This window comes from Sphingobacterium cavernae (assembly GCF_008520265.1).
Classification (GTDB): domain Bacteria; phylum Bacteroidota; class Bacteroidia; order Sphingobacteriales; family Sphingobacteriaceae; genus Sphingobacterium; species Sphingobacterium cavernae.
This window is the reverse complement of record NZ_VIQM01000038.1, coordinates 1-45300: the sequence shown is the minus strand read 5'-3', so window position 1 is coordinate 45300 and position 45300 is coordinate 1. Positions and strand designations below refer to the sequence as shown.

General features: G+C 35.2%; 40 protein-coding genes, 3 tRNA genes and 1 pseudogene. 17 read left to right on the top strand and 27 right to left on the bottom strand.

Going from position 1 to position 45300, the window contains the following annotated elements; translation table 11 throughout:
- Positions 1–110: 110 nt before the first annotated feature.
- The 7 genes from FLS47_RS07435 to FLS47_RS07405 form a co-directional block, all read right to left on the bottom strand.
- On the bottom strand, positions 111–824 hold the full coding sequence (locus tag FLS47_RS07435; protein ID WP_149913740.1) for a hypothetical protein: 714 nt from the start codon (positions 822–824) through the stop codon (positions 111–113).
- A 131-nt stretch (positions 825–955) separates the two neighbouring features.
- Positions 956–2482, bottom strand: coding sequence for a bifunctional phosphoribosylaminoimidazolecarboxamide formyltransferase/IMP cyclohydrolase (purH, locus tag FLS47_RS07430; RefSeq protein WP_149913739.1), 1527 nt, complete (start codon positions 2480–2482; stop codon positions 956–958).
- 609 nt (positions 2483–3091) lie between these two features.
- Entirely contained in the window at positions 3092–3667 is a 576-nt protein-coding gene (gene purN / locus FLS47_RS07425) for a phosphoribosylglycinamide formyltransferase (protein WP_149913738.1), read from the bottom strand.
- 79 nt (positions 3668–3746) lie between these two features.
- Positions 3747–5180: a serine hydrolase domain-containing protein gene (locus FLS47_RS07420; protein WP_149913737.1), complete on the bottom strand. Its 1434-nt coding sequence runs from the start codon at positions 5178–5180 to the stop codon at positions 3747–3749.
- 24 nt (positions 5181–5204) lie between these two features.
- Positions 5205–5942, bottom strand: a complete 738-nt coding sequence (locus FLS47_RS07415) for a LytR/AlgR family response regulator transcription factor (RefSeq protein WP_149913736.1) — start codon at positions 5940–5942, stop codon at positions 5205–5207.
- A complete protein-coding gene (locus FLS47_RS07410) occupies positions 5935–6981 on the bottom strand; it encodes a sensor histidine kinase (protein ID WP_149913735.1) in 1047 nt (348 codons plus the stop codon). The genes FLS47_RS07415 and FLS47_RS07410 overlap by 8 nt, the downstream gene beginning before the upstream one ends.
- 5 nt (positions 6982–6986) lie before the next feature.
- Positions 6987–7850: a LiaF transmembrane domain-containing protein gene (locus FLS47_RS07405; RefSeq protein WP_149913734.1), complete on the bottom strand. Its 864-nt coding sequence runs from the start codon at positions 7848–7850 to the stop codon at positions 6987–6989.
- A gap of 247 nt (positions 7851–8097) precedes the next feature.
- On the opposite strand from FLS47_RS07405, the gene FLS47_RS07400 reads away from it, so the two are divergent.
- The 5 genes from FLS47_RS07400 to rseP all read left to right on the top strand — a co-directional run bounded on the left by FLS47_RS07400 (position 8098) and on the right by rseP (position 14164).
- The gene (locus FLS47_RS07400; RefSeq protein WP_149913733.1) at positions 8098–8436 is read left to right on the top strand and encodes a DUF3276 family protein; all 339 of its coding nucleotides are present in this window, start codon (positions 8098–8100) and stop codon (positions 8434–8436) included.
- Positions 8437–8564: 128 nt separating this feature from the next.
- The gene (locus FLS47_RS07395) at positions 8565–10709 is read left to right on the top strand and encodes a S9 family peptidase (RefSeq protein ID WP_149913732.1); all 2145 of its coding nucleotides are present in this window, start codon (positions 8565–8567) and stop codon (positions 10707–10709) included.
- A gap of 162 nt (positions 10710–10871) precedes the next feature.
- Positions 10872–11663, top strand: coding sequence for a hypothetical protein (locus FLS47_RS07390; RefSeq protein ID WP_149913731.1), 792 nt, complete (start codon positions 10872–10874; stop codon positions 11661–11663).
- Positions 11664–11679: 16 nt separating this feature from the next.
- A complete protein-coding gene (locus tag FLS47_RS07385; protein ID WP_149913730.1) occupies positions 11680–12849 on the top strand; it encodes a 1-deoxy-D-xylulose-5-phosphate reductoisomerase in 1170 nt (389 codons plus the stop codon).
- Between the two features lie 10 nt (positions 12850–12859).
- Positions 12860–14164: an RIP metalloprotease RseP gene (gene rseP, locus FLS47_RS07380; RefSeq protein WP_149913729.1), complete on the top strand. Its 1305-nt coding sequence runs from the start codon at positions 12860–12862 to the stop codon at positions 14162–14164.
- Positions 14165–14219: 55 nt separating this feature from the next.
- Here the strand turns inward: rseP and FLS47_RS07375 are convergent, their stop codons facing one another.
- From FLS47_RS07375 to FLS47_RS07310, 14 genes and pseudogenes are all read right to left on the bottom strand, one after another.
- A complete protein-coding gene (locus FLS47_RS07375) occupies positions 14220–14567 on the bottom strand; it encodes a DUF4180 domain-containing protein (protein ID WP_149913728.1) in 348 nt (115 codons plus the stop codon).
- Between the two features lie 18 nt (positions 14568–14585).
- Positions 14586–15092: an SRPBCC family protein gene (locus tag FLS47_RS07370; RefSeq protein ID WP_149913727.1), complete on the bottom strand. Its 507-nt coding sequence runs from the start codon at positions 15090–15092 to the stop codon at positions 14586–14588.
- Between the two features lie 59 nt (positions 15093–15151).
- On the bottom strand, positions 15152–15700 hold the full coding sequence (locus FLS47_RS07365) for a dihydrofolate reductase family protein (RefSeq protein ID WP_149913726.1): 549 nt from the start codon (positions 15698–15700) through the stop codon (positions 15152–15154).
- A gap of 1 nt (position 15701) precedes the next feature.
- A complete protein-coding gene (locus FLS47_RS07360) occupies positions 15702–16055 on the bottom strand; it encodes an MmcQ/YjbR family DNA-binding protein (protein WP_149913725.1) in 354 nt (117 codons plus the stop codon).
- A gap of 2 nt (positions 16056–16057) precedes the next feature.
- Positions 16058–16456 (bottom strand): DUF1801 domain-containing protein, encoded by a 399-nt coding sequence (locus tag FLS47_RS07355; RefSeq protein WP_149913724.1) that lies wholly within the window; start codon positions 16454–16456, stop codon positions 16058–16060.
- A 137-nt stretch (positions 16457–16593) separates the two neighbouring features.
- Positions 16594–17037 (bottom strand): DinB family protein, encoded by a 444-nt coding sequence (locus tag FLS47_RS07350; protein ID WP_149913723.1) that lies wholly within the window; start codon positions 17035–17037, stop codon positions 16594–16596.
- A 164-nt stretch (positions 17038–17201) separates the two neighbouring features.
- Positions 17202–17666, bottom strand: coding sequence for a hypothetical protein (locus FLS47_RS07345; RefSeq protein WP_149913722.1), 465 nt, complete (start codon positions 17664–17666; stop codon positions 17202–17204).
- A 391-nt stretch (positions 17667–18057) separates the two neighbouring features.
- Positions 18058–18852 (bottom strand): SDR family oxidoreductase, encoded by a 795-nt coding sequence (locus FLS47_RS07340; protein ID WP_149913721.1) that lies wholly within the window; start codon positions 18850–18852, stop codon positions 18058–18060.
- 53 nt (positions 18853–18905) lie between these two features.
- Positions 18906–19465, bottom strand: a pseudogene (locus FLS47_RS07335) (FMN-binding negative transcriptional regulator).
- Positions 19466–19643: 178 nt separating this feature from the next.
- The gene (locus tag FLS47_RS07330) at positions 19644–20621 is read right to left on the bottom strand and encodes a GNAT family N-acetyltransferase (RefSeq protein WP_149913720.1); all 978 of its coding nucleotides are present in this window, start codon (positions 20619–20621) and stop codon (positions 19644–19646) included.
- 287 nt (positions 20622–20908) lie between these two features.
- The gene (locus tag FLS47_RS07325; RefSeq protein WP_149913719.1) at positions 20909–21220 is read right to left on the bottom strand and encodes a hypothetical protein; all 312 of its coding nucleotides are present in this window, start codon (positions 21218–21220) and stop codon (positions 20909–20911) included.
- A gap of 506 nt (positions 21221–21726) precedes the next feature.
- Positions 21727–22470, bottom strand: coding sequence for a 3-deoxy-manno-octulosonate cytidylyltransferase (gene kdsB / locus FLS47_RS07320; RefSeq protein WP_149913718.1), 744 nt, complete (start codon positions 22468–22470; stop codon positions 21727–21729).
- A gap of 94 nt (positions 22471–22564) precedes the next feature.
- Complete coding sequence (locus FLS47_RS07315) at positions 22565–24754, bottom strand: glutamine synthetase III family protein (protein ID WP_149913717.1); 2190 nt, start codon at positions 24752–24754, stop codon at positions 22565–22567.
- Positions 24755–25146: 392 nt separating this feature from the next.
- Positions 25147–27987: a S9 family peptidase gene (locus tag FLS47_RS07310; RefSeq protein WP_149913716.1), complete on the bottom strand. Its 2841-nt coding sequence runs from the start codon at positions 27985–27987 to the stop codon at positions 25147–25149.
- A gap of 119 nt (positions 27988–28106) precedes the next feature.
- Here FLS47_RS07310 and FLS47_RS07305 point away from each other — a divergent pair, with 119 nt between their 5' ends.
- The 8 genes from FLS47_RS07305 to FLS47_RS07275 all read left to right on the top strand — a co-directional run bounded on the left by FLS47_RS07305 (position 28107) and on the right by FLS47_RS07275 (position 32524).
- Complete coding sequence (locus FLS47_RS07305) at positions 28107–28838, top strand: SIMPL domain-containing protein (protein ID WP_149913715.1); 732 nt, start codon at positions 28107–28109, stop codon at positions 28836–28838.
- 130 nt (positions 28839–28968) lie between these two features.
- Positions 28969–29041, top strand: a tRNA-Thr gene (locus FLS47_RS07300).
- 23 nt (positions 29042–29064) lie between these two features.
- Positions 29065–29145, top strand: a tRNA-Tyr gene (locus tag FLS47_RS07295).
- An 8-nt stretch (positions 29146–29153) separates the two neighbouring features.
- A tRNA-Thr gene (locus FLS47_RS07290) sits at positions 29154–29226 on the top strand.
- A gap of 114 nt (positions 29227–29340) precedes the next feature.
- On the top strand, positions 29341–30477 hold the full coding sequence (locus FLS47_RS07285; protein WP_149913742.1) for an SPFH domain-containing protein: 1137 nt from the start codon (positions 29341–29343) through the stop codon (positions 30475–30477).
- Positions 30478–30492: 15 nt separating this feature from the next.
- Positions 30493–31614 (top strand): zinc finger domain-containing protein, encoded by a 1122-nt coding sequence (locus FLS47_RS07280; RefSeq protein ID WP_149913714.1) that lies wholly within the window; start codon positions 30493–30495, stop codon positions 31612–31614.
- Between the two features lie 81 nt (positions 31615–31695).
- Positions 31696–31821 carry a hypothetical protein gene (locus FLS47_RS18770; protein ID WP_262713861.1) on the top strand — a complete coding sequence of 42 codons (126 nt, stop codon included), beginning with the start codon at positions 31696–31698 and terminating at the stop codon, positions 31819–31821.
- 202 nt (positions 31822–32023) lie between these two features.
- The gene (locus FLS47_RS07275) at positions 32024–32524 is read left to right on the top strand and encodes a hypothetical protein (protein WP_149913713.1); all 501 of its coding nucleotides are present in this window, start codon (positions 32024–32026) and stop codon (positions 32522–32524) included.
- 60 nt (positions 32525–32584) lie between these two features.
- Here FLS47_RS07275 and FLS47_RS07270 read toward each other — a convergent pair whose 3' ends face one another.
- The 5 genes from FLS47_RS07270 to FLS47_RS07250 form a co-directional block, all read right to left on the bottom strand.
- Complete coding sequence (locus FLS47_RS07270) at positions 32585–33574, bottom strand: bifunctional riboflavin kinase/FAD synthetase (protein WP_149913712.1); 990 nt, start codon at positions 33572–33574, stop codon at positions 32585–32587.
- A 9-nt stretch (positions 33575–33583) separates the two neighbouring features.
- Positions 33584–34309 carry a tRNA pseudouridine(55) synthase TruB gene (gene truB / locus FLS47_RS07265; protein WP_149913711.1) on the bottom strand — a complete coding sequence of 242 codons (726 nt, stop codon included), beginning with the start codon at positions 34307–34309 and terminating at the stop codon, positions 33584–33586.
- Between the two features lie 105 nt (positions 34310–34414).
- On the bottom strand, positions 34415–35230 hold the full coding sequence (locus FLS47_RS07260) for an undecaprenyl-diphosphate phosphatase (RefSeq protein WP_149913710.1): 816 nt from the start codon (positions 35228–35230) through the stop codon (positions 34415–34417).
- 14 nt (positions 35231–35244) lie between these two features.
- Positions 35245–35472, bottom strand: coding sequence for a DUF3098 domain-containing protein (locus tag FLS47_RS07255; RefSeq protein ID WP_149913709.1), 228 nt, complete (start codon positions 35470–35472; stop codon positions 35245–35247).
- A 38-nt stretch (positions 35473–35510) separates the two neighbouring features.
- Positions 35511–36389, bottom strand: coding sequence for a cell division protein FtsX (locus tag FLS47_RS07250; protein ID WP_149913708.1), 879 nt, complete (start codon positions 36387–36389; stop codon positions 35511–35513).
- Between the two features lie 220 nt (positions 36390–36609).
- On the opposite strand from FLS47_RS07250, the gene leuS reads away from it, so the two are divergent.
- Entirely contained in the window at positions 36610–39393 is a 2784-nt protein-coding gene (gene leuS / locus FLS47_RS07245; RefSeq protein ID WP_149913707.1) for a leucine--tRNA ligase, read from the top strand.
- A 54-nt stretch (positions 39394–39447) separates the two neighbouring features.
- On the opposite strand, the gene FLS47_RS07240 is transcribed toward leuS, so the two are convergent.
- The gene (locus FLS47_RS07240) at positions 39448–40143 is read right to left on the bottom strand and encodes a carboxypeptidase-like regulatory domain-containing protein (RefSeq protein WP_149913706.1); all 696 of its coding nucleotides are present in this window, start codon (positions 40141–40143) and stop codon (positions 39448–39450) included.
- A gap of 149 nt (positions 40144–40292) precedes the next feature.
- Here FLS47_RS07240 and FLS47_RS07235 point away from each other — a divergent pair, with 149 nt between their 5' ends.
- The 3 genes from FLS47_RS07235 (at position 40293) to FLS47_RS07225 (ending at position 44926) form a co-directional block, all read left to right on the top strand.
- Complete coding sequence (locus FLS47_RS07235; RefSeq protein WP_149913705.1) at positions 40293–41411, top strand: glycoside hydrolase family 88/105 protein; 1119 nt, start codon at positions 40293–40295, stop codon at positions 41409–41411.
- Between the two features lie 64 nt (positions 41412–41475).
- Positions 41476–43341, top strand: coding sequence for a DUF2264 domain-containing protein (locus FLS47_RS07230; RefSeq protein ID WP_223225172.1), 1866 nt, complete (start codon positions 41476–41478; stop codon positions 43339–43341).
- 130 nt (positions 43342–43471) lie between these two features.
- Complete coding sequence (locus FLS47_RS07225; RefSeq protein WP_149913741.1) at positions 43472–44926, top strand: IS1182 family transposase; 1455 nt, start codon at positions 43472–43474, stop codon at positions 44924–44926.
- The last annotated feature ends 374 nt before the right edge of the window (positions 44927–45300 follow it).

Genomic DNA, 45300 nt, shown 5'->3' with positions numbered 1-45300 from the left:
GTTATTAAACAATGGCATAAATCGAACCGTTTTACATTCCTATTTTTTTCAGATTGGCACAAATCGAAACGAAAATTTTGGCACTGTTTGACCGAAAACGGTGGCACAAATCAATCCGAAATATCCAAGTGCACTTGATCTGATACAGCAGTATTGGCTGTGAAATTATTTGTTTTTTCAAAATTTATAATTAGTATCAAATCCAAAGCATATATAAAGGTTGATGAGTAATTCAATTTATCAGTTATAGATTTAATGTCAAAATAATAGTTATATGATGGGTTATGAACCAATTCATGCCTAATTTTGAATAGTGATTCAGTTTCAGAATATATTTTATCATCTTTAAAATCAAATTCTTTTTCGTCATCTTTATATCTAAAATTTGTGCTTTTCATATCTTCTAATACATTTACCTTAAGGATTTTAGAGAAAATATGATTGATAGTGGATAAATTCTGAAAACTTTGATTAAAAGCAATTAACTCTATTGGATGTATAGAATTTTCATATAAAAATACCAGGTCATCAATGTCATATTTATCTTTATGAATTTCTTTTAATGTTTTTTTTGTAATATTAGGGTCGCAGATTTTAAAAAATGCATCTAACATATCTTTACAATAAACTTCAATATTTGTAACTTGATTAATCAAAAGTGAATTAGCAATAATTTTTTTGACCTCTGTATTTTCAATCATTGAGTTTGATATATATTCTAAGCAAATTTTATGATTATCGGAAGTTTTTATAAAATTTTTTAAAGGCTGGAATTCTCTTGTTGTTTTGTTTTTCCTTACAGTTAAAATTTCTGAAATATCCATTTTAGTAATATTATATATTGCGAGAACAATTGGTTTAGCGAAACCAATATACAAAATGTTTCAATTAACCTATGAAACAAAAAAAGCCCAATCTTTCGATTGAGCTTTTCTATATCCTACTAAAACTAAGATTAGTGTTTGAAATGGCGAACACCTGTAGTCACCATCGCAAGACCTTTTTCGTCTGCCATTTCGATAGACAATTTGTCTTTGATCGAGCCACCTGGTTGCAATACTGCAGCGATACCATTATCACCAGCGATTTCTACACAGTCCGGGAAAGGAAAGAAAGCATCTGATGCCATAGAAGAACCTACTAAGTCAAAACCGAAAGCTTTTGCTTTTTCGATAGCTTGTTTCAATGCATCCACACGTGAGGTTTGACCTACACCTGAAGCGATTAATGTACCGTTTTTCGCAAATACAATAGTGTTTGATTTCGTGTGTTTCACGATTTTGTTCGCGAAGTATAAGTCTTCTAATTGTGCCGCAGTAGGCGCTACTTTCGTTACCGTAGTCATTTGGTCTGGACCTTCTACTGTGTTGTCTTTATCTTGTAAGATTACACCGTTTAATAAAGTTTTGAATTGCTCCGCAGGCAATTTCACTTCTTTACGACGTAAAATAATTCTGTTTTTCTTTTCTGTCAAGATAGCTACTGCTTCTTCTGAATATGAAGGAGCGATCAATACCTCGAAGAATAATTTGTTGATTTCAGTAGCTGTTTCGCCGTCTACTTCACCGTTTGTGATTAATACACCACCGAAAGCAGAAACTGGGTCACATGCTAAAGCGTCAATCCAAGCTTGTTTTACAGTCTCGCGTGAAGCTACACCACAAGCGTTTGTATGTTTTAAGATTGCAAAAGTAGGCTCTTGGAATTCGTCAACGATAGCTACTGCTGCATCTACATCCACCAAGTTGTTGTATGATAATTCTTTACCATTCAATTTGTCAAACATTGCGTCCAAATCACCGAAGAAAACACCTTTTTGGTGTGGGTTTTCACCGTAACGCAATACTTGTGCTTTTTGTTCTGATTGTTTGAAAACTTCGATTGGTTCTTCTTGGTTGAAGTAATTGAAAATTGCTGTATCGTAGTGTGAAGATGTATTAAAAGCACGTTTAGCGAATGACTTACGTTGCTCTAATGTAGTAGCACCTTCTTGTGCTGCTAAAATTTCTTCTAATTCTGTATAGTCATTTTTCGAAGAAATAATTACTACATCGTTGAAGTTTTTAGCTGCTGCACGAATCAAAGAGATACCACCGATGTCGATTTTCTCAATAATATCCTGCTCCGAAGCACCAGAAGCAACAGTTTCTTCGAATGGATATAAATCCACGATAACCAAGTCGATTTCTGGAATGTTATATTCGTCGATTTGTTGTTTGTCTTCTGCCAAAGGACGACGCGAAAGGATACCACCAAATACATTTGGGTGTAATGTTTTCACGCGACCACCTAAGATTGAAGGGTAGCCCGTCAAATCTTCAACGCGCTCAACGCCAATTCCTAAGTCACGGATAAAAGCTTCCGTACCGCCTGTAGAGTAGAAAGTAACTCCGTACTTGTTTAGTAATTGAATAAGTGGGGCTAGATTGTCTTTGTAGTAGACAGAAACTAATGCATTTTTAATCTTAACAGGATGATTCATTGTTTTTTATTTGGAGCAGCAAAGGTAAAAATTTATGTGTGGATTTCATAGTGATGGTGGCTATTTATTTGCTGAAATGAATAAGTTTAATTTTTTGAACTAGACATATAGCGCGTCATTTCGACGCAAGGAGAAATCTATTTTGAATTTTTTACTACTCTTTATTTTAAGCTCTCTATGTCATAAGCCCTCTTGTCTTCATCTCCAGACAGGCTCTTTCTTTTTTTATAAAAAGAAACAAAAAATCATCGCTGTACCGTATCGGCATAACGGCTCACTTTTCCTGCTATTGCCGATCCGCTAAGACGATATTTAAGGATTTGTAAGGGTTGAATGTGTATTGAAAATATTTATTTAGCACCTGCATAAAGAAACGGCCTAGGATGGTTTGGCGTGAAGAAATCAACGAAGTTAAAGCGTCAAAAACAGATTTAAGAAGTGAAACGGCTCAAATCTGTTTAGCGAAAACGAGATGATTTTAGCCAAAATATCCAAGCCTTGATTGCTTTGCATACTTTCGTCATCAAGGAAGAAAGTATGAGTCACTCGCGGCTTGAGCGAGAATAAAAATCTCAAAAAACAAAAATCGCACCTTTTGGGTGCGATTTCTTAATGATATTTCTTTAATAGATTTTCTACTACTTTAGGGTAGTGTAGATGTTCTAATTGTTGTCCTTTGAATTTAATTGTTTCTAATGTGTCGTCTTTTTCGACTTTGAATCGACCTTGATAGATTACTTCGCCTTCGTCAAAGTTTTCATTTACAAAGTGAATGGTAATACCATGTTCTTCGTCACCTGCTGCTAATACTGCTTTATGTACGCGATCACCATACATCCCTTTGCCGCCATGCTTAGGCAATAGGGCAGGGTGGATATTGATGATTTTGTTTGGATAGGCTTTCAAAAGATTTTCTGGAACTAACCACAAGAAACCGGCTAATACGACCAAATCAATATCCAAACGTTTTAATATGTCGACTACATTATCTGTTTGATAGAATTCATGTCTATCGAAGATATGCGATGGAATTTCAAAATTATCGGCTCTTTGTAATACGTAAGCGTCAGGATTGTTGCTTAGTACTAATGATACTTCGGCATCGTCAGCGTATTTGAAATGCTCCATAATTTTTTGAGCATTTGAACCTGACCCCGAAGCAAAAATAGCAATGCGTTTTTTCACGTTGTTATTAGTTAATATTTTCTCAAATATAAGCATTCTGTGCATCATTTGACGGAATGCTTGTATTTATTGAATGTCATTATTTAAGATTAGCAATCTTACTCAAGATTTTACTGCTTATTTCATCCACCGAAAGGGCAGAATTCGAAAGAACAACAATAGCGGATTTCTTGTCGGGCACCAAACCAATAAACGAAGAGCTTCCGGCCGTTCCACCGTTGTGCCAAAGTTGAATGACATCGTCGACCATATTCATGTGCCAAGCTAGACCGATATCCGTATTTGGAGGCAGAAAGTACGTGAATTGTCTTGTCATCGCCATCGCATTTTCCAATGTTGTTTCTGGTAATTTGAATTGGTATTGTGCGAAGCGTAATAAATCGTGCACTGTAGATTTCAAAGCACCTGTTCCCGCAAAAGCTTGAAAATCCCAAATAGGTGTTTCTTGTCCGTGCGCATTGTATACTTTCGTTAGCTTTTGTGTCTTGGGGTTTGCTTTCTCAACAGTGTTTGGCAATTTTAGAGTATCCGAAATGATTTCTTTGATATTTTGGCTGTAGGATTTTTGTGTGATAATTGAAATTAATTCTCCCAATAAACCATAACCTAAATTGCTGTATTCGAAATTTTCGCCAGGCTCATTATCACTTTTTACATCTTTCAAATAGTGAAATAGATCTTTACGACTGTAGTTTGCGTACGGATTTTTAGGATTGTACTTAGCCACTTTATCCAAATTTTCGGGTAACCTCGGCAATCCAGATGTATGATTCGCTAAATGCTTGAAAGTGATTTTTTGCAAATAGGGATTTTGTGCTAACGTATCAGGCAAGTATTTTGTGATACTATCATCCAATGAAATCGTTCCTTTTTCAACCAATTCAGCAAGCAACGTAGCCGTAAAAACTTTGGAAATAGAACCGATTTCGTACAACGTATTTCCGTCAGGTAATGAAGCTGTGTTAGCCGGGTCAGTCTGGCCGTAGAAGAAGGTATTGATGCTATTTTTATTGATCACACCTATAGCTAAAGACTTAGTGTTGGGATTTGAAAGATAGGCTCTCGCTATAGAATCCACATAAAAATCCAAGGGATTTTGGTTGTTCACATTTGATTTTACCTCTTCTTTTCTTACGGTCTGAATGTGATCAGGTTTTACCAAGAAGTAGTTGAATTTGTAATTCGAGTCGACACCTAGATGAATAGATGTCTTCGAACTTCCCAATAGTACATTATATCCAGCGATATTATTAGCGAATGTGACAGGTTCGGTATTCGAAATCTTTCCGTAATTCGCCATATTGCTGATCATGTCAATAAATCCTTGTTTATCAATAGATCGTTTGAATTCTTCTGAAGCTAATGTGTAAACCGAATCGGGCTGTTTGGTATTGATGAAATATTCAATTCTATTGAAAACAGTCCGGTTTCTACGCTCTACAGGAGATTGAGCGATTAAGGTCGAACTGAAGAGTAAGATATTGCAAACAAATAGTAGTGCTTTATGTATCATGTTGCAAAATTAACAAACAATCGGTTATAAGCCAATTGTTTGTTTTAATCTTGCATATCCTGATTTACTGATGTTTACTTTGTCGCCGTTGATAAGAATGCCTTTATAGCTTTCTTTTTCCATCGGCTCAATCTTCGCGAGTTGGTCTACTTTGATAATAAATGATCGGTGCACGCGTACAAATTGTTTTGGATCCAATTGTTTTTCAAAAGAAGACATAGTTTTGTTTTTCAAAAACATACCATCTTTAGTGTGAATCTTTACATAATCATCATAAGCCTCCAAAAAGATGATTTGTTGAACCGGAATTAATTTGATTTGCGTACCATTTTTTACGACAATACGCTCTAATGTTTCCTCTTCTAAATCTTCTTTCAAAGCCTTTACGCCTTGCTGTTTTTGTTTCGTAACATGTAACGATCTAAACTTTTCGAGAGCCTGATCAAATCGATCTTGCGATATTGGCTTCAACAGATAATCTACCGCATTCTTCTCAAATGCTTTTAATGCATATTCCTCAAATGCTGTAGTGAAAATAATATGGGGCATTTCATCCAAAATTTCCAACATCTCAAAACCTGTCAACTTTGGCATTTGAATATCCAAAAAAACAATGTCTGGTTTGTACTGTTGAATTGCTTTTGCGCCTTGAAAACCATCGCCACATTCGGCTACGATTTCAAAATCATTTTCCTTTTGAAGATATTCATGTATAATCATACGAGCCAAAGGCTCATCATCTATAATTATTGCTTTAATCATGTTGAGGTATTTTTATGATGGCTGTGAATTGATTTTCTGTTTTGCGAATGTGTAATAAATCGGTACGGCTATATATTAAGAACAAACGTCTTTGTATACTTGAAAGTCCAAATCCTGTACCTTTTTTGTTGTAAAATTGATCGGTATCGTATGGATTTGTTATTTCAATATTCAGCATATTATGCTCTAGGGTGATTTGGGTATTGATGTCCACATCACCAATAATATTATACAAACCATGCTTAATCGCGTTTTCCATCAGCGGTTGAATAATCATACACGGTACTTTGCTGTGAAGTACTTCGTCTTCGTAATGGAAATTAGTTTGTAATCGATGTCCAAATCTTACTTTTTCTATTTCCAGATACAATTCCAAATGTTTGATTTCGTCAGCCAAAGGAATCAATTGTTTGTCATCCTTACGCATCGTTCCTCTCAAAAAATCCGATAGCTGGAAAGTCATTTTCTTGGCTAAATCGGGTTTTAACCCTATCAACGCAATAATAGAATTTAGACTATTGAACAAAAAGTGCGGTTGAAGTTGTTGTCTAAGGTTATATAATTCTGCATCGCGTACCAAACGCTCGGATTCTAATTTACGACGATCATTCTCAATAGCTTCTTCCTGTACATTCCAAAATATATTGATGATCATAATACACGAAAGCACTAAAAAGTTGATGATAAACTTATAGGGTAATTTGTGGTAATAATGAATAAGCGACGGGTTGTCAAAAAATTGGTAAATACAGAAGATGGAAATACCCAAACTCATGACCGTTAGAGTCAAGCAAAAAGCAATTATTTTGAAATACTGCTTTTTACTCGGATTATAAAATTTCATCGAACTAAATACCAAATAACAGCAAAGCGCCATCGTCAAAGCACTAATTAGAGGTTCTACAAATGAAACGCGAACTGGTTTGAATTCCCACCAAAGCAAGAAATAAGAAACAGCAAAGTATAAAACAAAGATAATCCATACACTGAAGTGGATTAACGCTGTTTTTGAGTTTAGTTTGAAGGTAGATGCAAACATTTACTTTAGCTATTTTTTATAGTTACCGTTCCAAATAACGATGTCCCTGTAAGGAACAATTTTTTAGATTCATCATACGGATGATTGATGATTATTCTACGGTCATCCACATCCCCAAATATGGAAGAGATCGAAGGTGTTACCACCCAATGTGCTGGAACTATTATTTTTGTACTTCCAAATAATTGAAAAGTATCAATTACGACTGGCTGTGATAGATCCGCTTGTAAAAGGTTGATCACGGAAGATCCAAAAATATTTGTAATCGTACCACCTAAGAAATTTTTGGACAATATAATTTTATTTGAATTGCCAAAAATAGCATCCACCTTTAAATAGTTTTCGGCATACTGGAACTGATTATACGCTCCAGAATGTCCTGTATTTTGGTGTGAAGAATTTTGAGTATTTGCTCCAGTATCATCAGTTAAATCTACTACACGACGATCCCAATCATACTCGTCCGTAGGATGTGGAGGAGGTGTGTTCTCAGGTGGAGTAGGAATTGTTGGAGCTTTTCTATTTCTGTTGATGATGTAGATACCAATCACAATAGCGATTGCAGGCAAAAGCACTTGAAAAGGATTGAAGTTATCAAAAATCTTACGCAGTAGAAATATACCTCCGATTGTAAGTAATATAAATGATGATTTTTTTTCAAATTTTGAATTAATACCGATGACAAGTCCGATTATAATCAAAATCATAGGGAAACTAAACAGCCAACTAGGAAATAAAAATCCCAAGTCCAAATTGTTTAGGAGTAGAAACACACCAAAAAGGATAATAATAGCTCCAACTGTAGTGGACGACTTATTATTGCTTGGTGGCAATTGTGGGTTTTGATTTGTATGCGTTGACTTTTCCATTACTCTATATTTAATAGCTCAAAAGTAAATACCCGATTGCACTGGACACACTGTAATTAGGTATTTGTAGTAGCTTACTCGGTAAAGTATCTGATTTTATCGGTAAAAATACATTCTAAAAAATGATTTCAAATCTTTATTAACAAAAAATAATTATTTTTTGCAAAAAATTTGGTTCTTTAATAAGATATATTATATATTTATGACATTAAAATATAAGATTTAAACTTAAATACTTACTAGACTAATGGGAGATTTTGAAAACAAAGAACGTGAAGAAGTATTTTCAAAAAAGGTGAGAGCTGGAAAACGTACTTATTTTTTTGATGTAAAAGCAACACGATCGAATGATTATTACGTGACTATTACAGAGAGTAAAAAACGTTTTGAAGATGGTCAGTTTATCAAACATAAAATTTTCTTATACAAAGAGGATTTTGAAAAGTTCGCAGAGGGATTAACAGAGGTGGTGGAATACATAAAATCTAACCAAGATGTCGTAGAGAAAAGATACGAACCTAGTCAAGAAGAATCTGCTTATGAAAATAGTGGTGAGTATGTAGCGAAGGATAATTTTTCTTTCTAATTACTAAACCCTAACAAGATATTTGAGCCACTCTAGCAAAGTGGCTTTTTTAATTTTAAAGTTGTTACAATAAATATATCGTTTGTTGTAAGGGAATCGATTATTTTCGTGGTTTTATAAAAATGAATATGACAAAACATTGGACTAATTTTGCAGTTATCGGGCTTTTGTTTGTTGGCTCGCAGTCTGTAGCGCAACAAAAATTAACCTTTGACGAAGCTTGGGGAAGAGTAAGTACTGTTACAAAACCAATTAATGGATTCACGGGGTGGGCTGATAATGACCACTATTTGGAACTTAATCGTGAAGATAATCGTACGTATAAAGTAAATGTGTCGACTGGACATCGTGAAATCTATGTTCCAGCAGAAATCAAAAGCACAAAAGTAGTAACCAAGAATAATGATATTTATATTGAGTTTGCTAATGGACAGGAGAAAAAGTTAACTAATTCACCAGACATTCCTGAACAAAATCCTACATTATCTCCCGATGGTAAGTATGTAGCGTTTACAAGAGAAAGCAATTTGTACAGTGTTACCGTTGATAATGGAGCAGAAACGCAATACACAACAGATGGTACCGATGTTATTTACAACGGTTGGTCTTCTTGGGTGTATTATGAAGAAATTTTAGGACGTGCTACCAATTATAAGGCATTTTGGTGGTCACCGGATAGCAAGCAAATTGCATTTATGCGATTCGACGACACTAAAGTTCCGATGTTTCCAATTTACGGATCAAAAGGTCAAAATGGTTACTTGGAACAAACGCGTTATCCTAAAGCAGGGCAAAGCAATCCAGAAGTAAAAGTTGGTTTTGTAAAAGTTGAGGAGAAAAATGCGCAATGGGCAGATTTCAATGAGAAAGATGACCAATACTTTGGAGAACCATATTGGAGTTACGACAGCAAATCTATTATGGTGCAATGGATGAACCGTGATCAGACGAACTTGAAATTTTACAGTGTAAACCCTTTATCCGGAACTAAGAAAGAAATATACAATGAGGAGCAACCGACTTGGATTAATCTAGATCACGATGAGCGCATTACATATTTGGCAGATAATAAGCATTATATTTTGAAGTCAGATAAGACAGGTTGGGCGCATTATTATTTGTATACATTGGATGGAAAATTGGTTAATGCGATTACATCTGGCGATTGGCAAGTTTCCAAGTTGCAGCACATAGATGAGAAATCTAAAGTTATATATTTCACCGCTCGTAAAGAAAATTCTGCGACTTCGGATCTATACCGCGTTGATTATTCGGGTAAAAATTTAAAACGCCTAACTTTTGGAAATTATACACATCAAGTTTCCGTATCGCCAAATGGAAAATATTTTTTGACAACTTACTCCAATGTAAGTACACCCGCAAAAGTTTCTTTGGTAGATAATAAGGGGAAAGTGTTGAAAGAATTAGCAGATGCTAAATCTCCTAATTTTGAAAAGTACAAAATTGGAAAAACAGAATATTTAACGGTAAAGTCGGAAGACGGAAAGTTTGATTTGCCCGTAATCATTACCTATCCTGTAGATTTCGATGAGTCCAAGCAATATCCTGTGGTCATGAATATATATGGTGGTCCTGATGCAGGTTCTGTAAGAAATACATGGAAAAACACATCCACAAGTCCATATGGTGGTATGTCGCAACATTGGGCTAATGAAGGTATTATTCAAATTGAATGTGATCACAGAGCTTCAGGACATTATGGAAAGCAAGGGGTCGCATGGATGCACCGTAACTTAGGCAACTGGGAATTGGTGGATTATATCACGATTGCAAAATGGTTGAAAGCAAAACCTTTTGTGAAAAAAGATAAATTATTGATTACTGGTCACAGTTATGGAGGTTATATGACTTGTTTAGCGTTGACCAAAGGTTCGGAATATTTTGATTATGGTATTGCTGGAGCTCCTGTTACGAGCTGGGAATTGTATGATACGCATTATACGGAGCGTTGGATGGATACACCTCAAGATAATCCTGAAGGGTATAAAAATGGCTCCATCTTAACGTATGTAGATAAATACAAAGGTGGTCTGCGTATCTTGCACGGCGATATGGATGATAACGTTCATATGCAGAATACTATACAATTAGTGGATGCCTTGACAGATCGTGATGTTCCATTTGAATTTATGATTTATCCTGGAAGTAGACACGGTTGGAATCGTTCGAAAACTAAATATGATTTTAAAGAACGAGTACGTTTTTACTATCAAAATTTATTAGAAAGACCTGTTCCAGCGGATTTTAAATAAATTATAAATACCGAAAAGCTTCGTGAAAACGAAGCTTTTTTTGTGCTATAGAGTAACATGTTAGTAAGTAGTCATTACGTTGATAAAAAAAGAATGAAACCCCAAAGATTTTCATTGATGTAGTGCGAAAAATATATCATCTTTGCAATATTATTAATCAACATGTTAGAATTTTTAAAAGAAAGTACTTTTCGTGCTAATGATGTGTTTCTCCAAGCATTAGGTATTTTAAGGAAACACTATATATCGGTTGCGGGGTTGTGTTTTTTGTTGTTTGTCACTAACAATTTATCTACATATTTAGCAATTTATCTGAGTGATCTCACAAGTAGTGGTATTCGATTCGTATTGTTGTTAATTTTTGTGATTTTGTTTTTTGGTTTGCAGTTAGTGCTAATTAAGCGCGCCATACTTTTGGCTAAAGATGTCAAAAAAGCCGAATTAATGAGTTATGTACCTTCCACTAAACAATTTATACATTTTATTTTAGGTTTGTTGTCGTATTCTCTTATCACGGGGTTAGCATATTTAGTTTGTGCGATACTTTGTATGCCGTTATTATATATGGGTGTTGAGATGGATAGGATTGCATATGAAATTAACCCATTGATTACAGGTGTAATTATGATGTTCGTACTCATCCGTATATCATTTTTTCCTTTTTTTATCTTGGAAAATAATTTCGGATTTATAAGATCTATTAAGTTAAGTATTGCTTTTACTCGCGGAAATACAACCAATTTACTTATCTTGATGGCATTATTGGCGTCTACATATATGGGACAACTGTTTTTCGAATATATGGATTACACTATATTCGCCAAAATCATGAGTGCAATTAATACATTCGTAATCATTCCTTCAGTGAGTTTGGTTCTTGCGGTTGCTTATGTAGGCATGATTAAGGAGTACAAAGGAAGTGATGATCCAGAGTTACTGAAAAACATTATTTAGGAATATAAGGGAAGTTTTGGAGAAAAAGAATATAGCCATATTAGGTTCTACAGGAAGTATCGGTACGCAGGCTTTGGATGTTGCACGTGAATTTCCAGATAAATTTGAAATATCAGTTCTCACAGCCAGCAATAATGCAGATGACCTAATTAAACAAGCTTTAGAGTTTAGTCCCAAGATTGTGGTTATGGTGTCTGAATTTGCGTATGCAAAAGTCAAAGACGTTTTAGCTGGCACAGGTATAAAGGTGCTTTACGGAGAAGAGGGTTTGGTAGAAGCTGTTCAGTTGGATGAAATCGATGTAGTACTTAACGCAATTGTCGGTTCCGCTGGATTGAGACCTACGGTCAAAGCAATTCAATGTGGTAAAGACATTGCGCTAGCGAATAAAGAAACTTTGGTCGTAAGCGGAGAGTTGATCATGGGGCTAGTAAAGCAACATAATGTAAAAATGTTGCCTGTAGATTCCGAGCACTCTGCTATCTTTCAATGTTTGGTGGGCGAACCAAGTCCAATAGAGAAAATATATTTGACAGCGTCTGGAGGACCATTCAGAGGTAGGACAAGAGAACAGTTGGCCTCTGTTGGTAAAGCACAAGCTTTGAAACATCCGAATTGGTCAATGGGTGCCAAAATTACGATAGATTCTGCTTCTTTGATGAACAAAGGTCTTGAGGTGATTGAAGCAAAGTGGTTATTTGATTTGAATATAGATCAAATTGATGTCATTGTGCACCCGCAATCTATTATACATTCGATCGTACAATTTGAAGATGGTTCGATGAAGGCGCAGATGGGGTTGCCAGATATGAAGTTGCCAATTCAATATGCATTGACTTATCCGCAACGATATAAAAATTCATTCAAAAGATTTGATTTCATGGATTATGGCAATTTAACTTTTGAAAAGCCAGATTTAGCAACATTCAGAAATCTTCAATTGGCTTATGATGCGTTAGCGGAGGGTGGAAATCGTTGCTGCGTATTGAATGCTGCGAACGAAATTGCTGTTGCAGCTTTCTTGGAAGATAAAGTGTCATTCCTAGGGATGTCGGATATACTTGAGGAGACATTATGTCATATAAAAAATACGAATAACTTAAGTTTGGATGATTATATTGCGTTCGACACGGAAAGCAGAATCGTGGCACGAGATTTAATCAATAAAGTAAAATATAAAAATTAGAAAGAGTTAAATGGGAACATTGGTAATGGTAGGTCAGGTTATTCTGGCTTTATCTATTTTAATTATACTACACGAATTAGGACACTTCTTAGCCGCAAGAGCTTTTGGAATCAAGGTTGAGAAGTTTTATTTATTTTTTGATGCTTGGGGCGTAAAGTTATTCAAATTCAAATATAAAGATTGTGAATACGGTATCGGATGGTTGCCGCTTGGTGGTTATGTAAAAATCGCTGGTATGGTAGACGAATCTATGGATACGGAACAGCTTAAAGAAGAACCAAAACCTTGGGAATTCCGTTCAAAACCAGCTTGGCAACGTCTTATCGTGATGCTTGGTGGTATTATTGTCAATGTCATTGTCGGTATTTTGGTTTTCTGGATGCTTGTGTTCAAATACGGGGATTCAGATTTTGATAATACAAAACTTTGGGGTGTAAAGCCTGGAATCATCGGGGAGAAGATTGGTCTTGTAGAAGGCGATAAAATCTTAGCCGTAAATGGTAATCCTGCAAATCTTTTCATGAAAGATTTGATGACTTCAGAAGTATTGATGGGTGATGCGGTATTGAAAGTAGAGCGTCAAGGTCAAACCCTTGATATTACACTTCCTGCCACGATGTTGAATGATGTGGCTGATCACAAGAAAAATGAATTTGTAACGCCAATATTTAAGATGTTGCCTGTGGATACAGTGGTGAAGGATACCCGTGCGGATAAAATGGGGCTTAAAAAAGGTGATCAAATTATTGCTATCAATGGAGTACAAGTTGATCGATTGGATGCATTCCAAGATGAGGTAGCAAAAAATAAAGGAAAAGAAATTCAATTGAATGTCTTGCGTGGTACTGATTCTGTGCAATTGGTAGCAGCGGCAGACACGTCGAGTAAATTAGGATTTTCTAACTTACCTGTGGTGATGCGCAGCTATTCTTTTGGTGAGTCTTTACCGATAGGTGTTAATAAAGCCTTCTCTGTAATTACAGACAATATAAAAGGTTTTGGAAAGATATTCAAAGGAGAGGTGAGAGCAGATAAAGCACTTTCTGGTCCTGTGGGAATTGCAAAGATGTTTGGTGATGAAGTGGATTGGTCGCGTTTCTGGAATTTGGTGGGTATGTTGTCTATGGCATTAGCATTTATGAACTTATTGCCTATTCCAGCGTTGGATGGTGGCCATGTCGTATTCTTGTTGATTGAAATGATTCAAGGAAAACCATTAAGTGATAAGTTCTTAGAAACTGCACAAATGATCGGTTTCTTTATACTAATCGCATTGATGTTATTTACCTTCGGAAATGATATTATAAAGTGGTAGAACGTATAAATATATAATAGAGAGCCGAAACATCAACTGTTTCGGCTTTCTTGTTTTAGGAGCTTAAATTATCTAAGGTCTTTACGAAATTGACTTGCTTGCTCATATTACTCTCGTAAATAAAGTCATTTAAGCTTTTACTTTGGTATTTTCCAAAATCACCAATAATAACTAATGCCAATTGGTATTGGGTAAATTTTTGTAAGACTTCTCCAGCCAATTTAGTTTTTAAGTCAAAGAATTTAGGCGTTATGTTTTTCTCATGGAGAATCAATGTATCAAACCTTTGATAATACACATTGCCAATTAAATCCAGAGCGTCCTCCAAATTGTGTATTATTACTTCATCAGCTATAATTTCCGCTACTTCATTATTGTTGATTATTCGTTTTTTAATTTCCATTAAAGAGTGATTGAAATATTAAGTTGAAGTTTTCTGTTCTAACAAATTGTCAAGTTGTACTAAACAAATTGTTATTCCTTCTTGGAAACCCATTTGCAAAAATACATCTAAATCTTCTGCCGTATCATATGTAAGCTTGCAATCTACAAGCGTATGCTCATCCACTGGAGTGAATGTAACTTCCCAAGTGCTTTGAGGTAAATCAGGATTCATAATTCCCTCTTCATTACAAAATCCACCTTTTTGAATAAATGAATTTGGTACATAAATGCTGATAAATTGTGATAGACTCCAATGTTTTTCGCCTTCTGGACCTACCATCGCATAATGCCATATTCCATTAGGAATGAAATCCAAAGTCTTTGTTTCTACATGCCAAGGTTGAGGTCCCCACCATTTATCCAGCCATTCTTGTGTAGTCCAAGCTTCCCAAACTAGTTTTTGATCTGCTGCATATTCCTTTTTTATTTCGATGATATTGCTTTCTCTATCAATAGAAAAGTCAAAAACTAAATTCTTTTTCATAATACTCTGATATTGTTCTGTTATTTGAACAAATGGAAATAAGGCTTGTTTTTGATAATTTAATAAATCGGACGTAACGATAGGATAATATGTCCACCAGGCAGCGTTTTGATTAATTTTTGTTTGAAAACAATCTGACCTTCCAGACCTTCAAATAATAACCGTCTTGTAGGAGTGACCATTGGATGAATACAAAGTTGTATTTCGTCTAACAGTTTCAGTGCTAACAACTGTATCATCAAACTTCGACTACCGATATATACTAATGAATCTTTTTCTTCTTTTAGGTTTTTTACGGTTTCTAAGAGTGTGTTACTGGCCAATTCTGCTGTAGACCAATCGGTGGTATGTAAAGTGTTTGAAAATACAATTTTTCGGATAGCATGTATAGTTTTTGCAAATGCGTAACTTTCGAAATCGGAGTTTTTATTCTTTAATGCATCTTTCCAATACAACATAAGTTCATAGGTTTTGCGACCATACAATATTGTAGTTCCTTTTTTCAGCAGGTCGGTATAGTGCGCATGAACATGTGCATCAGGTAACGATTGGTTGTGATCGAAATTACCATCTATCGTCATGTTTATTGCGCAAATAATATTTCCCATATCACGTGATATTTTCTTGATCAAGATATGTATTGGCAAGTTTTGCTGGAGCGACTTGACAATATGCACTTCGTACAATATCTGTAATTATCTCTTCATTAATTGTATTGAGTTCTACTATTGTCCAGCCTTGTTTTCCCCAAGCATTTGGAACTGCGTAAATTGTGTTTTTATCAATTAATCCATATAAATCTTGATCAGAGAGAGAAAGTTTGACCGAAACTTGGTTGTTTTTAGGATTATACGTTGCAAAGATCTTCTTTTTAACACGAAATGATAGCTTATCGAAATGTGTATCTTCAATTGCTTCAGGATACGCTAATGCAATTTTTCGAAATGTTTCCAAATTGACCATAATTATTTCAGTCTAAGAAGTTGACCCTTACGCTTAATTATATTTTTATAATCCCATTGAATATTTTCAGCTTTAATTAGCCATCGCATTAAATCATCTTGATAAATTTCGTCTTCAGAATTATAAAATATTGAAGCATCTTTAAATTTTTCACCTATGATCGATAGCTTTTCTTCTTCAAAATCAGCTCCACTCCAAAACATCAGACGTACACCTTTTTTTTGTTTGCTATATCCTACAATGGGATTTCCGTCTATAAACCATACGGGGTGTCCATGCCATATTTTATTTTCAGTATAATTAAGGTTTTCATTAATAGTGTTACAAAGTAATTCACAGATTCGACGATCATTAGGTAATAAAGATTGATGATAAGCTGTTAGGTCAATATATTTATTCATAAATAAAGATTTTCGGTTACATAACTGCGTTGCAGTTGGTGTAACGAAAGCTAATTTACAGGATTTAAGTGGGTTAAGAATTGTCTTATGCAAAGAATTAATTTATATAGCATTAACCTAAAGGCGAATCAGATTTTTTATAACCTTTTATACATTATATAATCTGTTAGTAGGGGAGTAATCCCAGAATTACGACATTCAGTTGCAATCTGAGCTCTGTGGTAGGTGGAATGATTTATAATATGGAAAAGAATATCATCTAATTTGTTCTCAAAAACTACTCCTGTGGAAGTTTTATAGGTAACAATTCGATTCAAATCCTCAGAAGATAAAATATGCAGTGTGTCCGTAAAATTTGAATTGTTTAATGCTGCAACAGTATTCCAATCATTTAATTGCCATACGCCAAATTCATTACGTTGAATAATTCTCGAATTCCATATTTGATGAGCATTGATGATGTGTGAGAGCAACAAGAATGTCTTTTCTGAGACATGAGCATAATGTGAACCTATTAACTTTATAAGTTCCATATTCATTTTTTGGTTGTATTCGAATAATTCAGCGAACTTCTCCTTCATGTTTATAGTGTTGGTATATAAATTTAGATAAATTCAGTTATTCTTGGAGTAGGTTTAATGAGATGGTTTAAATTATTGATAAAAAAAGTGAGCCTTAGTATACATTCATAAGGCTCATTTTCTAATGTGGATGTAAGGGTATTACAATCGTATTCTCAGTCTTTTTAAGAAACTGTAATTTCATATTGACGACCTTCTAAAGCCGCTTTAGAATCCATTTGTCTTCCAATTAATGCGCCAATACCGAGTCCAATTGGCAATCCAATACCTAAGAATGCCATATTTTTTGTAATCAAACCTATTATTACACCTAATGAAATCCCGAATGCACTCATTCCTATCGCAAGCCATCGCTTGCTGTAATATCCTACAGGAACGACTTTAACATCTTGTTCTATGATATCAATAATTTCGTTTTCAGTAAGGGTGATTAAACGATAAAGTGCACCATTAATTTTAGTTGATGAATTAAGCGCATTGATTTTATCATTTATTTTATTCGTAGCAGCTTCAGATAGCGGTTTAATCTGCGCTATTTTAAGTATGCTCTGTAATCGGTTGTATGCTTGAGTTAATTTGTCATCAGGCATACTGTCCGTTTGTTTGGGTTGTAATTGGAATAAATTCATATTAACTGCGTTGTTAAAGGTTAAAAAAAGTAGATGTTGTAATAATTTGCAATTGCAAAATTTACTATATATAAATATATGAAATAAAGTCTATTAACTGGGTGTGTAATACCTAATTATAGGTATTTTACAATAAATTTATATATACCTACAATATTTTAACGTTAAAATACCTTAAGTTGCTACAATATTTTGTATTAATATTTACTACTAATTTTAATGACGTAAATACTTTTTTATTGAAATATATCAGGTTTATCAAATCTCTTAATTTAACTCACCCAAATCCTTTCTTTATTATTTATTTTTTTGTTTTCAAAAAGGAAAATCTTTGTCGTATTCGGTGATTATATTTGATGATTAATGATTTGATTGAATGAAATAAATTTTTTTATTTAATCTTCCACATAATTTTCATTACACGTTCAAATAGTTGTGTTCCAAAAATACGTTTAAAAGTTACAGCGGAAGTTTGAGAAAATTTTCCAACAGTATAACGTGCTTTTAACTTGTTTTTTGAAAGTAGAGAAGTAATTAAATTGGCAATTCTTACAGGATCTGCGCCATTATTTTCCTCTGTAGCGTAAATATCTAAAATTCTTTCAAATTGAAATTTATAGGCTGAGTCAATTTGAGGAGTTATTTTTCTATTGTAGGTAATATTTGTGCGAAAATCACCTGGATTGATATTACAAACTTGAATATTGAAAGGTGATAATTCTAAACGCAGTGCGTCGGTAAAACCTTCTAAAGCATATTTACTAGCGGAATAGTGTGCTTGAAAAGGCATACCAATTTGTCCAGCTAGCGAACATATATTAATAATTTTTCCCTTATTATTCGCTCTGAAATGTGGAAGTAATTTTTGCGTGAGACGTACAACACCAAAATAGTTGGTGTCTACTTGCAGCTTTGCTTCGTCAATAGTTATGTTCTCCATAGGTCCAGAAATGACATATCCCGCATTGTTGATTAGCACATCCACTTGGTGAAATCGCTGAAAAATTTGTTCAATAAATTTCTCTACCGAAGAATTATCCGTTACATCGAGTTTTAGTAATTCAAAATTATCAAAACGCCCTTCTTTGTAACGACTCGTGCCTAGCACCTGATGACCAACCTTTGCGAGGTGATTAGCAACAGCTTTACCTATTCCGGATGAAGCACCGGTAATGACGATATTCATAGTTGTGGGCGATTGATTTACTTAAATTTAACCAAAGAATTTTATATATCAGATTAAAGTTTGCTAGCTTTTAAAATATATTCCGCTAAATCTTTTTCAGTTTGTATTTCGCTGTTTTCTAAATGCTGAACTATCCTGTCAATTTCCTTTTGAGATTTATTTTGACTTAGTTTTTGTTGTCCTTGCACATCTGTAGCTTCTAATTCAAATGCTACAATACCTTTTAGCATGCCTTGAATATATTTCTCTGAAATACTTTTCCATTGTTTGTAATAATCATTTTCGTAAAAATGGATCATGTCTTCCAAAGCTTGCATTTTTTCAGCTGTAGTATGAAGAATCTTAGCTTTTCCGTAGACATGTACTGAAATATAATCCCAAGTAGGAACACTTTCCAATTTGTCGTAATGTGATGGCGAAATATAGGCATGAGGTTCAGAAAAAATAACTAACGAAATAGTATCTTCTATATAATTCACCTGTTCATTTGCTATAGCAAAATGTGCAGAAAGAATTAGTTTATCCTCTCTTTGTTTAATAAGAAATGGCAATTGTGTAGCAATCGGGATATATTCTTAGTAGTAATGATAGTAGCAAAGCTAAATCTTTGCATGAAGTCGAGTAACTCTGTCTTATCTGTTAGCTGAAATTTGGAAGGAACGTACATTTGCTTTTGGAATATGTGATTTGCGGGTTAATTTATTCTTAATCTAATCATTTTGTTATTTTCTAAATGAATGTCAAGAGATTGAATTTTTCGTGAATCTGATTTTATACTGAATTTTCAATTATTAATTAAACCATTTTGATTTATCTAAGTTGAACCAATAGGTTTCCTCGTTGTCAAAATCAAATGATTCTTGATAAATAAATCCAAGTTTATACAAGACATTTTTAGAGCTTTCATTTTGTGGGTGAACAATAGAATATATCTTATCCACGTCCAAATTCTTAAAACCATAATCCAATACTGCTCTTGCAGTTTCAGTCGCAATACCCTTTCCCCAATATTTCCTAATTATCCTATAACCCAAATCATAATAATTTTGATGTTTATTCACCATTTCGGTTACTAATTTCAAGCCTGTCCATCCTACAAAATTGTTTGTGTTTTTTTCAATTATTGCCCAACGTCCAATACCATTAACCAGATATTGATTTCTGATGAACTGTATTACTTCTGCAATCTGTTCTTTATTTTTCACAGGATCGTTTCCTAAATACCGATGCACATCTGCATCACTATCCAATTCAAAAAGACCATCTGAATCACTAGATATTATTTCGCGTAGTATGAATCGTGAAGTTTCAGCAAACACTTTCACCGGACTTTTTATTTTTACAGCTTTTAAAACTTCATTATCAATTCGCAGATTATATAAAACTTCAAAGCCTTTGTTTTGATAAAATGCGAGTGGGGATTTATATACTTCTCCATTTGCTTTAAGATCGTTATCATGATCGATTACCCAACCATAAAATTCTCCTAATTTAAATTTGAGCTTTTCTATTAATAAAGTGCCTAATCCTTTGCCTTTATGCTCATCCTTAACGATAATTGAAAATCGTGTTTCGTTTTCTTTGTCGAAAGCAACAGCCCATGCTAAAATTTGTTTATTTTCTTCAATAAGATAATGATTATAGTTTTGCACATCAATCAATAGCAATTCAAATCTATTTTGAAGATTAATCGGATACTCTGCATTCCAAAGTTTTACGATTTGATCAAATTGTGTTTGACTCAATGTCTTTGTTATTTGTATTTCCATAATAAGAAATTTTTAAATCAATTTGATTTCTATTTTTGAAGACAGCAGGATGTTATAATTTTAATAAATATCTGAAATTCAATAGTAATATTATAATAATAATAGCCCAAAGTATTGCCGTAATAGAATGTCTACTTTTGTGGACAAGCCTGACAAATTATCAATTAGCCAATCATAATAATAGAATAAACCTCGCTTAAATCGGCTTAAACGAGGTCGAATATTTTTAATTTTTAACTTTTTGAATGAGTTGTGCAACAGTTACCGATGTTAGCTGCTACCAAATCTCACATCGAGTATAGTGTCTTTAAAAATGTTCCGTATCCTCCAATATCAATCAACTCGTCTTTGTCTGAGTTTATTGCAAGTCCAAACATCTTAGTTTCTTCGTCAAAATATATTTTGTAGCCGCTTTTATGTTCATTTTCCTCAAGAACAGTCCACAAGTCATACATGTCTGTCGAATCATTTGCATTTTTATATTTCTGTTTTTGGGGCTCGATTAAACATTTTGTCAAGTCCAGTCCAAATACATTTTTAATGTCAGGCTCAGCCGTTAATTCATTACTTATTATTCGTTTAATTTCCTCAGCTGTCATTTCCTAATTTTTAAATGCTTGACGAGAATGTTTTCAACTTCTTCAGCGGATAAATTATCAAAGTCTCCTCCAGGTATGTATGGAAAGTCATCAGTTGTCGGAGGATATTATAATGAAACAAAAACTTATTGTAAGTTCTTCCATTGTCAGTGATATAAACTGTATATTCTTTTGTTTTATTAGCAAGTCCAATTGCTGTATTGTCAACATCTCAATAGTCTGTAACGACAATGTCGCTTAATGCATATTTCTTTAAAAGATGCTCGGTCAATTGCTTTATTTGTTGGGTCTTTTGTTCCACGTTTCTAAATTCGTATTTTGGAATGTCGTCTCTGTTGGTTGCAGCTAACATCATGATACACGCAATTTAAGTTAATTTCTTATAAGTGTAATTGTTTTAGTGTTAACTTGATTATCAGGTTTAATTTTTTTTAATGTTATTGCGCATTTCAGATAAAGAGACGTAAATTGGGGATTATTTTTTTTTTGAAATGCGCAATAGTATTTTATAGATTAAAGTACTTATTTAACACATATCTAAGATCTTCCGGAGTGTCTATCGCATCATTTGAATGGCTAGAAATAGCGGTTTGAATTTTGTAACCATTGTCTATCCATCGCAATTGCTCGAGCGCTTCCATAGTTTCCAGATCAGAAAGGGGTAGAGCTGTCAATTGTTGTAAGATATCAGTACGGTAGCCGTAGATGCCGATATGGTTGTAATACGGTCTTTGTACGAGCCATTCATTGGATTTTATACCCCGCAAAAATGGAACTGCCTGTCTCGAGAAATAAATGGCTTCACCTTTACGGTTTAACACTACTTTGGGTTTGTTTTCGTTGAAAAGTTCATCTTCTGTTTCTACCCGACGAATCAACGTTGCAATTTCGGTATCTAATTTTTCAAAACATGAAGCTAACAAATCAATCTGTTGTGGATCAATAAAAGGTTCGTCACCTTGAATATTGATGGCGACATCAAAACCAACCAAACTTGCTGCTACTTCTGCACAACGGTCTGTGCCTGATTGGTGTTCGTTGCTTGTCATCATCACATTGCCTGCAAAACTTTTGACATGGTCATATATACGTTGATCATCCGTAGCGACGATGACTTCGGATAGGGAAGTAGCGTGTTTGGCTTGTTGATAGACGCGCTGAATCATAGATTGTCCTGCAATATCAATAAGAGGTTTGCCCGGAAAGCGACTCGAGTCATAGCGAGCAGGAATAATACCGATTATTTTCATACTCGAATTTAAGCTATTAAAATTGAAAACAAAAAAAGTAGCCACCAAATATGGTGGCTACTTACCTTGAATTTATATGAAGGTTGATTAGCTACTAGTGGATAAATAACAACTCACGTAATTTTGGTAAAGGCCATTTCGCATCGTCAACAATTTTCTCCAATTTGTTAACGTGGTAACGGATTTCATCAAAGTAAGGTTTTACAGCCTCATCGTAAGCGATTGATCTTTCGCGGATATCTTCGATATTGTTAGCTTTTTTACGCTCTTGACGCATAGCCTCAGATTTCTCTAAGATCGTGTTGGTATGTTTCGAGATACGCTCTACTAAGTTCAATTGTGAAGAATATGCTTCTTTGTTTAAACCTAAATCTTGAAGACCTTTAACGTTTTGGATCAACTCATTTTGGTAAGTGAAACAAGCAGGAGCGATTTGGCTATTTACAACCTCACCGATTACACGTGCCTCGATTTGTAATTTCTTGTAGAAGTTTTCTAACAAGATCTCGTGACGCGCTTCTGATTCACGTTTTGAGTAGATACCTAATCTTTCGAATAATTCTAAAGATTCTTCTTTTACGTATACGTCTAATGCTTTAGGTGTAGATTTGATGTTAGACAAGCCTCTAGCTTCTGCTTCAGCAGCCCACTCATCGCTATAACCATTTCCTTCGAAACGAATAGCTTTAGAATCTTTGATGTATTTGCGGATAACGTTTAAGATAGCAAGATCTTTTTTCGTTCCCTTTTTGATTTGTTTATCAACTTCAGCTTTAAATTCGATCAATTGAGCTGCTACGATAGCGTTCAAAACCGTCATTGGCAATGCCGAGTTCGCTGATGAACCTACTGCACGGAATTCGAATTTGTTACCTGTGAAGGCGAATGGTGAAGTACGGTTACGGTCAGTAGTATCCAATCTCAATTCAGGAATTTTAGGAATACCATGCCACAAGTTTGTTTCTGCTTTTACTTTTTTCGCTACACGTGCTGATTCTACTTCTTCTAAGATTTCATCTAATTGAGAACCTAAGAAAATTGAGATGATCGCTGGAGGAGCCTCATTAGCACCTAGACGGTGGTCATTCGAGTGACTAGCAATAGATGCGCGTAATAAGTCTGCATACTCATAAACAGCTTTGATCGTATTTACGAAGAATGTCAAGAACATCAAGTTGTTTTTAGGCGTTTTGCCTGGCGACAACAAGTTTACACCTGTATTTGTGATTAATGACCAGTTGTTGTGTTTACCCGAACCATTAACACCAGAATATGGTTTCTCGTGTAATAATACTTTGAAGTTGTGACGGATAGCAACTTGCTCCATTACATTCATCAACAATTGGTTGTGATCGATAGCCAAGTTGATTTCTTCGTACATCGGTGCACACTCAAATTGAGAAGGAGCAACCTCGTTGTGACGAGTTTTTAATGGAATACCTAATTTCAAAGATTCATTTTCCAAGTCTACCATGAATGCCAATACGCGCTCAGGAATAGCTCCGAAGTAATGATCTTCTAATTGTTGTCCTTTAGCAGACATATGGCCAAATAATGTACGGCCAGTCAATTGTAAGTCAGGACGTGCATTGTATAGCGCTAAGTCTACTAAGAAATATTCTTGTTCGATACCTAAAGATGCGTTTACTTTAGATACTTGTTTGTCAAAATATTGTGCTACATCAGTCGCTGCTTTATCGATCGCTGCAACAGCTTTCAATAATGGCGCTTTGTAATCTAATGATTCACCTGTGTAAGAAACAAATACTGTAGGAATACATAATGTCTTGCCAGCAGGAGTCTCGTAAATAAATGCTGGAGATGAAGGATCCCAAGCTGTATAACCGCGCGCTTCGAAAGTATTACGGATACCACCATTAGGGAATGAAGAAGCATCTGGTTCTTGTTGAACTAATGCATCACCAGTGAATTTTTCGATAGCATCACCATTGTCATCAGGTTCGAAGAAAGCATCATGTTTCTCAGCAGTTGTACCAGTCAATGGTTGGAACCAGTGTGTATAGTGAGAGGCGCCATTCTCGATAGACCAAGTCTTCATAGCTTGTGAAATCACATCAGCTAATTCGCGAGAGATTTGAGTCCCATCTTCAATTGCTTTGCTAAGTTCTTTGAAAGTTGATTTAGGTAAGTAAGCTTGCATTTTTGAGTTTGTGAAAACATTTTTTCCATAAATGTTTATCGCTCTTTTCGTACTTACTTTTTCTTCTGGTAAAGCTGTTCTTGAGGCTGCAGCGTTTACGGATTCGAATCTGAAGTTTGACATCTTATGTTTGTTTGGTTGTATTTTGTTGTCTATTTGATTAATGATGACCAAAAATACATTATGATTTTAGATTTTTATAATTTTTTTTGAAAAAAATGAAAAAAAGTAGAAATAATATGAATTTTATGGATTTTACATCAATAAAAGTGCTAATTTTTATTAAAAAATAGTTTTTTAGTATCGATTTTTGGTTAAAATTGCTTTTTTGAGCGCTCACTTACTAAAAATGGCTATTTAAAAATTTTAATATGTGCGCATACTACACATAGAGTCACAGGTTTGATTAAATCTATTCCATGCATTAAATGTAATTTAAAAAGATTTGAAAACAAAATGAGGGTTCAGACTTGTATCTGAACCCTCATTTTGTTTAATTAATATTGATCTATCTTTTAATCGCTTTCGCGTAAACCCCAATCTATACCTTTATCAATCGCTTTTACGCCGCGCTTAATCCAATCGGCTGCAGGTTTTCCTTTTAAGAAGTGGTCAAAGAATTGTGATTGACGAATTTGAATATCTTTACGGTTTTGGCGTTGCATCAAATTATGTTCGTCTCCATTGTAATTCAATAACCAGACAGGCTTTTGCAGACGACGAAGTGCCGTAAACATTTCTATACCTTGGTACCAAGGCACAGCCCCATCATTGTCATTGTGCATAATAGCGACTGGAGTAGTTACTTTATCCAAAAAGAATAATGGAGAGTTTTCAATGTACAAATCGCGGTTTTCCCACAATGTAGCCCCTAGACGGCTCTGCGTCTTTTCGTACTGAAATTGTCTTGACATACCCGTTTGCCAACGGATACCACCATACGCAGAAGTCATATTAACTACAGGCGCACCAGACCATGCTGCAGCATACATATTGGTACGTGTAATCAAATGCGCTACTTGATAACCACCCCAACTTTGTCCTTGAATCGCCATTTTTGTTTCGTCTACCCACGGATTTTGCGCTAAAAATTTCATGCCTGAGTTTACATATTCTTCTGCGTCTTTGCCTGGTTGTCCAGTTTTGTAGCGGATATCCGGAGAGAACACCAAATAACCATTACTTACAAAATACGAAATCATCAAACGCGACGGCGTAGGAGCAGGTTCGTGGTAACTATACAATCCTTCTGTATGAGTCTCGTAGAAATAGGAGATGATTGGGTATTTTTTACTTTGATCAAAATCCTCTGGCTTATATAATATTCCCTCAGCAGCATAGCCATTTGGTGTCGTCCATTTTACAAGCTCAGCAGTCCCCCAATTGTAGTTCTTTTGTTGCGGATTGATATCTGTAAGCTTCGAAAGGTTTACAAAATCTTTTGTTAAGTACAAATCTGGATATTCAACATAGTTTTCGCGTGATAATGCGAAAATTGTGTTGTCTTCATTTGAAATTAATCTTTTGTAAACGTTTTTGGATTGAATTATCTCTTTTAATCCATTTTTCTTACCTAAATCTAATTTGAAAAATCCATTTTCTTTTGTTTTCTCATGAAATGAAGTGAGCAAAAGTGATTTTTTGGGATTAATAATGTTTGATGCTTGACGCGGATCGCTGTTTCTAAAAATTTGAGCTCGCAGTACAATGTTGTTTTGACGTCCATAATTGTTTGTCACATTCACTTTGTTTTTTCCATCAAAACTAAAATACCAAATGTCGTATCGATCATTGATATAAATACCTTTGCCATCTTCAGACCAACCTGCATAACCGTACGAACTCGGCGAGGCGGGTACATCATTAAGTTCATCCGCAAAAGAAACAGAAAGATTTTGTGTTAAAAGTATTTCCTGTTCTTTAGCGATCTCATATACAGACCATACTGACTTATCCGTATTATAAAATACAATATGTGTAGCATTCGGAGACAAATATGCTTGACCTATGTGACTCTTTTTGATTAATATTTTATTACCTGTAATAGTTGATACCAAATAAATGTCTTGTGGATTGCCAAGAGACCATTGCGATGCAATTTTGTTTTCTTTGGTTACTTGGGAGCTAAGTGCCCATTCTTCATTTCCTGTAGCTGTGGTGAATAATCTACCAAAATTTTCATCACTCAAAGGAATTAAGCGTTGAGTGTTAAAATGGTATACAGCCTCAAAACTTTTAGCTCGTTCGCGTCCAACATTTACTAGTTGTTGTGTCATCAATGATTCATCCTGCCAGTGCCAAATATCCACTTTCGCGTTTTCAAATTCAAGGAGTGTAGTGTCTTTTACCTTCGGGATAGGAGCTAAACCCAACATCAATTTCTTGCCATCAGCACTGAAATTTAAATTGCCATCACCCGAAACATACCAATTCATCGGAACACCTGCTGATTGTTTATCTAATAACACTGTCGCTGTATCTGTCTGCCAATTATAATGGTAAACTTTAAAATCTTTAATTTGCGCTTTCTCCGGGGATTTATCGGCTAAGAACACTAATCTTTGCGACAAATCATCAAAACTGATGTTTTTATAATTTCCTTTGCCATTGCTTATTTTCTTTTCGGATTTTTTAGCCAAATCATAAATATATAAGCCTGCAATGCCAGTCGTATCTTTGTCTGCACCTTTTTTGTTATAGACTAAATACTTTTCATTGTCATCAAAATAGTAACTGTCAGCTTTCCAAATTTGAACAGTGTCCTTGCTTTGTAAGTTGTAAAGTACCAAAACCGTTTCTTTTTTACTGGGAGCTTTTTTAGAAGCAACAGATTTTGTTGTGCTCGAATCCGAAATAAGGTCTTTTTTTATCGTATCTTGTTTAGTAGGAATTTCAATTTCCTGTTGATAAGCTATGTATGAAGTAAGTAATCTAGGTGATTTCCAATTTTTAATGGCGCCAAGATTTACAGCTTCTTTGGTAGAAATATTGAAGACCGATAAAGAGTCTTTTGGCATTTCATCAAGCTTCTTATTCTTAATTTTAGCTTCGCGCGTTTCTTTGAATAATGGTTTGATGTTGCTTATGAAAAATTTCTCGTTTTCGGTTATTTTGGATGAAGTTCCTCTTTGGAGCCTAAAAATTAGATTATTCTGTTGATCTTTTAATTCTGTGACGGCATCGCCTTCTTGTGGTGAAATCGTATAGTAGATAAATTTCCCTGACTTGGAGAAATTTTGTGCAGATATGTTTTTCCACGAATCAAATACAGTGTGATCAATAGGTGGCTTTTGCTGTGCAATTCCTTGGAGTGAGAATCCAACCAAAAGTGCCGTATATAGTGCTTTATTTTTCATTAGGATAATACCATATTATTTGTAACAATAAAAGTAGACATTCTACAATTATCTTTTTGCAACAATTTTGGCACGTTAATTACAATGTATACGTTATATCATAAATTGAAAATATAATTATGAAATCTACAACCGTAATCGTAAGTATCATAGCTGCTGTTGCAGTGATAGCGGCAGCTTTTATTTTGGGGAATGCCTACAAATATAAATTCAAGGTAAACAATTCCATCAATGTAACCGGCAATGCCAAAAAGGATTTTGAGTCTGATATTGTGAAGTGGTCGGCTTCTTATAGCCGCAAGTCAATGAATCTGAGTGAAGCTTCAGAACAATTGCGTCAAGACCGAGATTTGGTCAAAAATTTTTTAGTGCAAAAAGGCATAAAAGAAAGTGAAATTCTATTTGATGCGGTGAATATTATACGTGATTTTAGTTACCATACTGATGAACGCGGAAATAGTTTTAATACATTTACAGGTTACAGTTTGAACCAGACTGTAAGTGTAGAATCTCGAGATTTGGACAAAGTAGATAATGCATCACGCGAAATTTCAGGACTAATTTCTCAAGGCGTGGAGCTCGCATCTAATGCTCCAAATTACTATTATTCCAAATTGGAGGATTTGAAATTGGCATTGATTGCTGAAGCTTCACAAAATGCAAAATCTAGAGCAGAGAATATCGCGAAAGAGTCGGGAAGTAGTCTAGGATCATTGTTGAAAGCGGATCTAGGTGTTTTTCAAATTACAGGTCAAAATAACAACGAAGACTTTTCTTACGGCGGTGTATTTAATACGACTTCTCGCGCAAAGACTGCCAATATCACTGTAAAAGTGAGTTTTGGTCAATAATATCTTAAATTATTATAAAAAAATTGATTTGATATTCAGTTTATTACTGTTTAGCTGAAGATTTAAGGTTCTAAATGTTTGGAATATTGATTTCAAGTTTAGATATTTGCAGCACGTTCTTAAACAGTACGCCTCCTTAGCTCAGCTGGTAGAGCAACTGACTTGTAATCAGTAGGTCATTGGTTCGATTCCGATAGGAGGCTCAAATGTGAGAATTCACAGGTCTGGAGGGGTTCCAGAGCGGTCAAATGGGACGGACTGTAAATCCGTTGCTTCGGCTTCGAAGGTTCGAATCCTTCTCCCTCCACTCCAAAAGCCTCTTTAGCTCAGCTGGTAGAGCAACTGACTTGTAATCAGTAGGTCATTGGTTCGATTCCGATAAGAGGCTCTAAATAAAAAGCTCAACTTCAATTTGAAGTTGAGCTTTTTTTGTTTATCACTAATCTATTATGTTAATCATTTTCTTATATTTAAGTTGTTATAAACTTAAATGAAAAAAGAAATGAGCTTATTTAACAAATTACGCAATGAGTTTATTGATATAATTGAATGGGTTGACAATACCCAAGATACTATCGTTTGGAAATTCCCGAGATATCAAAATGAAATAAAAATGGGTGCACAGCTGACTGTACGTGAAGGTCAAGCTGCTGTATTTATGAATGAAGGCGTAATCGCTGATGTATTTACTGCGGGTAGATACGAACTCAATACGCAAAATATGCCTATTATGACCACCTTAAGAGGATGGAAATATGGTTTTAATAGTCCTTTTAAAGCTGATGTATTCTTCGTGAGTTTACGTCAGTTTACAAATCAAAAATGGGGAACGAAAAACCCAATTATGTTGCGAGATGCAGAGTTTGGACCAGTTCGTTTACGTGCATTTGGAAATTATGCATTTAGTGTAAAAGATCCAGCAATATTTCTAAAAGAAATAGCTGCTACAAATCCGGATTTCTCCGTAGATCATATCAATGAACAATTGCGTAATCTGGCTGTTGCACGCGGTATGGATGCTATTGCAGAATCGAAAATTCCAGTTTTGGATTTAGCTTCCAACTACGACGAAGTTTCTAAAGTTATTCAGGATAAGATTAGTCCAGAGTTTAATGAAATTGGCTTAAACCTAAACAAATTTTTGATTGAGAATATTTCCTTACCAGAAGAAGTTGAGAAAATTTTGGATAAGCGAAGTAGCATGGGCATAGTTGGTGATATGGGGGCTTTTGCTCAATTCCAAGCAGCAAACTCTATGGAGAAAGCTGCCGAAAATCCAAATGGCGGTGGCATCATGGGCGCTGGAATGGGAGCAGGGCTTGGTATGGGCATGATGGGACAAATGGGCAATGTTTTTCAAGAACGTAAATTTGAAGGAAATACCTCCCCTCAGCAGTCTGGAGCAGCTGTACCTCCACCTCTTCCAGAGCAACAGCAAAAAAGTATTTTCTATGTGTCTCAGGGTCAGCAACAAGGTCCAGTGTCATCAAGTGAAGTACAAAGGTTAGTTACTTCTGGCGCAATTCAAAAAGAGACTTTGGTTTGGTATGCTGGCTTAGCGGCTTGGGAAAAAGCTGGAGAAAATGCAGAACTAGCTTCTTTATTCCAAAATACACCACCTCCAATACCAGGAGCTTAATACGTTTGGAATTTTATGTCTTTCGAAGATAAAACAACAGAAGTAAAGAAAAATTTACGATGTGCGGGCTGTGCTGCACCATTACATTATTTGCCAGGCACATCTTTTTTGTTGTGTACATATTGTGGTCAAAAAAATGAGATCCCAAAATATGATGCAGCACAACTTACCGTGGATTTGACACCTATACCGATTGATGATTATTCAGCAAGTATTGCGGATAAGCAAGATGAGGTATTACATCAAGAAGCCGAAGTTGCGAGTTGTAGCAATTGTGGTGCTAATACAACGCTGGATGCGCACATTGTCTCGACAAACTGTCCATTTTGTGCCTCTCCGTTGGTAATTGATCACCATACCGAACGTGTCATTCGACCAAATGCAGTATTGCCCTTTGGAATTGATTACAAATTGGCTTTAACTAATCTCAAAAACTGGGGAAAGACACTTTGGTTTGCACCCAATGATTTGAAGTATGTTTTGGACGCACATTCTGTCAATGGCTTGAAAGGAGTGTATATACCGTATTGGAGTTATAATGCGTATGTAGCGTCGGATTATGAAGGGGAGCGAGGGGATTATTACTATGTAAATAGAACAGTTCGTGATGGAAATGGAAAATCGCGTACCGTTCAAGATCGAAAGACGAGATGGAGTTATGCATCCGGTACAGTGTCGGGGCAATTGAATGATATTCTTATTTGCGCCTCGACTTCTCTTACACAAGCAAATTCGGATAAAGTCAATTCATGGAATTTAGAGAAGCTTGTTCCCTTTGATGAACAATATTTAAGTGGTTTTCTTGCGCAAACATTCCAAAAAGACCATTACTATGGTTTTGAACGAGCGCAAGAGGTAATTGATAGTGAAGTACAATTTTGGATTCGTCGTGATATAGGAGGTGACGAACAGCGTATTGGAGATTACGAGACAGAAATTAGTGATGTAACTTTGCGTTATATCTTGTTGCCTTTGTATATGTCTTCTTATCAATATAAAAACAAAACTTATAGTGTGTTGATTAATGCTTTTTCGGGTAGAGTATATGGCGATCGCCCGTATAGTTTTTGGAAAATATTTTTTTTAGTACTTAGTATATTAGCCATTTTGGTTATTTATTTTGTTGCAACAGGCTAGAAATAGCTGCTTGTGTCAGTAAAACATGTTTGGCTCGGTTATTGTTGTTTATACAACAAATGATTAAAAGAAAGGTAAAATATGATAAGAAAACAAAAAGAAAAAAAATCTTTATTGACAAGAAGCCCGTATATGTACTATGTGACTAACTGGGGATTCGTAGAACAACCAACCAAAACAGAACAAACAAAAAGTCAGAAACGTTAACAAGAAGTTAACTTTCTGATGAAAGTTAAAAATTAAAATGATGTGCTTTTCGAGATGAAAGCATTTTTTGTTTATAGACCATCCCAAAATTTCCCTTTTTTCTTCTTAACAATTTTTAACTAAACTCAAATTAAACAATTTGATTGTTTTCGCATCTATTGTAGTATAAAGTTTATAATTGAAAAGAAGGGAGAACAATAAAATGAAAAAGTTTTTATCATTAGCAATAGTATTATCAGGTATTAGTTTTGGAGCTCTAGCTCAAGAGGGTATAAAGAAACCTAATTCTGATAAAAAATCTTATGTACGTAAGGAATATGTACGCAAAGATATGGTTAAATTAAGCCCAGAACAAATTGCTGAAAAGCGTACAGAAAAGCTTGAAAAGGAACTTAGTTTGACATCAAAGCAACGTAATGATATTTACAAGTTGCAATTGGATCAGGCAAATAAATTTAAAAAACAGCACGAAATAAGACAAAAAGAGCGCGAACAAGCTCGTAAAGAACGTTTAGCTCAACGTGAAAAATTTGAAAAAATCTTGACGCCTGAGCAAAAGGAAATTTGGAAAGAGAAGTTTGCAAAACGTGGAGATCACTCTTTCAAAAGAGGTGAGGATCGTAAGAAAAATTTTGAGCGTCGTGGCGATTCAAAACGTAGAATAGAAGGTAAAAAAGTAGAACGTGATCGTAGAGTAGGTTAATATAGTTTATTAGTTGGTTAGTTAAAAAGCCTTAATCGTGAGATTAAGGCTTTTCTGTTTTTATTTTGAAGCTGTACTTTCAAAGTATGCTCTGATTTGTTTCTCGTCAATTTTTATTTGCTGTTGAAGTTCTTCTAATGTATCATATCTTTCATCACCACGAATAAATTTTTTGAAACGAATGCGGACTGTACTACTGTACAAATCTGCATCAAAATCTAAAAGATTAACCTCAATTTTGCGATTCATGCCATCTACTGTAGGTCGAGTGCCAATATAACACATCCCTATGGCTTTTTTAATAATAGGATTCTCGATGTATTCGCCTGATACAATTTGTGGAACACTTGGATATATGTCCACCTCAACGGCGTATATACCGTACGCAGGAATCAATTTGTGTGCTTCATGTACATGAAGATTCGCTGTTGGAAAACCAATTTGGCGACCAATCTGATCTCCTTTTTCGACCGTACCTGTCAACTCAAAAGGATATCCTAAATATTTATTTGCAATATCTATTTCACCTTTGATCAATGCCTCGCGTACACGGGTGGAAGAAACAGCCACGTCCTCAATGTCTTGCTTTGCGATTTCTTTAACTTGAAAATCGAAGATGTGTGAGAAATGTACTAAATCCTTGATTGATCCCTTGCGATCTTTACCAAAATGATGATCGTATCCGATAATTATAGTCTTTGTACCTAATTTTTCAACTAATACATTTCGAATGTATTCTTCAGGGGATAGATTTGAAAAATCTCGGGTAAATGGCGTTATGATCAAATGATCCAAACCACACAGCGCGAGTTGATGCGCTTTTTCTTCAATATCATTAATCAAGCGTAGACTTTCATCCGTAGGATTAATAATCAATCGCGGATGTGGAAAGAATGTCAATAGGACGGTTTCGCCACCTGTATCTTTCGCACAATCAACCAATTTTTTAAGTATTTTTTGATGACCGATATGCACACCATCAAATGTTCCGATGGTAACGATTGCATTTTCTAGTGGCTCAAATTCTTCTAAGCTTCTATATATTTTCATCGAATAATACTATACAGTTTCTAGTGTGGAAGCTTTATGTGCTCTGATTGCTTCAATCAATTCTTCAAGATTCCATGCATTATCAACATGAAAATCTCCACTCATCGTACGGCGCAAACTGGATAAGTGTGAGCCGTTATTCAATGCTTTTCCAAAATCATTGGCTATCGAGCGAATGTAAGTGCCTTTCGAACATTTAATTTTGAAATGTACATGTGGCATTTCAATTTTTTCAATTTCAAAGGAAGTAACAGTTACTTTACGAGCTTTTAACTCTACATCTTCACCGCGTCTTGCCTTCTCATAAACACGTTCGCCATTGATTTTTAATGCCGAATGCGCAGGGGGAAATTGTTCGATATCGCCTTCAAAAGTTTTTGCTGTCGCAATGATTTGATCTTCTGTGATAGCAGAAGTATCAAAGGTTTGGTCGATTTCTGTTTCCAAATCATAAGATGGGGTAGTAGCCCCCAATGTAATTGTACCTGTGTACTCCTTGTCTTCAGCTTGAAACGAATCGATTTTCTTCGTCAACTTACCGGTACAGACAATTAGTAAGCCAGATGCCAATGGGTCTAAAGTACCAGCATGACCAACTTTCAATTTCAATGGCTTCATCGTATTTCGCAATTTGCCAACGACATCAAAACTTGTCCAAGTAAGTGGTTTATCGACTAAAAGAAGTTCGCCTTCTGCAAAGGCGAATGATTTATGTGTAGAGTTTGTATTTTCCATTATAAGTGTTCAATCCTTGTATAAAAATTATTCATACAAGGATTGATGATGCAAAAATACGAAATAAATGTAATATCGTAAGGTAGGTTGGAGATTAACTCCCAATTATTGTTGCCAGAAAAAGATTAATAATCCAATTCCAATAATAATTCTGTACCATCCCCACACTTTAAACCCGTATTTTGTTAATACCGAAATAAATGTTTTAACAGCTATTAATGCCACAATAAAAGCAACCACATTTCCGATTACAAATGCTGTGATTGTTTGGTTGTTTTCCAAAATCATTTCGTATCCTTTTTGTGCATTTGCTGTGCCTTCACCCCAAGTTTTTACAAAAACGGAATAAACTGTTACAGCTAACATCGTAGGCACAGCCAAAAAGAACGAAAATTCTGCAGCCGCTTTACGACTTAATCCTTGTGTCAACCCACCAATGATGGATGCAGCGGAGCGAGATGTTCCTGGCATCATCGCCAGACATTGCCAAAAACCGATGATTAATGCTTTTTTAATTGGAATATCCTTTTCGTCCGTGATTACAGGATTCTTAAACCATTTGTCAACAAACAATAAAACAACGCCACCCAATACAAGTACTGAAGAAATAGCAATCTGATTACCTAATACAGCTTCTATCTTGTCATCAAATAGTTTACCTAATACCAATGCAGGAATTACTGCAATTGCTAGTTTAAGGTATAATTGAAGGTTGTTGATGTCAAAGAATTTTTTCCAATAAAGTACAACTATCGATAATATAGCACCAAATTGAATAGAAACTTGAAACATTTTAAGGTATTCGGTTTCTTCCATGCCCAATAAGGCAGCTGTGAAACCCATGTGTGCTGTTGAAGAGATCGGCAAGTATTCGGTAAGTCCTTCTACGATAGCTATAATTATAGCTTGAATGTAATCCATTGGTAAGGTGTAATTTATTTTTTAGGTTTGTATAAAATAGCAACGAATCCTAGTGCAAAGCCTAAAACTACGACTAAAGGTGCTAAAGTGATTTTCGTGAAACTGTAAATGTCTTCTGTACCCATCATCAAAATGAATCCAATGATAACGACAATGATACTAGCGATAAAGATTTGATAGTTCAGTTTTTGAAATACAAATCCTGTGTTCTTTTTCGGGTTTATAGTTTTATTTTCCGACATAATGTGTATATCTGAGTTGGTTAACTATTGTTTTTTGATTAATTGTAAAGGCTATTTGATTTAGCTTTCAAATATTTAGTGACAGCAAAGTAGGTGCTTAATGCAGATATTAAAATTCCTAAACCTACTACCGCTATAAAAATTGCCACAAATTGAGCCCAGTTCTGTAAGAATATTAATTCAGGAACTTGCTTTTGCGCAAATTGTAAGGTGAAAATCAACAATAAAATAGCGATTAAAGCACCAATTAAACCGTGAATAATTCCATAAATAATATATGGCTTACGGATAAAGCTTTTGGTTGCACCGATCAATTGCATGCTCTTGATTAAGAAGCGTTGCGAATAGATTGCCAAACGAATGGTATTGTTTATCAATGCAACTGCAATAACTAACAAGATAACGGCAAATGCCAAAACCACTATTGATATAATTCGTATGTTTTTGTTTACCATATCGATCAATGATTCTTGGTAAACAATTTCTTTTACGCGACTATTCTGTGCAACTTTATCAATAAAAGGTTGAATACTGTCTGCATTTGCATATTGTTCTTTCAGGTAAATATCAATCGAAGGTAGCAATGGATTAGACCCCAAATACTCGACGAAGTCTTCACCTAAATCTTCTTTTAGGTTTTTCGCTGCTAATTCTTTGGACACATATTCTGTACGCAGTACGTACTCTTCTTTTTCTAAATCTTTTTGTAAAGAAAGTACATCACCTTCATTGACATTATCGTTGACAATGACATTTAAAACGATGTTTTCTTTTACATATTTCGAAAGGTTCTTAGCATGTACTAAAATTAAACCTAAAAGACCTGTCATAAGTAATACCAATGCGATACTAATCACAGTGGAAATATATACTGATTTTGTTTTTTTTCTTGGAGAGCCTTGTTCTATCACTGACATAAAGCTTTGGTTTTTATTAGTGCGAAAGTAACCATTTCAGATGATTTATGGGAATAAATATCAACTTATATCGGTTCTGTGTTTATAATTTAACATTTATTTACTTTTCAGAATGCTGTATCCATATCTAATATCTTAAAAATATAAGTTATACGAAAACAAAACTTCAAAAATTGGCTTAAAATCGCTAATTTCGCAATTCTTTTATAAGGTACTAAAAATGGATTATTCGCATAAATCAATTGAGCAGAAGTGGCAAAAGTTTTGGGCTGAGCACGCGACGTTTAAGACGTCTGAGTCTACTGAAAAGCCTAAATATTATGTATTAGATATGTTCCCGTATCCTTCGGGAGCGGGATTGCACGTGGGGCATCCACTGGGTTACATCGCTTCAGATATTTTTTCACGTTACAAAAGATTAAAGGGTTTCAATGTATTGCATCCTATGGGCTATGATTCATTTGGTCTTCCTGCGGAACAATACGCTATCCAAACGGGACAGCACCCAGCAATTACAACAGAAACAAACATCAATCGCTACCGTGAGCAATTGGATAATATTGGTTTCTCTTTTGATTGGTCACGTGAAGTGCGTACTTCAGATCCTGCTTACTACAAGTGGACGCAATGGATTTTTATGCAATTGTTCAACGCTTGGTACAACAAAGATGCCGATAAAGCTGAATCAATTGATACTTTAATCGCGAAGTTTGAATCATCTGGTTCACAAAATATTAATGCAGAGTCTGATGAAGATGTGTTGACATTCACAGCTGAAGAGTGGAAAGCATTTTCGGAAGAAGAACAACAAAAAGAAATCTTAAAATATAGACTAGCTTATCTACGTGAATCTACGGTAAACTGGTGTGCAGCATTAGGTACTGTGTTGGCAAATGATGAGGTGATCAATGGGGTATCGGAGCGTGGTGGCTATCCAGTAGAACAAAAGAAAATGATGCAATGGTCTATGCGTATCTCTGCATATGCTGATCGTTTGTTGCGTGGTTTGGATACTATCGATTGGCCAGAGCCTTTGATTGAGATGCAACGCAACTGGATTGGTAAATCTGTAGGTGCGTCGGTGAAGTTTCCAGTTCCGCAATTGGATACTAATATTGAAGTTTTCACGACTCGTGTTGATACTATTTTTGGTGTTTCATTTATTGTTTTAGCGCCAGAACATGAGTTAGTTTCTGCTTTAACTACGGATGCTCAAAAAGCTGAAGTTGAGTCTTATATCGATAAAACATCGAAGAAATCGGAATTGGATCGTATGGCGGATACTAAAACGGTTTCAGGTGCTTTCACCGGTTCGTACGCGAAACATCCAATCACGGGTGAAGACGTTCAAATCTGGATTGCGGATTACGTGCTAGCGGGATACGGAACAGGTGCTGTTATGGCGGTTCCTTCAGGTGACCAACGTGATTATGTATTTGCAAAACACTTTAATTTACCTATTATTCCGATTTCGGATTCTCAAAATATTGAAGAGGAGGCTGATCCAAATAAAGATGGCAAATACATCAATTCGGGCTTTATCAATGGTATGAAGTACCAAGAAGCTGTTCCTGCTTTGATTGCGAAGTTAGAAGAGTTGAAATTAGGTAAAGCAAAAATCAACTTCCGTATGCGTGATGCAATCTTTGGTCGTCAACGTTATTGGGGAGAGCCAGTTCCCGTTTATTTCAAAAATGGTTTGCCATACTTGATTAAAGAAGAGGAATTACCGTTATTGCTTCCTGAAGTGGATAAATACTTACCAACTGAGACAGGTGAGCCACCTTTAGGTCGTGCCGAAAACTGGAAATACCGAGATCAATACGAGTACGAATTGAGTACGATGCCAGGTTGGGCAGGTTCGTCATGGTACTGGTTCCGCTATATGGATCCTAAAAATGAAGGTAGTTTTGCTTCTAAAGAGGCTACTGATTATTGGAAAGCAGTGGATTTATATATTGGTGGTTCTGAGCACGCTACAGGTCACTTGTTGTACTCACGCTTCTGGAACAAATTCTTGAAAGATTTAGGTTTTCACAATGAAGAAGAGCCTTTCAAAAAATTAATTAACCAAGGTATGATTCAAGGTCGTTCGAACTTTGTGTACCGTGTGTTGGACGAAGAAGGAAGAGGAACGAATAAGTTTGTGTCTTTAGGTTTAAGAGATCAATACAACACAATTCCATTGCATGTGGACGTAAATATCGTGAGCAACGATATTTTGGATACGGAGAAATTCAAATCATTCCGTGCAGATTTTGCGGATGCAGAATTTGTGTTGGAAGATGGTAAATACATCTGTGGTACAGAGGTGGAGAAAATGTCGAAATCGAAATTCAACGTCGTTAATCCGGATGATATTATCGCAAATTTTGGTGCGGATACGCTACGTTTATACGAAATGTTCTTAGGTCCTCTGGAACAGTCAAAGCCTTGGAACACAAATGGTATTGAGGGTGTATATAAATTCTTACGTAAGGTGTGGCGTTTGTTCCATGATGCAGAAGGGAACTTCAATGTATCAGACGAAGAACCTACAAAAGCGGAATACAAAGCCTTACACAAAATCATCAAAAAAGTAGAAGATGATATCGAACGTTTCTCGTTCAATACTTCTGTTTCTGCCTTTATGATTTGTGTGAATGAATTGACGGATTTAAAATGTAATAAACGTAAAATCCTTCAGGATTTAATCGTTTTATTAGAACCTTATGCTCCACATATCACAGAAGAGCTTTGGGCATTATTGGGTAATGAGGCAGGAACTATTTCTTACGCTGCATATCCTAAGTTCAATCCTGAATATTTGGTAGAATCAGAATTTGCGTATCCAGTATCTGTGAATGGTAAGATGAAAATGAATCTTCCGTTGGCATTAGATTTAGATGCGAAAGCAGTAGAAGAAATCGTCTTAGCCAATACAGATGTACAACGTTATTTGGATGGCAAAGCAGTTAAGAAGTTAATCTTTGTAAAAGGTAAGATTATTAATATTGTAGTTTAATAAGACTGCAATCAAATAAAGTATAGCCTCGAAATTGTTATGTCGAGGCTTTTTTTACTTGTTATCTCTGACGTTAACGATATTGAAAAATCTTTCTATCTTAAATTTTATTCTTTTTCTGAGACTAAATTGAGCTTTAACAACAACTTCACCAATTGTATCATCACTTTCTTCAAGTGTTATTTTAGTAATATTGTTAAAGTTTTGTGAATTTATATTTATTATTTTTGAATTATACCCAATATAATCAATCATTAATTCATAATTTTTATCGTTCTCAATTCGGAAATGTACTATACCACTTGTATCTGATAAAAAATATTTTCCTGTATTCGGAATTTTAACAACAACATTAGATAATGGAACGTTTGCTGAGTCAACAAACTTAAGTAGAACTGTATCTTGTATATATTTATATTTTTTATTTAGAGTATCTTCATTTTGAATACCGATATCTACATATGATTTTTCTACAGCTTTCGCTGTGTTAAAGTTTGTAAAGAGAATAAATGAAGCAGTTATAGATAACCAATTATTAAATGTGAAATAGTTATTAGTTTTTTGTTGGGTAGACTTTAACCTACCACAAACCTTCTGATTAGATTTTTGAATATATGCTACAATATCCTTAGTTTCCCAACTCGTGAAATCAACGACTTCTGTATTGCAGACTTTACACATTCTTCCAAGTTCGGAAGGAGACATGTCATTATATTTTTCTGTGCAGGGATTGGGGATGTTTATTTTCATGTTGTAAGCTTATATTTTAGCTAAATGTACTCGAAATTTAGCTTTTTTTTGAATAATCAAGCCAACATGAGTATCTTGATGGTTTAATTGATTCGAAAGAATAAGTCCGAATCAATTTTTTACTAGTCATTATATATCAAGCAAAACCTATGAAATCTAAGCTGAAGCTTTTTTTATTGTTATTATTTCTACCGAGCTTTCTTCTAGCTCAAAAACTTCCGAGGAAAAAAGAAGTCCTTCGTGTTCTCAATCTATCCAATACCTATTGGCAGGATAAAAATCCAGCTGAAAAGTGGGCGTTCTGGGATATTGCGGCTTACCATACTGGAAATATGGAAGCTTATAAAATTACCAAGAATAAGAACTTTTTGGATTATTCAATTCGTTGGGCTCAACACAATGAATGGAAAGGTGCGAAATCCAACAATAAATCTGAGTGGAAATATAGCTACGGCGAAAAAGATGATTATGTGTTATTTGGTGATTGGCAGATATGTTTTCAGACCTATATCGATTTATACAATGTAGCACCTGCGGATTATAAAATAGCACGCGCAAAAGAGGTTATGGAATACCAAATGAGCACTTCGCAAACTGATTATTGGTGGTGGGCCGATGGGCTTTATATGGTGATGCCTGTTATGACCAAATTATACAATATAACTGGACAAGAAATTTATTTGGATAAGTTGAATACTTATTTTGAGTACGCAAACAGCATCATGTTTGATGCTGAAGAAAATCTTTACTACAGGGATGCTAAGTACGTGTATCCTAAACATAAATCGGCAAATGGCAAGAAAGATTTTTGGGCGAGAGGTGATGGGTGGGTACTAGCTGGTCTAGCAAAAGTGTTGGAAGATTTACCAAAGAATTCAAAATATAGAGCTTCGTTTGAGGATAAGTTTGTAAAGATGGCAAAGGCTGTCAAAAACTCGCAGCAGCCCGAAGGCTATTGGACACGTAGCATGTTGGATAAAGACCATGCACCAGGTCCCGAAACGAGTGGAACGGCTTTCTTTACGTATGGAATACTGTGGGGAATTAATAACGGACACTTAAATAAAAAAGAATTTTTACCTACCGTACAAAAATCTTGGAACTATTTAACAAATGTCGCTTTACAACAAAACGGACATTTGGGTTATGTACAGCCAATTGGCGAACGAGCTATTCCGGGGCAAATTGTGAATCAAAATTCGACTGCACCTTTTGGTGTTGGCGCTTTCTTATTAGCTGCGGCTGAAATGTATCGTTTGGTTAAATAAAATTCATAAATAGATGTTAAATAAAAAATTAAAGTACGTAATCTGTCTTTTGTTGTGCTTAAGTGTGAGATATACAGAAGCACAAGCTGTCTTTGAAATTCAAAATCCAGATAAACAATTAAGTCCGTTGACCGGCATGAATAGGGAGCATTGGAAAGATGCTGCAAAATATTTGTTGCATGGTGCATTTTCTTATGTAAATACGATAGATGATCCATTTATTTTTCCAAAACAACCGGGACGTAGCTATCCACGTGATGGCAAGCACAATGCTACAGAATTATTGGAAGGATTGTGTAGAACGTTATTTCTTGCCTCGCCTTTATTAAAAGAGGAACCAAATCTAAAGCTTAATAATATCGCATTAGCAGAATATTACAGAAATCAGATAATTAGATTATCAAATCCCAATAGCCGAACATACATAGCTCATCGTGCAAAAAATGGTGGCCCTAGTCAGATATTAGTTGAATTCGGTGCTTTGTCTATTTCATTAAAAGCTGCGCAAGAGGTATTGTGGGCTCCATTAACGCAAGCGCAAAAGGATCAATTGGCAGCGCTGATGTTAAGCTATGGCGATGGACCAACAATTGATATGAATTGGCGATTCTTCAATATTTTTATTTTAAGTTTTTTCAAGGATCAGGGGTATAAGGTTAATGAAGCCAAGTTGGAAGAGCTTTTGCAAAAGGTACTGAAAGATTATAAAGGTCAAGGTTGGTACACGGATAGTCCTTTCTACGATTATTACAGCATGTGGGCTTTTCAAATGTTTGGCGGTTTATGGTCAGATATGTTTGGTGAAAAGCAATATCCGCAGTATGCAGTACAGTTTATGCAGAACTTACGTGATTTAGCGGATACTTATCCCTATATGTTTGATGAGGAAGGCAAAATGATTATGTATGGCCGTAGTATTGCATACCGTATGGGGGCTTCTTCACCGTTACCGTTATTGGCTCATTTGAAAAATAAGGAAGGTGTAAATTTTGGATGGATGCGCCGCATTGCTTCAGGTACATTGTTGCAATTTCTGCAGCATCCTGAATTTTTGAAAGATGGACTTCCGACACTAGGGTTTTATGGTCCTTTTGAACCAGCAGTTCAAGAGTATAGTTGTCGAGCGAGTGTATTTTGGTTAGGGAAAGTGTTTATTACATCTTTGTTATTGCCAAAGGATAATATTTTTTGGACAGCTAAAGAAAACAATGGCGCTTGGGAAAAAGAAATTCCAAAGGCAAAATTAGTCCAAAAGTATTCCGATGGTTCAAATGTTCTGATCACTAATTATGCGAATATTGGTGCTTCGGAAATCCGAGCATGGGCGGGTACGTGGAAGATGGGCTATTACGAAGGAACTGAAAATTACACCAAACTATCCTATAGTAGTTTGTTTCCATGGCAAGCGGATTCCAAAGATGGAACTGTTTCGATGAATTATGCCATTTCAAAACCCGATAACACCTACGAGACATTCCGTTATTATGTGTTTCAAGATTATTCGGATGATGTCTACAAGCGAAAAGCTATTTGGGCATCAGATACTATAGTGCAAATAAAATTGGCAGACGTAATGCAAGCGAATGGTATAGTTCGAAGAGATACCTTATTAAATGCGAAAGGCAAGAAAGTAAATTTTGGTCACTATGCCTTGCCAGAATTCTCGGGAAAATCTGTAGCACAGAAAGAACAAAAAATAGGTGGACTTAAAGCTACGATTATTGATAATGGAAAATATCAATTGGCATTAATTGCCAAAAAAGGTTGGGATAGTGTAAACGTGGTAAAATCAACAGGATTACATCCTGAATCAAACATAAGCTACGTTATTCAAGCTTCTACAGAAATAAAAACTGATAAGCATATTTTTGAAACGATTTTATTGTTTAAAAAGTCGGGCGAAAAATGGACTAAAGCAGATTTAAAATAAACATAAAATGCTCTCATTATAAATGAGGGCACTGAAAAAGTCCGTATTTAGATTGGGCAAAAAAAGGAGTGGAAAGCAACATTTTCTACTCCTTTTTTCGTATCTTAAAGTAGGCTTTAAGGAAATCAGGATGCTTTCTACCCAACAAACAATACAGTTCAGTTCCTATTCAGGATTATACGATATCATTGTTCCCAAAGACAATCTACTTCGAAAAATTAACGATCTCATTGATTTCAGTTTTATCTATGAGGAGCTTATGGAGAAGTATTGTCACACTAATGGTCGTACAGCCGAGAGCCCCACCAAGATGTTCAAGTATCTATTGTTAAAAACAATCTATACCGTTTCTGATGTTGATGTTGTCGAGCGTTCCAAATATGATATGTCGTTTAAATACTTTCTTGGAATGGCCCCTGAGGAGTATGTGATTAATTCAAGTTCACTAACCAAGTTTCGCAAATTGCGGTTAAAGGATACAGATTTATTAAATCTGTTAATAAACAAAACAGTAAGTATAGCTGTAGATAAGGGTATAATAAAATCTAAATCAATTATTGTCGATGCGACTCATTCACTTTCTCGATCGAACCCCTATTCAGCCTTGGAGGTATTAAGAGAGCGGTCCAAATTACTTCGAAAGGCTGTGTATAGCATTGATGATACCATGAAAGATCGTATGCCTAAAAAGAATACTACCGATAAAATAGAAAAAGAAATACAATACTGTAAAGAACTAGAAAAATTGATTGAATCAAATCAGTCCCTCAGCTATGTTCCTGCTGTTAAAGAGAAATTAAATCTGCTGAAAGAAACGGATACGGATGAGGCCTATCGCCATACGCTTTTCAAAGATACAGATGCCACCATTGGACATAAGACAGCTGATAGCAAATTCTTTGGTTACAAGACCCATATTGCTATGACACCAGAACGTCTGATCACTGCAGCCATTGTTACCTCAGCAGAAAAGGGGGATGGCCCCGAGCTGCCGAAATTATTAGAAATAAGTCAAAAAAACGGCATTCAAGTAGATACTATAATTGGAGACTCAGCGTATTCAGGAAAAGAGAATCTTAAACTTAAAAACACAGATAATCAACAGATAAAAGTCGTAGCAAAATTAAATCCCTCTATTACTCAAGGTTTTCGCAAAGATGAAGAAAAATTTGACTATAATAAAGATGCAGGTATGTTTGTTTGTCCCGCAGGACATTTGGCCATCCGCAAGGCACGTCAGGAAAAAAAGGAACAAGGTAAAAATCAAACGGAGAAATATTACTTTGATGTCGAGAAATGTAAGGCCTGTCCATTTAGGGGAGGGTGTTATAAGCCCGGAGCCAAAACTAAGACCTATTCAGTCTCTATAAAATCTGACCTTCACAAAGATCAGATGGCGTTCCAAGAAACTGAATATTATCGAAGTAAATCCAAAGAAAGATATAAAATCGAGGCTAAGAACAGTGAACTCAAAAATGTCCATGGATATGGAAGGGCTGATTCATACGGAATTCAAAATATGGAAATGCAGGGTGCAATGGCCATTTTCACTGTAAACTTGAAAAGAATCCTGAAATTGATCTAAAAGATGAGTATTACCTTAAAAACAGTCTAAATGCGATGCTAAAAACTCAAATAGCAACTCCTAATCGCCTGAACCTTCAATAAGACCATAAAAAAATAAACATCCAGAAATCTTTTAAACAAAAATGACCGAGTAAGGTAAAACCTGTACTCAGTCATTTCTTTAAGACTCATTAAAAAATTGAGGCTTTTTCAGTGGCCTCTTATAAATTGAGAGCATTTTTGTTTTACAATCTTACTAACCTGAATTCGATTATTAATTCTATTTAAAATTGCAATCATGGTGGTAAATGTTTATATTTAAGTATCTGAAATTCAAATATTTAACAATACACCAGACCATGATTACATACGATAAAGTTACCGATATTTTCT

Bases quoted from the DNA above. Each gene is read 5' to 3' on its own strand.
- FLS47_RS07435 (WP_149913740.1), bottom strand. From the start codon at position 824: ATGGATATTTCAGAAATTTTAACTGTAAGGAAAAACAAAACAACAAGA.
- purH (WP_149913739.1), bottom strand. From the start codon at position 2,482: ATGAATCATCCTGTTAAGATTAAAAATGCATTAGTTTCTGTCTACTAC.
- FLS47_RS07420 (WP_149913737.1), bottom strand. From the start codon at position 5,180: ATGATACATAAAGCACTACTATTTGTTTGCAATATCTTACTCTTCAGT.
- FLS47_RS07415 (WP_149913736.1), bottom strand. From the start codon at position 5,942: ATGATTAAAGCAATAATTATAGATGATGAGCCTTTGGCTCGTATGATT.
- FLS47_RS07410 (WP_149913735.1), bottom strand. From the start codon at position 6,981: ATGTTTGCATCTACCTTCAAACTAAACTCAAAAACAGCGTTAATCCAC.
- FLS47_RS07405 (WP_149913734.1), bottom strand. From the start codon at position 7,850: ATGGAAAAGTCAACGCATACAAATCAAAACCCACAATTGCCACCAAGC.
- FLS47_RS07400 (WP_149913733.1), top strand. From the start codon at position 8,098: ATGGGAGATTTTGAAAACAAAGAACGTGAAGAAGTATTTTCAAAAAAG.
- FLS47_RS07395 (WP_149913732.1), top strand. From the start codon at position 8,565: ATGACAAAACATTGGACTAATTTTGCAGTTATCGGGCTTTTGTTTGTT.
- FLS47_RS07390 (WP_149913731.1), top strand. From the start codon at position 10,872: ATGTTAGAATTTTTAAAAGAAAGTACTTTTCGTGCTAATGATGTGTTT.
- rseP (WP_149913729.1), top strand. From the start codon at position 12,860: ATGGGAACATTGGTAATGGTAGGTCAGGTTATTCTGGCTTTATCTATT.
- FLS47_RS07375 (WP_149913728.1), bottom strand. From the start codon at position 14,567: ATGGAAATTAAAAAACGAATAATCAACAATAATGAAGTAGCGGAAATT.
- FLS47_RS07370 (WP_149913727.1), bottom strand. From the start codon at position 15,092: ATGAAAAAGAATTTAGTTTTTGACTTTTCTATTGATAGAGAAAGCAAT.
- FLS47_RS07365 (WP_149913726.1), bottom strand. From the start codon at position 15,700: ATGGGAAATATTATTTGCGCAATAAACATGACGATAGATGGTAATTTC.
- FLS47_RS07360 (WP_149913725.1), bottom strand. From the start codon at position 16,055: ATGGTCAATTTGGAAACATTTCGAAAAATTGCATTAGCGTATCCTGAA.
- FLS47_RS07355 (WP_149913724.1), bottom strand. From the start codon at position 16,456: ATGAATAAATATATTGACCTAACAGCTTATCATCAATCTTTATTACCT.
- FLS47_RS07350 (WP_149913723.1), bottom strand. From the start codon at position 17,037: ATGAAGGAGAAGTTCGCTGAATTATTCGAATACAACCAAAAAATGAAT.
- FLS47_RS07345 (WP_149913722.1), bottom strand. From the start codon at position 17,666: ATGAATTTATTCCAATTACAACCCAAACAAACGGACAGTATGCCTGAT.
- FLS47_RS07340 (WP_149913721.1), bottom strand. From the start codon at position 18,852: ATGAATATCGTCATTACCGGTGCTTCATCCGGAATAGGTAAAGCTGTT.
- FLS47_RS07330 (WP_149913720.1), bottom strand. From the start codon at position 20,621: ATGGAAATACAAATAACAAAGACATTGAGTCAAACACAATTTGATCAA.
- FLS47_RS07325 (WP_149913719.1), bottom strand. From the start codon at position 21,220: ATGACAGCTGAGGAAATTAAACGAATAATAAGTAATGAATTAACGGCT.
- kdsB (WP_149913718.1), bottom strand. From the start codon at position 22,470: ATGAAAATAATCGGTATTATTCCTGCTCGCTATGACTCGAGTCGCTTT.
- FLS47_RS07315 (WP_149913717.1), bottom strand. From the start codon at position 24,754: ATGTCAAACTTCAGATTCGAATCCGTAAACGCTGCAGCCTCAAGAACA.
- FLS47_RS07310 (WP_149913716.1), bottom strand. From the start codon at position 27,987: ATGAAAAATAAAGCACTATATACGGCACTTTTGGTTGGATTCTCACTC.
- FLS47_RS07305 (WP_149913715.1), top strand. From the start codon at position 28,107: ATGAAATCTACAACCGTAATCGTAAGTATCATAGCTGCTGTTGCAGTG.
- FLS47_RS07285 (WP_149913742.1), top strand. From the start codon at position 29,341: ATGAGCTTATTTAACAAATTACGCAATGAGTTTATTGATATAATTGAA.
- FLS47_RS07280 (WP_149913714.1), top strand. From the start codon at position 30,493: ATGTCTTTCGAAGATAAAACAACAGAAGTAAAGAAAAATTTACGATGT.
- FLS47_RS18770 (WP_262713861.1), top strand. From the start codon at position 31,696: ATGATAAGAAAACAAAAAGAAAAAAAATCTTTATTGACAAGAAGCCCG.
- FLS47_RS07275 (WP_149913713.1), top strand. From the start codon at position 32,024: ATGAAAAAGTTTTTATCATTAGCAATAGTATTATCAGGTATTAGTTTT.
- FLS47_RS07270 (WP_149913712.1), bottom strand. From the start codon at position 33,574: ATGAAAATATATAGAAGCTTAGAAGAATTTGAGCCACTAGAAAATGCA.
- truB (WP_149913711.1), bottom strand. From the start codon at position 34,309: ATGGAAAATACAAACTCTACACATAAATCATTCGCCTTTGCAGAAGGC.
- FLS47_RS07260 (WP_149913710.1), bottom strand. From the start codon at position 35,230: ATGGATTACATTCAAGCTATAATTATAGCTATCGTAGAAGGACTTACC.
- FLS47_RS07255 (WP_149913709.1), bottom strand. From the start codon at position 35,472: ATGTCGGAAAATAAAACTATAAACCCGAAAAAGAACACAGGATTTGTA.
- FLS47_RS07250 (WP_149913708.1), bottom strand. From the start codon at position 36,389: ATGTCAGTGATAGAACAAGGCTCTCCAAGAAAAAAAACAAAATCAGTA.
- leuS (WP_149913707.1), top strand. From the start codon at position 36,610: ATGGATTATTCGCATAAATCAATTGAGCAGAAGTGGCAAAAGTTTTGG.
- FLS47_RS07240 (WP_149913706.1), bottom strand. From the start codon at position 40,143: ATGAAAATAAACATCCCCAATCCCTGCACAGAAAAATATAATGACATG.
- FLS47_RS07235 (WP_149913705.1), top strand. From the start codon at position 40,293: ATGAAATCTAAGCTGAAGCTTTTTTTATTGTTATTATTTCTACCGAGC.
- FLS47_RS07225 (WP_149913741.1), top strand. From the start codon at position 43,472: ATGCTTTCTACCCAACAAACAATACAGTTCAGTTCCTATTCAGGATTA.